General features: G+C 62.2%; 47 protein-coding genes and 1 pseudogene (2 of these 48 only partly in view). 15 read left to right on the plus strand and 33 right to left on the minus strand.

Annotation, left to right across the window (positions count from 1 at the left end):
* Window positions 1–3,738 carry the 5' portion of an alpha-2-macroglobulin family protein gene (locus HJC04_RS03555; protein WP_221144807.1) on the minus strand. The gene continues 1,731 nt to the left of window position 1, outside the view, so the window shows 3,738 of its 5,469 coding nt (coding positions 1–3,738); the start codon lies at window positions 3,736–3,738; its stop codon lies beyond the left edge, outside the window.
* A gap of 199 nt (window positions 3,739–3,937) precedes the next feature.
* On the opposite strand from HJC04_RS03555, the gene msrA reads away from it, so the two are divergent.
* Window positions 3,938–4,642: a peptide-methionine (S)-S-oxide reductase MsrA gene (gene msrA, locus HJC04_RS03560; RefSeq protein WP_221144809.1), complete on the plus strand. Its 705-nt coding sequence runs from the start codon at window positions 3,938–3,940 to the stop codon at window positions 4,640–4,642.
* 50 nt (window positions 4,643–4,692) lie between these two features.
* Here the strand turns inward: msrA and HJC04_RS03565 are convergent, their stop codons facing one another.
* On the minus strand, window positions 4,693–5,232 hold the full coding sequence (locus HJC04_RS03565; RefSeq protein ID WP_221145203.1) for a murein L,D-transpeptidase family protein: 540 nt from the start codon (window positions 5,230–5,232) through the stop codon (window positions 4,693–4,695).
* 281 nt (window positions 5,233–5,513) lie between these two features.
* Here HJC04_RS03565 and HJC04_RS03570 point away from each other — a divergent pair, with 281 nt between their 5' ends.
* The gene (locus tag HJC04_RS03570) at window positions 5,514–5,954 is read left to right on the plus strand and encodes a response regulator (protein WP_210632477.1); all 441 of its coding nucleotides are present in this window, start codon (window positions 5,514–5,516) and stop codon (window positions 5,952–5,954) included.
* Here the strand turns inward: HJC04_RS03570 and HJC04_RS03575 are convergent.
* On the minus strand, window positions 5,947–6,669 hold the full coding sequence (locus HJC04_RS03575; RefSeq protein WP_221144810.1) for a TetR/AcrR family transcriptional regulator: 723 nt from the start codon (window positions 6,667–6,669) through the stop codon (window positions 5,947–5,949). The two genes, HJC04_RS03570 and HJC04_RS03575, sit on opposite strands and share 8 nt — an antisense overlap.
* A 256-nt stretch (window positions 6,670–6,925) precedes the next feature.
* Between HJC04_RS03575 and HJC04_RS03580 the strand changes: the two genes are divergently transcribed.
* On the plus strand, window positions 6,926–8,128 hold the full coding sequence (locus tag HJC04_RS03580; RefSeq protein ID WP_210632479.1) for a multidrug effflux MFS transporter: 1,203 nt from the start codon (window positions 6,926–6,928) through the stop codon (window positions 8,126–8,128).
* Window positions 8,129–8,259: 131 nt separating this feature from the next.
* Here HJC04_RS03580 and HJC04_RS03585 read toward each other — a convergent pair whose 3' ends face one another.
* The 5 genes from HJC04_RS03585 to HJC04_RS03605 all read right to left on the minus strand — a co-directional run bounded on the left by HJC04_RS03585 (window position 8,260) and on the right by HJC04_RS03605 (window position 15,117).
* On the minus strand, window positions 8,260–9,297 hold the full coding sequence (locus HJC04_RS03585; protein WP_210632480.1) for a LacI family DNA-binding transcriptional regulator: 1,038 nt from the start codon (window positions 9,295–9,297) through the stop codon (window positions 8,260–8,262).
* A 119-nt stretch (window positions 9,298–9,416) separates the two neighbouring features.
* On the minus strand, window positions 9,417–10,457 hold the full coding sequence (locus tag HJC04_RS03590) for a LacI family DNA-binding transcriptional regulator (protein ID WP_221144812.1): 1,041 nt from the start codon (window positions 10,455–10,457) through the stop codon (window positions 9,417–9,419).
* 319 nt (window positions 10,458–10,776) lie between these two features.
* Window positions 10,777–11,076, minus strand: a complete 300-nt coding sequence (locus tag HJC04_RS03595) for a hypothetical protein (protein ID WP_210632482.1) — start codon at window positions 11,074–11,076, stop codon at window positions 10,777–10,779.
* Window positions 11,077–11,179: 103 nt separating this feature from the next.
* A complete protein-coding gene (locus HJC04_RS03600; RefSeq protein ID WP_221144814.1) occupies window positions 11,180–13,078 on the minus strand; it encodes an ABC transporter ATP-binding protein in 1,899 nt (632 codons plus the stop codon).
* Between the two features lie 230 nt (window positions 13,079–13,308).
* Window positions 13,309–15,117, minus strand: a complete 1,809-nt coding sequence (locus HJC04_RS03605) for an ABC transporter ATP-binding protein (protein WP_210632644.1) — start codon at window positions 15,115–15,117, stop codon at window positions 13,309–13,311.
* Window positions 15,118–15,391: 274 nt separating this feature from the next.
* Here HJC04_RS03605 and HJC04_RS03610 point away from each other — a divergent pair, with 274 nt between their 5' ends.
* A complete protein-coding gene (locus tag HJC04_RS03610) occupies window positions 15,392–16,009 on the plus strand; it encodes a flavodoxin family protein (protein ID WP_210632484.1) in 618 nt (205 codons plus the stop codon).
* Between the two features lie 356 nt (window positions 16,010–16,365).
* Here HJC04_RS03610 and HJC04_RS03615 read toward each other — a convergent pair whose 3' ends face one another.
* The 4 genes and pseudogenes from HJC04_RS03615 to HJC04_RS03630 form a co-directional block, all read right to left on the minus strand.
* Window positions 16,366–17,139, minus strand: coding sequence for an ABC transporter permease (locus tag HJC04_RS03615; protein ID WP_210632645.1), 774 nt, complete (start codon window positions 17,137–17,139; stop codon window positions 16,366–16,368).
* Entirely contained in the window at window positions 17,123–17,953 is an 831-nt protein-coding gene (locus HJC04_RS03620; protein WP_210632485.1) for an ABC transporter ATP-binding protein, read from the minus strand. Before HJC04_RS03620 ends, HJC04_RS03615 begins: the two co-directional genes overlap by 17 nt.
* A gap of 12 nt (window positions 17,954–17,965) precedes the next feature.
* Window positions 17,966–18,319, minus strand: a pseudogene (locus HJC04_RS03625) (hypothetical protein); the annotation flags it as partial.
* Window positions 18,320–18,404: 85 nt separating this feature from the next.
* Window positions 18,405–19,487, minus strand: a complete 1,083-nt coding sequence (locus HJC04_RS03630; RefSeq protein WP_210632487.1) for a 4-oxalomesaconate tautomerase — start codon at window positions 19,485–19,487, stop codon at window positions 18,405–18,407.
* 114 nt (window positions 19,488–19,601) lie between these two features.
* Here HJC04_RS03630 and HJC04_RS03635 point away from each other — a divergent pair, with 114 nt between their 5' ends.
* The 3 genes from HJC04_RS03635 to HJC04_RS03645 all read left to right on the plus strand — a co-directional run bounded on the left by HJC04_RS03635 (window position 19,602) and on the right by HJC04_RS03645 (window position 24,253).
* Window positions 19,602–20,498, plus strand: a complete 897-nt coding sequence (locus HJC04_RS03635) for a LysR family transcriptional regulator (RefSeq protein ID WP_221144816.1) — start codon at window positions 19,602–19,604, stop codon at window positions 20,496–20,498.
* Between the two features lie 351 nt (window positions 20,499–20,849).
* Window positions 20,850–22,256: an FAD/NAD(P)-binding protein gene (locus HJC04_RS03640; RefSeq protein WP_221144818.1), complete on the plus strand. Its 1,407-nt coding sequence runs from the start codon at window positions 20,850–20,852 to the stop codon at window positions 22,254–22,256.
* Between the two features lie 68 nt (window positions 22,257–22,324).
* Entirely contained in the window at window positions 22,325–24,253 is a 1,929-nt protein-coding gene (locus tag HJC04_RS03645) for a PAS domain-containing sensor histidine kinase (protein ID WP_221144827.1), read from the plus strand.
* A gap of 5 nt (window positions 24,254–24,258) precedes the next feature.
* Here the strand turns inward: HJC04_RS03645 and HJC04_RS03650 are convergent, their stop codons facing one another.
* The 6 genes from HJC04_RS03650 to cyoA form a co-directional block, all read right to left on the minus strand.
* Window positions 24,259–25,452, minus strand: a complete 1,194-nt coding sequence (locus tag HJC04_RS03650; RefSeq protein ID WP_221144836.1) for an acyltransferase — start codon at window positions 25,450–25,452, stop codon at window positions 24,259–24,261.
* A gap of 142 nt (window positions 25,453–25,594) precedes the next feature.
* Window positions 25,595–26,350 (minus strand): SURF1 family protein, encoded by a 756-nt coding sequence (locus tag HJC04_RS03655; RefSeq protein ID WP_221144839.1) that lies wholly within the window; start codon window positions 26,348–26,350, stop codon window positions 25,595–25,597.
* 37 nt (window positions 26,351–26,387) lie between these two features.
* Window positions 26,388–26,789 carry a cytochrome o ubiquinol oxidase subunit IV gene (cyoD, locus tag HJC04_RS03660; protein ID WP_210632492.1) on the minus strand — a complete coding sequence of 134 codons (402 nt, stop codon included), beginning with the start codon at window positions 26,787–26,789 and terminating at the stop codon, window positions 26,388–26,390.
* Entirely contained in the window at window positions 26,786–27,406 is a 621-nt protein-coding gene (cyoC, locus tag HJC04_RS03665) for a cytochrome o ubiquinol oxidase subunit III (RefSeq protein ID WP_064812310.1), read from the minus strand. The genes cyoD and cyoC overlap by 4 nt, the downstream gene beginning before the upstream one ends.
* A gap of 5 nt (window positions 27,407–27,411) precedes the next feature.
* Window positions 27,412–29,415: a cytochrome o ubiquinol oxidase subunit I gene (gene cyoB, locus HJC04_RS03670; protein WP_221144841.1), complete on the minus strand. Its 2,004-nt coding sequence runs from the start codon at window positions 29,413–29,415 to the stop codon at window positions 27,412–27,414.
* A 42-nt stretch (window positions 29,416–29,457) separates the two neighbouring features.
* Window positions 29,458–30,642, minus strand: a complete 1,185-nt coding sequence (cyoA, locus tag HJC04_RS03675; RefSeq protein ID WP_221123086.1) for a ubiquinol oxidase subunit II — start codon at window positions 30,640–30,642, stop codon at window positions 29,458–29,460.
* A 376-nt stretch (window positions 30,643–31,018) separates the two neighbouring features.
* On the opposite strand from cyoA, the gene HJC04_RS03680 reads away from it, so the two are divergent.
* The 4 genes from HJC04_RS03680 to HJC04_RS03695 all read left to right on the plus strand — a co-directional run bounded on the left by HJC04_RS03680 (window position 31,019) and on the right by HJC04_RS03695 (window position 34,063).
* Window positions 31,019–32,350, plus strand: coding sequence for an MFS transporter (locus HJC04_RS03680; protein WP_210632495.1), 1,332 nt, complete (start codon window positions 31,019–31,021; stop codon window positions 32,348–32,350).
* Between the two features lie 72 nt (window positions 32,351–32,422).
* Entirely contained in the window at window positions 32,423–32,953 is a 531-nt protein-coding gene (locus HJC04_RS03685) for an alpha/beta hydrolase (protein ID WP_221144844.1), read from the plus strand.
* A 364-nt stretch (window positions 32,954–33,317) separates the two neighbouring features.
* A complete protein-coding gene (locus tag HJC04_RS03690; RefSeq protein WP_221144846.1) occupies window positions 33,318–33,776 on the plus strand; it encodes a hypothetical protein in 459 nt (152 codons plus the stop codon).
* Window positions 33,773–34,063, plus strand: coding sequence for a type II toxin-antitoxin system RelE/ParE family toxin (locus HJC04_RS03695; protein ID WP_221144848.1), 291 nt, complete (start codon window positions 33,773–33,775; stop codon window positions 34,061–34,063). Before HJC04_RS03690 ends, HJC04_RS03695 begins: the two co-directional genes overlap by 4 nt.
* 6 nt (window positions 34,064–34,069) lie before the next feature.
* Here HJC04_RS03695 and HJC04_RS03700 read toward each other — a convergent pair whose 3' ends face one another.
* The 10 genes from HJC04_RS03700 to HJC04_RS03745 all read right to left on the minus strand — a co-directional run bounded on the left by HJC04_RS03700 (window position 34,070) and on the right by HJC04_RS03745 (window position 48,698).
* Window positions 34,070–34,537: a cyclic nucleotide-binding domain-containing protein gene (locus tag HJC04_RS03700; protein WP_004679746.1), complete on the minus strand. Its 468-nt coding sequence runs from the start codon at window positions 34,535–34,537 to the stop codon at window positions 34,070–34,072.
* Between the two features lie 97 nt (window positions 34,538–34,634).
* Window positions 34,635–37,349, minus strand: coding sequence for an ABC transporter ATP-binding protein (locus tag HJC04_RS03705; protein WP_221123089.1), 2,715 nt, complete (start codon window positions 37,347–37,349; stop codon window positions 34,635–34,637).
* 182 nt (window positions 37,350–37,531) lie between these two features.
* A complete protein-coding gene (locus HJC04_RS03710; protein WP_210632500.1) occupies window positions 37,532–38,677 on the minus strand; it encodes a glycosyltransferase family protein in 1,146 nt (381 codons plus the stop codon).
* Entirely contained in the window at window positions 38,674–39,921 is a 1,248-nt protein-coding gene (locus HJC04_RS03715) for a glycosyltransferase (RefSeq protein ID WP_210632501.1), read from the minus strand. Before HJC04_RS03715 ends, HJC04_RS03710 begins: the two co-directional genes overlap by 4 nt.
* Before the next feature lie 9 nt (window positions 39,922–39,930).
* Window positions 39,931–41,139 (minus strand): glycosyltransferase family protein, encoded by a 1,209-nt coding sequence (locus HJC04_RS03720; protein ID WP_221144851.1) that lies wholly within the window; start codon window positions 41,137–41,139, stop codon window positions 39,931–39,933.
* Between the two features lie 96 nt (window positions 41,140–41,235).
* The gene (locus tag HJC04_RS03725) at window positions 41,236–42,408 is read right to left on the minus strand and encodes an ABC transporter permease (RefSeq protein ID WP_221144861.1); all 1,173 of its coding nucleotides are present in this window, start codon (window positions 42,406–42,408) and stop codon (window positions 41,236–41,238) included.
* Window positions 42,408–43,406, minus strand: coding sequence for an ABC transporter permease (locus HJC04_RS03730; protein WP_210632504.1), 999 nt, complete (start codon window positions 43,404–43,406; stop codon window positions 42,408–42,410). Before HJC04_RS03730 ends, HJC04_RS03725 begins: the two co-directional genes overlap by 1 nt.
* 3 nt (window positions 43,407–43,409) lie before the next feature.
* Window positions 43,410–45,317 (minus strand): ABC transporter substrate-binding protein, encoded by a 1,908-nt coding sequence (locus HJC04_RS03735; RefSeq protein WP_210632505.1) that lies wholly within the window; start codon window positions 45,315–45,317, stop codon window positions 43,410–43,412.
* Window positions 45,317–47,206, minus strand: a complete 1,890-nt coding sequence (locus HJC04_RS03740) for an ABC transporter ATP-binding protein (protein WP_221123094.1) — start codon at window positions 47,204–47,206, stop codon at window positions 45,317–45,319. Before HJC04_RS03740 ends, HJC04_RS03735 begins: the two co-directional genes overlap by 1 nt.
* Before the next feature lie 148 nt (window positions 47,207–47,354).
* The gene (locus HJC04_RS03745) at window positions 47,355–48,698 is read right to left on the minus strand and encodes an adenylate/guanylate cyclase domain-containing protein (protein ID WP_210632507.1); all 1,344 of its coding nucleotides are present in this window, start codon (window positions 48,696–48,698) and stop codon (window positions 47,355–47,357) included.
* Between the two features lie 467 nt (window positions 48,699–49,165).
* Between HJC04_RS03745 and HJC04_RS03750 the strand changes: the two genes are divergently transcribed.
* Entirely contained in the window at window positions 49,166–50,503 is a 1,338-nt protein-coding gene (locus tag HJC04_RS03750; RefSeq protein ID WP_221123097.1) for a nucleotide sugar dehydrogenase, read from the plus strand.
* Here the strand turns inward: HJC04_RS03750 and HJC04_RS03755 are convergent.
* Window positions 50,493–51,668, minus strand: a complete 1,176-nt coding sequence (locus tag HJC04_RS03755) for a DUF3095 domain-containing protein (protein ID WP_247241785.1) — start codon at window positions 51,666–51,668, stop codon at window positions 50,493–50,495. The genes HJC04_RS03750 and HJC04_RS03755 overlap by 11 nt on opposite strands.
* A gap of 124 nt (window positions 51,669–51,792) precedes the next feature.
* On the opposite strand from HJC04_RS03755, the gene HJC04_RS03760 reads away from it, so the two are divergent.
* Together HJC04_RS03760 and HJC04_RS03765 are read left to right on the plus strand one after the other, a co-directional pair.
* The gene (locus HJC04_RS03760; RefSeq protein ID WP_210632510.1) at window positions 51,793–52,272 is read left to right on the plus strand and encodes a class I SAM-dependent methyltransferase; all 480 of its coding nucleotides are present in this window, start codon (window positions 51,793–51,795) and stop codon (window positions 52,270–52,272) included.
* A 47-nt stretch (window positions 52,273–52,319) separates the two neighbouring features.
* Entirely contained in the window at window positions 52,320–52,814 is a 495-nt protein-coding gene (locus tag HJC04_RS03765; RefSeq protein ID WP_221144864.1) for a GFA family protein, read from the plus strand.
* A gap of 24 nt (window positions 52,815–52,838) precedes the next feature.
* Here HJC04_RS03765 and HJC04_RS03770 read toward each other — a convergent pair whose 3' ends face one another.
* Entirely contained in the window at window positions 52,839–53,294 is a 456-nt protein-coding gene (locus HJC04_RS03770) for an Rrf2 family transcriptional regulator (protein WP_210632512.1), read from the minus strand.
* A 130-nt stretch (window positions 53,295–53,424) separates the two neighbouring features.
* On the opposite strand from HJC04_RS03770, the gene HJC04_RS03775 reads away from it, so the two are divergent.
* Complete coding sequence (locus tag HJC04_RS03775) at window positions 53,425–54,330, plus strand: NAD(P)/FAD-dependent oxidoreductase (protein WP_221123099.1); 906 nt, start codon at window positions 53,425–53,427, stop codon at window positions 54,328–54,330.
* Window positions 54,331–54,460: 130 nt separating this feature from the next.
* Here the strand turns inward: HJC04_RS03775 and HJC04_RS03780 are convergent, their stop codons facing one another.
* From HJC04_RS03780 to HJC04_RS03790, 3 genes are all read right to left on the minus strand, one after another.
* A complete protein-coding gene (locus HJC04_RS03780; RefSeq protein WP_221144866.1) occupies window positions 54,461–56,371 on the minus strand; it encodes an adenylate/guanylate cyclase domain-containing protein in 1,911 nt (636 codons plus the stop codon).
* Window positions 56,372–56,540: 169 nt separating this feature from the next.
* Window positions 56,541–57,419, minus strand: a complete 879-nt coding sequence (locus tag HJC04_RS03785; protein WP_210632515.1) for an FkbM family methyltransferase — start codon at window positions 57,417–57,419, stop codon at window positions 56,541–56,543.
* Window positions 57,419–57,671, minus strand: partial view of an adenylate/guanylate cyclase domain-containing protein gene (locus HJC04_RS03790; protein ID WP_221144868.1) — the 3' end only. The gene runs 1,463 nt beyond the window's last position; only the last 253 of its 1,716 coding nucleotides appear in the window; its start codon lies beyond the right edge, outside the window; the stop codon is at window positions 57,419–57,421. Before HJC04_RS03790 ends, HJC04_RS03785 begins: the two co-directional genes overlap by 1 nt.

Consider the following 57,671-nt stretch of genomic DNA (forward strand, 5'->3'; position numbering starts at 1 on the left):
CTGCAGCTTGTAGTCACCGGCCGGCGCATCGGTATTGGCGATGTCGAGGCGCAGATTGGCCTTGTCGCCGGGTGCGAGGAATTTCGGCAGGCTCGCCGTCACGACGACGGGATCGCGGATGATGACGTCCTTGACGCCGTGGCCGACACCCGTCTTCGACCAGGCGACCGCCATGACGCGCGCCGTGCCGTTGAACTGCGGAATGTCGAAGGAGACCTTCGCCTTGCCCTCGGCATCGAGCTTGACCGGACCGGAGAAGAAAGCGACGAGCTTCTGCGTCGGCGGGCTTGCCTGCAGCGCAATGGCGCCGCCGTCGCCGCCGGTCCTGAGCTTACCGGTCGCGCCCAGGGAGCCGTCGATCAGCCGGCCGTAGAGGTCGCGGATCTCGAGACCGAGCTGACGCTGGCCGAAATACCAGTCTTCCGGATTCGGCGGTTCATAGCGCGTCAGGTTGAGAATACCGACATCGACGGCGGCAACCGTCACGTAGGCATCCTCGTTGGCGCCGGCGCCGGTCACCTGCAGGCCGATCTCAAGCGGTCCGCGCGGCAGCATCTTTTCTGGTGTGTCGAGCTTGACCTGCAGCGCGCGCTGCTCGGGATCGACCTTCAGCCACTTGATGCCGATCGATCGCATCGGCATGTGGCTGTCCTGCGCGGCGCCGGGGCGGAAGAGCGTTGCCGTGACATAGGCGCCGGCGCCCAGGTCCGCGGTGACCGGGATGTCGATCTCGCCGCCGGTCTCGCCGATCGTGGCGTTCTCCACGCCGACGAGCTTTTCGGTTCCGGCCGTCACCATCAGTTCGCCGCCGTAGCGCGACGTGATTTTCAGCTTGGCGGTTTCGCCGATCTTGTAGCTGTCCTTGTCGAGGGCGATTTCCAGGCCGTCCGGCGTTTCGGTCGACGTCGAGGCGACGAACCAGCCGGCGTCGAATTCGACGCTGGAGGTCGGGCCGTCGGCATCAGGGCTTTCCACTTCGAGGCGGTAGCGGCCCCAGGTCACCGGCACGGAAATCTTGCCGCCATCCATCGTCGCGTCGACGCTGCCGTTGGAAATCTGCTCGGCGGTATAGACCGGCTCGTATTTCCAGGCGGTCCCCTCGCGATACCATTGGTACTCGCGGTTGAGGCTGTAGAATTTCCAGCGCAGGCTCTTCGCCTCCTGCTTCTGCCCCTCGGCATTGACGCCGATCACCGTGAAGTTGGCGATGGAATTCTCGGGCAGCTCGTCGGAAAATTCCGGCTTGATGCCGATCGAAGCGCGATCGTTCTTCACGGGAAGGACAAGCGAGCGCTCGATGGCGCGACCGCCCGCTTCCTGCATGCGCATATAAATGGTGGCGTTGAGCAGCTGCGTCGTTGCCGGCAGGTCGCCGACGGTGAGGTCCGTCGAAGCTTCGCCGTTTTCGTCGAGTTCGGGCAGCCCCTCGATCGGCAGACGCGAATCCTCGTTCGCCTCCTCGTCGGCAAGCCCGAAGAGGAAGCCCTTATAGGCGGCGCTCTCACGCGTCGGCTTGACGACAACATCGCCCTCGAGCGTCAGGCCGACGGCCGGGGCGCCATAGAGATATTTGCCTGAGATGGTGATGTTCGCCGGCGTATCCGGGCCGATCTCCGTGGCCTCGGTCTTGATCTCCATGTCGGTGCGATCGGGCACGAAATCGTCGACGAGGAAACTCTTGCTGGCGATCGCGCTGCCCTTCGGGTCGGTGAAGATGTTCATCGTCCAGGTGCCACGCATGGCGTTTGCCTGGGTGGCGAAATCGACGGAATAACCGCCGAGATTGCTGGTCTGGCTGACGATCCGGCGGTCTTCGACGCCATCCGGCCGGCTGAAGATGAAAGTCAGCGGCAGATTCTCGATGGCATTGCCGTCGGTGTCGCGGGCAAGCGCCTGAGCATGGACGGTTTCGCCGGCGCGGTAGATGCCGCGTTCGGTAAAGGTCAGCACGTCGATCGCGCCGGGTGAGGCGCGGCCGGTAACACCGCGGTCGGAGAGATCGAAGCCGGCCCGCGTCATGTCGAGGAACACATAGTCCGCCGTGCCGTTCCTTGCGGCGATGACGGCGGGCGTCAGCGCCGCCGTTCCGCGGATCAGGCCGGCGGTGAAGGTGGCGCGGCCGTTTTCGTCGGTCGTCGCCGTGCCGAGCACCTCGTTGTTCTTGGCAAGCAGCTGCAATTCGACGCCTGATATCGGCTTTGCCGAGGCAAGCGAACGGGTGAAGACGTTGAGCCCGTCGGTGCCGGCATAGGTGCTGACGCCGATGTCGGAGACGAGGAACCATTGCGTCGCCTGCGAATCCCACTCCTGCGCCGGCGCATTCGGCGCCGTCGCCGTCATCACGTAGATGCCGGGCTTGCGTTCGGGCAGCGCCTCGTCGACGGGGAAGCTGGTGATGATGTCCTTGTTGAGCTCGTTGGCGATGTCGATCGACCCCTGCCAGACCAGCTCGCCGCTCTGTTCCTCGATGTTCTGGGCGCTGTAGCCGTCGAGCTGGGTCAGGAACTGCGAGTTGGTCAAGAGCGGCGCGATGGCGCGGTCGCCGATGCGGTAGAGTTTGAGGTTGGCCGAGGTCAGGTTGACCGAAACGATCGGGATGCCGCGGCGCGCTGTCGAGGGCAACACGAAGCTGTCGCCGGTGAAGCGCACCATCTGGCTGCGGTCCTTGATATAGACGTCGATGGAAACAGGCGCGTCGAGCGTCTCGTCGACCGATGACGGCAGGCCGGTGCGGAAGGCGATCTTGTAGGTCTGGCCGTGCGTCAGGCCCTCGACGCAGATCTGTTTATCCTTGGTCTCGACCGCCTTTGGCGCCTCGCCGTTCAGCGTCACGAAGGGCGTATAGTCGGTGGTCTTGATCAGCGCCTCCGAGAAGGTGGCACAGGCCCGCGGCGTGGCGCTGTCGGCGTCGACCGTGTGTTCGGTGATGCGGAAGCCCTGCGTCGATTTGAGCTGCAGGTAGGCGGTCTGCACCTCGTCGGAGGCAACCAGCGCCAAGCTCGCCTTGTAGGCGTCGAGCGCCGGGCGGTAATTGGCGTTTCGTTCGAGAGCGGTGGCCAGCACGGCGAGCGCCTCGGCGCGCTTGGCCTTGGTGCGGGTCAGCTCGTAGCCGTTCAGCGCGTCGACCACGGCCTGACCGGTGACGCTGCTTTCCGTGCTGCCGAAGGAAATTGCGGCGCGGGCAGTTTCGAGCCAGAGATCGGCATCATCGGGCGTGAGCGACAGCGCGCCGTGGAACGCGATCAGCGCGTCCGTCAGGTTGTTGGCCGTCATGTCGAGACGGGCATTGGCCGTCAGGCTGTCGGCGCCCTGGCCCTGCTGGCCGTCTGTCAGGGCAAGATTGTCCTTGAAGTCGTGGGCCTGCTGAATGAGGTCGTTGGTTAGGAAGGTCGGGCGCGGCGCGGCGCCGATATCCGGTTCCTTCTGGGCTGCCGTCTCGACGATCTTGCCGGCGATGGCGCCGGGGAAGGCGTTCATCGTCTTGAAATCGGATTTCAGGAAGCACCATTTCACCTTGGGATTGTAGGTGAAGGCCTTGCAGCTCTTATCGCCGATGCAGGAGGTCTTGCACTGGTCGAGCGAGACGTTCTGCTCGGTGCGAAGATCGAAGCCGAAGAAATCGGCATCCTTGATCGTCTGGATGTCACGCTTGGTCTCCGCAGCGGCGGCTGGAAGGCCGATGGCGATCGCGGAAAAAAATGCGATGGTGGCGAAAGCAAAGAACGAGCGCACGGACATAGGTTCCCCCCGGAATGCTGGCTCAGACCGGCGGCACTCTCCTCACTCCTCATGAGATTGTCAACTCAACTTGGGCGCTGTTTCGCCTTCAAACACACGCTTTCATTTAGTTGTCACATCGGCGTGAGTGAACGGCTTGTGATTTGCCGCTTTGGCAAGGATGAGCAAGGATTTGAGCGACCGCCAGGAGGTAGCGCACATGTCCATGTCTTCCAACCGCTGGAGCCTTGCCGTGCTCCTTGCCGCCACTGCTGTCTTGCTCGACACGGGCATAGCAGGCGCCGCCGAGAAAGCGGTCGTCATTCCGCCGCCGGCCATGGACGAAGCCGTCAGGTCGAGCACCGAGACCGCCATTTTTGCCGGCGGCTGTTTCTGGGGCGTTCAGGGTGTCTTCCAGCATGTGAATGGGATCGAGAGCGCCGTCTCCGGTTATGCCGGCGGCGAGGCTGAAACGGCGCAATACGAAACGGTCAGCACCGGCTCGACCGGCCACGCCGAAGCCGTCGAGGTCAGGTTCGACCCGAAAAAGGTGACCTACGGCAGGTTGCTGCAGATCTTCTTCTCCGTGGCGCACAACCCGACGCAGCTGAATTTTCAGGGACCGGACCGCGGCACCCAGTACCGCTCGGTGCTGTTCGTCACCGCCACCGGGCAGCGAGAGGTGGCCGAGCGCTACATCGATCAGCTCGACAAGGCCCATGTCTTCCCGAAGCCGATCGTCACCAAGGTGTCCGATGCCGCCGGCTTCTATCCCGCCGAGGCCTATCACCAGGATTTCCTGACGCGCAATCCGACCTACCCCTATATCGTCTACAACGACCTGCCGAAGATCGAGAATTTGAAGGCGCTGTTTCCCGCCGACTACCGCAGCCAGCCGGTGCTCGTCGGGAAGACCAAGGGCTGAATTGAGCCTGCTCAGTTTCGGCGGTTGATCCCGGTACGGATCGCAGTCGCTCAAGGCATGATGTCGATGGGCGTATGATCGGGAACGCGGGCCCAAATTTCCCGCATCTCCCTATCGGTGACCGCTATACAGCCATCCGTCCAATCCCACAGGCGATGCATCCCTCCGAGCAGGCCCCAGCCATTCGGCAGCCCGTGGATCATGATGCTGCCGCCGGGCCGATAGCCGTTCACTTCAGCCTCATGTTGCTCTTTCGGATTCGGATAGGAAATGTGCAGGCTGAGATGGGCCACGGATTTTGGATTGCGCCAGTCTATTTCATAACGCCCTTCCGGTGTTTTCTCGTCGCCTTCGCGCTGCTTGGGGCCTGCATCGGCAGCACTTCCAAGTGAAATCTGATAGGTCGAGATCGCAGCGTCGCCTCTGAAAAGGACCATGCGGCGTTCGGACTTGTAAACGCGAATGAGGTCGGCGCGTTGCTCCGGCGGTGCATCCGCGGGCGGCAGGCCCGAGCCGATCCTGGCCATCACTTTGGTATAGGCAAACAGGCTGACGGCCACGATGACCAGGACAACAAATTTAGTTCGCAACGTGATCCTCAATCGCCGAGCCCGATGGAATAATCCGATCGTATCATTGCCCGCTCTCATCCAGAAGTAGGCGGTTGATTCAAGGTGATTGAGCGGCAGGTTTTTGCCTTGCCGGCGTCGTGTTAAGGATTTGTCAACGTTAACAATGCGTTAAGCGGCAAAAATCGCGTTTCACCCCGGAACATATCGTCAGGTTTCCCGTTACGACAATGAGTTTCGGGCAGGGAAGACTGCCGAGCGGCTCCTTCTTTCGAAGTATGTGCGTAACAAGAGGACGAATCATGGCCACCAACGTCGTGCGGCGCTGCCAACGAGATGATCTCATGAAGCAGAGAGTATTGATCGTCGAAGATGAATTCCTCATCGCGCTTGATCTCGGCGCGACCGTGGAAGGCATTGGCATGCAGGTCGCGGGCCTTGCGAATGACCGCGAACAGGCGCTGCGGCTGGCGCCGTCCGCCGATATCGCCTTCGTCGACGTCAATCTCGCCGATGGCCCGACCGGGCCTGAGCTCGGCAGGCGGCTGGCGGAAGAGCATGGGATCGCCGTCGTCTTCATGACCGGCAATCCCGAGATCGTCGCCGGCGGCGTCAAGGGAGCGGTCGGCGTCGTCCAGAAGCCGGTCGTGCCTTCGCTTGTCGAACAGCTGGTGACATATCTTGCCGCGCGCCGCGTGGGCATGTTTGCGGTCGTGCCGGCGCAGATGACTGTTTTTACATGATCGCAAGGGGTGATCCGGACATGGCCGCAAGCTGCGGCTCTCCGCCGGCCTTTTCGGCCTTCGGGCAGCCATAGGCCTTCAGAAAGGTGCGCACGGCATTGCGCGCCGCCTTTTCCAGGTCTTCATTGGTGGGTGTGCCGCCGAACAGCGTCATCATCTGCAGGTCGGCATTGGCGAGCGCCACGAACTGCCGGGCGGCGACGTCGTAATCATCGATAGCAAGCGCTTGACTGTGGGCAAGGCGGGCGAGAAGCGCGGAAAGCGCGGTGGTCAGTTTGCCCGGCCCCTGCTGGCGCCAGCTTTCGAAGAGGTGCGGATATCGCTCGCCCTCCGTCTGCACCAGTTTGCGCAGGAATTTTCCATCATGATTGCAGATGCAGTTTTTATTGAGGCGCACGGCAAATGCCGTCAGACCGTCCTCCAGATTGTCGGCGCTGTCAGGAAAGGTCGACAGCACGGAGAAGAGCATGGCATTGGCGCGGTTCATGACGTCCTCGACGACGGCGACGAACAGTGTCTCCTTTTCACGATAATGATTGTAGATCGTCTGGCGGGAGACACAGGCGACGGCGGCGATCTCGTCGATGCTGGCGGCTGAAAAACCCTGGCGGCAGAAGACATCGGCGGCGGCGTCGAGGATCGACATACGCTTGGCGCATTGTCCACGCTGCGTGTGCCCCGCCATCCGGTCTGCCGGTGTCATGCTGTCTTTCATGGAGCGAAGATAAGATGTCTTGACGGTTTAGACAATGGCGTCTAATTTTACAGGCGTGTCCAAATTTATTGACACTCTTGGTTCCGCCGCTGGAGATATGAGCTCCCAACTTCGTCTTCGCGCGAACGATCATCATTGAACCCAGCGCATCGGCGCGAAAATCGGACTGATTTTCGGAGAGCACGATGCGTCGATTCCAAAGAGTGCGGAGCGACGATCCGGCGCATCCGCTGCGCTTTTACGAAAGATCACCATTATGACGGCTTCCTTCTTTCGCATTGCCCTCATTCTCGGCCTGTTGTCGGCCATCGGTCCCTTTGCCATCGACATGTATCTGCCTGCGCTGCCCTCCATCGGCCAGGACCTGCATGCCGACAACAGCGTCACGCAACTGACCCTGCTCGCTTTCTTTATCTCCTTTGCGCTTGCGCAGCTCGTCTACGGGCCGCTGTCGGACATGTGGGGCCGCAAGCTGCCGCTCTATCTCGGTATCGGCCTCTTCGCCGTCGCGTCGATCGGTTGCGCATTTGCGACCGATATCGAAACGCTGATCGCCTTCCGTTTCGTCCAGGGCATCGGCGGTGCCGCCGGCATGGTCATTCCCCGGGCCATCGTCCGCGACATGCATACCGGCGTCCAGGCCGCGCGGCTGATGTCGCTGCTGATGCTGGTCTTCTCGATCTCGCCGATCCTGGCGCCGCTGACGGGCAGCGCCGTCATCGAGCTCTCCGGCTGGCGCGGCGTATTCTGGGCCGTGACCGGCGCCGCGGTGATCGGCCTTGTCCTGCTTTCCACCCAGCTCGAGGAAACCCGCCCGGCCGAGGAGCGCAACGGCAGCGGCCTCGGCAGCGCCATGAAGGCCTATCGTCTGCTGCTCGCCGACCGCAATTTCCTGACGCTGACTTTCATCGGCGGCCTCGGCATTTCGAGCTTCCTCGTCTATCTCGCCAACTCTCCTTTCGTGCTGATCCAGCATTACGGGCTCACGCCGACCGAATACAGCTTCGCCTTCTCGATCAATGCCGTATCCTTCTTCGCGGTATCGCAGGCGACGGGCTGGCTCGGGGAGCGGTTCGGTCTGGTGCGCGTCATGCGGATTGCCGTCAGCGCCTTTGCGCTGGCCATGATCGTCATGGCGGTGGTGATGGCTTCAGGCTTCAACCAGCTGCCTGTTATGGCGACCTTCCTGTTCATCGGCTACGGCTTCCTCGGCCTCGTCATTCCAACGAGCGCGGTGCTTGCCCTTGAAGATCACGGCGCGATCGCCGGCACCGCCTCGTCGCTGATGGGCACGCTGCATTTCGTGATTGCCGCCGTCGCCATGGTTGTATCGAGCCTGTTCTTCGATGGCACCGCCGTTCCAATGGCCGCGGGCATCGCGCTTTGTGCCTTCTCGGCCTTCGTGCTGACCCAGGCGACGATCGGTCGCCGCGTCGCCGCCGCCGCCGCCGCCGAATAGCCGGAAACAGGCCGCACCCGGCAACGAGTGCGGCCATGCCATCTTTCTACAATGCCCATTGTCGGCGAGCCGATCGAGAGCATCAGGCAGCCTCAAGCCGGCCCTGCTGAATCTTTGCCTATAGACGGGGTTCAGCCCGCCAGTGTGAAGGCGTCGCTTTCGCCTGGAACGAGTTCCATCGGCCAGATCCTGTTGCGCGCGCCCTGCGGATAATGGTCGGCATAGGCCGGCATGGTGGCGAGCAGGGTTTCGCCGAGTTGGGCGCCGAGATCGCGCAGCGACATGCGGAAGGAGGTCAGCGTCGGCTGCAGGAAATGTGTGCGCGATTCTTCGCGGAAACCGACGACGGCAAGGTCGCGCCCGGGCACGATGCCGGCTTCCGCAAGCCGCCGGTACAGTCCGATCGCCATCAGTTCGTGGATCAGGATGATTGCGGTCGGCCTCTCTTCGATCATCAGCAATTCGTGGCCGGCCTGATAGCCGCCCTGTTCACTCGACTTCACACGGATGACGAGGGCGGGGTCGAAGGGAATGCCGTGCCGTTTCAGCGCCTGACGGTAACTGTCGAGGAAGATGTAGCCGAGATTGATGTCGGAGGAGGGGGCCGCCACCGCAATCCGCCGGTGGCCTTTGGCGACGAGTCGGTCGACGCCGCGCGCCGCCACGCCCTCGAAATCGAGATCCATCCAGGTATAGCTGCCGCCGGACGCACTGCGGCCGAGCGCCACGAATGGGATGCGGGCCTTTTCCAGAAACTCGATGCGCCGGTCGGTGCGCCGCGTCGCCGAGATGATCAGCGCATCGACGAGCCGGCGCGCCACCATGCGCTTCAGATATTCATGCGGGTCCTCGTCATCGGGGCAGGGCAGCATGACCAGATCGAGCTTGTGGCGGGAAAAGACGCTCTGCAGCCCGTCGGTGACGCCGAGGAAGAAGTCGTCGCTGTTCTCGACCGTCTCGCGGCTGACCTCGAGCATCAGCCCGATGACGTTGGTCATGCCCTGGCGCAGGCTGCGGCCCGACTGGTTGGCGACATAACCGAGTTCTTCGGCGGCGGCCAGCACGCGCCGGCGCGTGTCTTCATTGACATCCGGCTTGCCGTTCAACGCCCGGGACACCGTCCCGATCGAAATGTCGAGGTGCTCGGCGAGCTGGCGAATTCCTTTCATCTGCAGCGATCTTCCTCCCTGACGACGCCGCCCAAATGCGCAAAGAACGTAACGCCTCGATCCCAGTGTCCGGTCCTTCTTGCCACAGGATTGCGCCCGCGAAAAGCCAGGGAGAGACGTCAGGGCTTGAAGCTCTGGCGGATGATGAGTTCCGGAATGACGCGTTCGTAAGCCGGGGGCGAGTCCGGGTTTTCGAGCCGCCGCTCCATCAGATCGACGGCGCGCTGCGCCATGACCACCGGGTCCTGGCGGAAGGTGGTCAGCTGATAGCTCAGCCAGGAGGATTCCGGCACGTCGTCGAAACCGATGACGGCGATATCCTCCGGAATGCGCAGCCGCGCTTCCAGGCGCGCGACATCCATCAATCCGAAGGCGATCAGGTCGTTGGCGCAGAAGATGGCGTCCGGCTTCATTCTTTTGGATAAGAGGGCGCGGCCGGCGGTGACGCCGCCCTGATAATCCGAATCGTCGCCGCGTGCGACGACGACCGATGCACCGAGCGACTTGGCTGCCGAAACGAAGGCGCTTTCGCGCTCCATGATAGCAGGCGTTCCCGAGTTGGAGCCGATCACTGCCAGCTGACGCCTGCCGCTTTCATAAAAGGCCGTCGCCGCCTTGCGCGAGGCTTCGGAATTGCCGGCGCGCACATGGTCGGCGTCGGGCTCCGAGCGGCCGATGACGACGAGCGGCTGGCCGTTGCGCTGGGCGAGTTCGAGGAAACTCGCCGGCGGCGAGCCGGACAGGATGATGATCGCCTCGGCGCGGTGGCCGATCAGCATCTTCTGGGCGGCGAGCAGTTCGTCTTCCGTCTGGCCGGTGTTGATCAGAATCGGAATGCTGCCGCGCCGGATCAGGGCTTTGGCAAGGGCGGCGGCCAGATGCGCGCGAAAACCCACCTCCGGCCGTGTGGCGACCATGCCGACGAGGCGGCTTTGATTGGCAAGCACGCCGCGCGCCAGATCATTGACGTGATAGCCGAGCTCTTCGGCGGCCCGCAGCACTTTCTCGCGCGTTGCAGGCGCAACGCTCGCGCCTGGCGTAAAGGTGCGCGAGACAGCCGAGCGCGAAACGCCCGCCATTTGCGCCACCTGTTCGGCGCTGACGAAACGCATGCGCTCTTTTCTCAGCACCTTGCCGCCGTTCACGGGACCATCATCCATCGGCTCTCAACTATTGCGCGTCTCTGACAGCCGGATGACAGGCGGCGGGATGGGCGGGATCTTTTGCGTGCTGTTCGTTGGCGTGCCGGCTCACGCTAAGACCGCTCCCCACAAGGGGGAGGGGCTAAGCCACGGTCTCGGCGGCGATCAAAGAAGAGATCTTGTTGGACTTTTACGTGAAACGGTGCGGCATGGAGGGGGTCTTCGGCCCGGACGAGCGGCCGGGATGTCGCACAAAAAACCGAGGCTGCGGGACGCAGCCTCGGCTGGAGGCAAACCGGCGGCGATTAAAACCAATGCCGCTGCAAGAATTCAGGGGCTATTCGCAGACCCGCACGGTTTCGGTATGGTAATAGCCGTCATAGCGGTTGCGGACGTCGCGGTCCTCATACCAGCACCTCGGCGCCGGCTCGACATAACGAGGGCCTTCATCGACGTAGCGAGGGCCGCCATTGGCGAGTGCGCCGCCGATCAGGCCGCCGACGACACCTGCCGCGACGCCGCCGGCGATGATCCGGCCGGTATTGTCGTGATGATGGTGGTCACGCGCCGCAGCAGGCTGAATAGCCGATCCAACAAGGGCCGTCGCGATCAACAGGCTGCTAATAATTCTCTTCATGACATTCTCCTCAGTGGCACTTGCCCCGGATAAGAGGGAAATGCGGCAGGAACGCGTTTGTTCGTTCAATCTTTACGACACGCGTTAACGCAAGTCATCCCCATCAAGTTGCCGGCCCCGCCGCCGTCGTCTCTTCCAGCACGTCCTCGGGAATATCGTCGAACGAGGCGTAGTTGAGATTGTAGAGTCTGGAATAGAGCTTGCCGTTCTTCATCAGCTGGCGGTGGTCGCCGCTTTCGATGATTTCGCCGTTCTGCAGCACGATGATGCGGTCGGCTTCGCGGATCGTCGCCAGGCGATGGGCGATGACGAGGCCGGTGCGGTTTTCGAGCAGCTTCACCAGCGCCTTCTGGATCAGCATCTCGGTATAGCTGTCGATATTGGCGGTTGCCTCGTCGAGCACGAGGATCTTCGCATCCGCCACAAGGGCGCGGGCAAAGCTCAAAAGCTGGCGCTGGCCGAGCGAGAGATTGCCGCCGCGCTCGCCGAGAATGCTGTCATAGCCATCGGGCAGGCGCATGACGAAATCATGCGCGCCGACGGCCCTGGCCGCCTCGATCACCTGTTCGCGCGTCGCTTCCAGCTTATGGTAGCGGATGTTTTCGAAGACGGTGCCGGTGAAGAGGAAGGGTTCCTGCAGCACCATGGCGATCTGCGCTCCGAGCGAATCCTGGGTCAGGTCACGCACGTCGTGGCCGCCGACCAGCACCTGGCCTTGCTGCACGTCGTAGAAGCGATGGATTAGCGACATGCAGCTCGATTTGCCGGAGCCCGTCGGCCCGACCAGCGCCACCGTCTCACCGGGATTGACCTTGAAGCTCACATGTTTCAGCACCGGATGCTTCGGATTGTAGCCGAAGACGACATCCTTGAATTCCACCGAGCCGTCCATGTCGCGCGACAGGGTCTTGGCGTCAGGCGCGTCCTTGATGTCGACGGGGACGTCGAGCACTTCGGTCAGCCGCTGGCCCGAAGCCATGGCGCGCTGCATCACCGAATATTGCAGGGTCAGCGAGCGGATCGGGTCGAAGAAGCGCTGGATATAGAAGAGGAAGGCGACGAGCACGCCGACATCGAGCGCCTGGTTGAGAACGCGGGCGCCGCCGACGACGATGACGAGCGCCATCGCCACGCCGGTCAGGCTGTCGACGATCGGCACCATCACCTGGGCATAACGCGCGGCCGTCAGATGCGTTTTGAGATTGGCATGCGCCTTGTCGTCGTAGAGCGTGAAGTTGACGCCCTGCCGGTCCATGCTCTGGACGGCGCGCACGCCGTGGATCGCTTCGGCAAGCGCGCCGTTGGCGACCGAATTGGTCTCGTGCGCGGCCATGAAGGACTTGCGGGCGAGCGGCAGCCAGAACAGCCGGACGACGAACAGCACCGGCAGCACCGAAAGCGTCAGCAGCCCCAGCTTGAAATCGAGATAGAGCATCACGAAGACGATGCCGAAGAGCAGCACGATGTCGCCGACGGACAGCACCGAGGTTTCGAGGAATTCCTGCATCGAGTTGACGTCGCCCTGCAGGCGCGACATCAGCCGCCCCACTTCGGTCTTGTCCATGAAGGAGAGCGAGACGCGCTGGAGATGCGAAAACATCGCCTTGCGGATGTCGAAGAGCACCTCTTCCGCGACATTGCCGACCAGCGTCTCCTGCGCGTAGCTTGCCGCATAATTGATAAGGATGGCGATGGTGAAGGCGGCAACAGCCCAGATCAGCGCCGCATGATTGCCGCCCGGCGACATGCCGTGATCGATGGCGTAACGGATGATCAGCGGGATCAGCAATTGCATCGTCGTGAAGGTCAGCACGGCGACAACAGCCCAGAGGACCTGGGTGCGGTAGGGGTGAACGAAAGCCCAGATGCGCTTGATGATGTTGCCGTCGAAGGCCTTGCCGAACATTTCCTCCTCGACGCGATGCGAACCGACCACCGCCCGCGGCGGACGGCGCCCATCCTCGCGAACGTCGGGACGCTCTGTTTCCAGTTCCTCGGCCATGTCTTTCCTCCTGCGGCCATCATGTCAGGTGGCCAGCACGTTCATTGCGTGTCCCCTTCTCCCCAGCGGGGGGTCCGAAGGACGGTGCCCGAAGGGCGGATGGGGGGGCCGCACGGCACGCCCTCTTTGCCCTTCGCTTCCGCTCAGGGCACTCGTCGCTGTCGCTCCTCGCCCTCTTCGCCTCGCTTTGCTCGGCACTTCTCCCCAGTGGGGAGAAGAGAGGCATCTCATCACGCGCTCAACACCTCGTCGCCCGGCCGCACCTGCAGATCGTAGAGCGCCTTGTAGCGCCCGCCGAGCGAAAGCAGCGCCTGATGCGTGCCGCGCTCGACGATCCGTCCGTCTTCGACGAACAGGATCAGGTCGGCATGCATAAGCGAGCTCAGGCGATGGGCAACGATGATGGTCACCCGGTCGGCGGCGTAGCGGCGCATGGCGCTGCGGATGCGCTGCTCGGTGGCCGCGTCGATTGCCGCCGTCGAATCGTCGAACACCATCACCGCCGGCTTCAGCATCAGGGCGCGGGCGATCGAAAGACGTTGGCGCTGTCCGCCGGAGAGCGACACGCCGCGCTCGCCGACGACGGTGCCGTAACCGGTGGGAAGGCCGAGCACGTAATTGTGCAGTTGAGCGCTTTCGCTGGCGCGTTCGATGCGGCTTTCCTTGGCCCAGGGGTCGCCATAGGCGATGTTGTTCTCGATCGTCGTCGTGAACAGGAAGGAATCCTGCTGCACGACGGCGACAGCCCGGCGCAGCGACTGCAGTGTCGCCTTGCGGATGTCCTGGCCGTCGATGGTAATCCTGCCGCCGCTGACATCGTAGAAGCGCGGGATCAGATGGGCGATGGTCGACTTGCCGCTGCCGGGAGGGCCGACGATGCCGATCGTCTGGCCGCGCCTGGCTTCAAGGGAGACATCATGGAGCACGGTGCGCTTTTCCGAGCCGGGATAGGCGAAGCTGACATTCTCGAAGCGCAGCACGCCCTCCGTCACCGCCAAATCCGTCGCGTCCGGCGCATCCTTGATCGCGATGTCGAGGTCGAGCAGAGCAAAGAGCCGCGAGCCGCAGGTGGAGGCGCGGGCAAAGGCATTGACCATCAGGCCGAGCTGGCGCACCGGCATCTGCAGGATGGTCATGAAGGTCAGGAACGAGGCGAGCGTGCCGACGGTGATCTCGCCCGACATGACCTTGCCGCCGCCGACCCAGAGCACGAGGCCCATGGCGGCGAAGAAGGAGAAGGTCATGGCGCTGGTGTTGACGACGCGGATGCCGACCCGCTGATGCGCAAGCGCCAGCGCGTTCTTCGAGGCGGCCTCGAACTTCGACAGTTCGTGTTCCTGGGCGGCAAAGGCCCGCACGACGCGAATGCCGCCGAGATTCTCCTCCATGATCCGGGTCAGCACCGACAGCCGCTCCTGGAGGTCGAGCCAGGTGGCCCGCAGCCTGAGCTGCGTCACCGAGGAGCGCCAACCGACGAAGGGCACGAAGGAGAGCGCCAGCAGCCCGAGCACGACATCTGTCGACAGCAGCATATAGGCGCCGATGCCGATCAGGATCGACAGCAGGACCATGCGGACCAGCGCGGTGGAAAAATACATGCGCACGCCCTCGAGATCGAGCAGGCCGACGGTGATCAGGTCGCCGGAATGGACCGTATCGTGAAAGCTGAAGGAGAGGCGCTGGATTTTCTCGTAGCAGGCCAGGCGCAGCTCGTAGCCCATGTGGTGACCGACGGATTCGCTGAAATAGTTCTGCACCATGGTGAAGAGACCGCGCAGCACGCTGGCGCCGAGCAATAGCAACGCCGTGGTCAGAAGCGCGTCTTGCGCCGCCTGGCCGGCCGCACCGCCGCCCATCGCCATCTGCGTGTGGTCGACCGCCCGGCCAAGAAGGCGGGGGATCATCAGCTGGAAGGTGGAGGCGATGAGGGTGGCGCCAATCGCCAAGCCGGCCTGCCAGGGATGGCGGAAGGCCATCACGGTGATGCGCACCAGTGTATAGAGGCCTCGGCCCCAGCCTGCCGCAGTTGCAAGCGCCATCGAAGCCGAAGGCTTCGTCGCGCGTGTTGACGCATCGCTGCTCACGGTATTTTTCCAATAGATGTGGTGCTCGGACGCTGGCCCGAAAAGACGGCAAATCCATGAAGGGATTGATAGCACCGTCATTTTTGCCGATTCCAACTGGGCGTTCAAGTAAAGAATTCACCAACTGGTTATTTTTGCGTGAGGCCCTCACGCATCCCTCTCGGGAACTATCGGCGCGCGGGTGGGTTGCAGCAGCAAGGCCCGAGAGGCGCCCGTTACGGAGAGACCCATGCCGCTGAAAGCCCTTGCTCTCAACGCGACGCTGAAGACCAGCGACGCCAAGGATCCGTCATCGACCGACCGGATGATCGCTCTCATCGACAAGGCGATGTCCGAATACGGCGTCGTGACCGAAGTGCTCCGCCTTGCCGATTTCAACGTCAAGCCGGGCGTGAGCTCGGACGAGGGCGCCGGCGACGACTGGCCGGATATTCGCGCAAAGCTGCTCGACGCCGATATCCTGCTGATGGCGACGCCGATCTGGCTCGGCCAGCCGTCCAGCGTCTGCAAGCGGGCGCTCGAGCGCATGGACGCCTTCCTCGACGAGACAGACGATCAGGGCCGTATGGTGTCTTACGGCAGGGTGGCAGCCGTTGCCGTCGTCGGCAACGAGGACGGCGCCCATCATATCTCGGCCGAACTCTACCAGGCGCTCAATGATGTCGGTTTCACCATTCCGGCCAATGCCGTCGCCTACTGGGTCGGAGTAGCGATGGGTTCAACCAATTTCGTCGATCTCGACAAGGTGCCGAAGGTCGTGACCAAGGCCGTCAACATGTTGGCCCGCAACACGGCGCATTTGGCAGGTCTGTTGAAGGCGAAGCCATATCCGGGCGAGGGCGGCTGAGGCCAATCGCGGGCAGCGCTTCAAATATGCATTCAGTTTAACGCGTTAGATCGATTCGGCAATAAAGCTCTTGCCAGGGAGAATTGCCGCATGACCTACCTTCATCGACGCGTGACCGGCCGTTTATGCGTTGAAACTTCGATCAACCCCAGGTGCGGATGAAGCCGCAAAGGAGTTGCGATGACGGTTCAGGGACTTTTTGTGTGTCCGACCGATCGGATGATCTATCTCGTCGACAAGGCAACGGCGAATATTACGTTTCGTTCGAAGTCCTCTCGCTCAGAACGCTTGCGTTCTCCCTTTCTTGTGTAAGGGAGAACGCGTGCCGGTAGTTCTTTCGGTTGCCGCGACGATCGTCACGCCGGCCGTTCAGAAGCACTTGTTCGCCACTTGATGAGATGCTTCTCGGCGATGTCCAGAATGCTGTCGATGATCAAGACAAAGATCGCGAGGATCAGGATGCCCGCGAAGACGCCGACCGCATCAAAATTGCCTTCGGCCTGAGCGATCAGATAACCGAGCCCGGCGGAAGAGCCGAGATACTCGCCGATGATGGCCCCCACAACGGCGAAGCCCACCGAAGTACGCAACGACGACAGAATCCAGCTCGCCGCTGCCGGGAAATAGACATGGCGAAGCAGGTCCCTCCGATTGCCGCCCAAAATGCGGGCGTTCGACAGCACCACCGGGTTGACTTCGCGCACGCCTTGCATCGCGTTGAAGAACGTCACGAAGAATACCAACGTCACGGCGAGCGCCACCTTGGACCACAGCCCAAGGCCGAGCCAGAGCACGAAGATCGGCGCGAGCACGACGCGCGGTATTGCGTTCAGCCCCTTGATGAAGGGGTCGAGAATGCGCGCAGCCGAACGGCTGAGACCAAGCCACACGCCTGCGGCGACGCCGAGTGCCGTTCCGACGAGGTAGCCGAGCACGGTTTCTGTCAGCGTGATGGCGACGTGGCTGTAGAAGTCGACGTCGGCCACCCAGGATAAGACCTGGTCGAAGATGTCGAGAGGAGCCGGGAAAAAGAAGACGTCTATGACGCCTGCCGCGACACCGAGCTGCCAGCCGCCGACAATTGCCACGAGCAGCACGATTTGAATGAGGCGTTCAGTCATGACGTTCATAGCTTTTCTCCACTTCACCGCGCAGCGATGACCAGATGTTGCGATAGAGATCCAGGAAGCGCGGATCGAGCTTGATTTCGGCGACATCACGCGGGCGTTCGAGGTTGACGGGGAAGCTGTCGATGACGCGCGAGCGCGGTCCGGCGGCAAGCACGACGACCCGATCGCCAAGGGCGATCGCCTCCTCGAGGTCGTGCGTTATCATCACCACTGCGCGCCGTTCCTCCTGCCAAAGCCGCAGCAGCTCGTTCTGCATCAGGTGGCGGGTATGGATATCGAGCGCGGAGAAAGGCTCGTCCATCAGGATCACCTTGGGGCCGGTGATCAATGCCTGTGCCATCTGCACACGCTTGCGCTGGCCGCCGGAAAGTTGATGCGGATATCGATGCTCGAACCCCTTCAATCCGACCTTCGCCAGCCATCTCATCGAGTGCTCCCGACGTTCGGCAGCTCCGACACCCTTGAACATGGGACCGAGTTCCACGTTCTCGATTGCGGTCTTCCACGGAAGCAGTGCGTCCTGTTGGAACAGGTAACCTATATCGGTCTGGACCCCGCGGACCGGCTGACCGTCGATGGAAACAGTGCCGCTGGCAGGCTTCAGAAGACCGGCAATTGCGTTAAGTATGGTGCTTTTGCCGCATCCAGTCGGTCCGACGATGGCCAGGAATTCGCCATCGGAGACGCTTAGATTAACCTCCTGCACCGCCACATAAGCACCGAAGGACATGGTGATTGCGTCGATGGAAACCATCGGCTTCGAATGATCCGGACGGTTGGTCGGGGGTGCAGTTTTCACGACGGCCAATTCCATGACCTCCTCCTATCAGTTGGCAGCGGCGTTCGGGACCTTGCCGACGAACTCGTTCGTGTAGGTTTTCGCTAGGTCGATTTCACCCGCGGCGACTTTGTCGTTAAAGCTCTTCAGGACGGCGAGCGGGATCTTGATGTCCTCCTCGTTAATGCGCCCGTCCTTCGAGAAGATCGCCTTGGCGTTCTCGACCGCCTTGACGTAGGTGTCACGATCGCCGGAAATGAACTCCTTCGGGAGCTTCTCCACGATTTCTTCCGCGGAGTGGCTGTTCATCCATTCGAGCGCTTTGACCGTCGCATTGGTGACCTTCTGGATCGTCTCGGGATTTTCCTCGATATAACTTTGCGTGGCATAGAGGACGGAGGTCGACGGTTGCCGCGAGGGCGAGCATAAGCTTGCGCATGATGATATTCTCCTCCTGTTGTTGGCGCCCTCCTGGCGGCCAGAGCTATTATGCCGCGCAACCCAGTTGCGTGACAGGTTTTGCTAGCACATGTCCCTCGAACAGCCGGCGGGCGGTGCGAAGGATTCCGGCGACGGTCTTGCCGTCCCGTTCATACAGCTTGACGTCCAGGTGGCCGCTGGGGTGCTCGATGGAAAGAACAAGCGGAGGGGCCCTCCGGCCGATCAGAAGCGAAGCGACCGTATCCTTGGTGATGCAGGCTGTGGCAATTCCGACGGCGCCCGTGGTTGCCAGCGACGGATGACATTGATGCGGCATGAAATAACGTACGCTGAGGTCGCCTCCGGCCTTTGGCCGCGATATGAGCACCGGCTTTGGCGTTACCTGGTTGCGCACGTTTCCAAGGCCCATTCGTTCGCCAGCCGCAATCCGCAGCTCTTCCAGCCGTTCCAGCAATTCCCTGTCAGCATTGAGTTCGGCTGCCGATTCCAGGCCGGTTGCGCCGATCGAAACTGCCTCGATCAGGATCATCGGCATGGCGCAGTCGATGCAGGTGACAGCCACGCCGCCGATCAGGTCGATGGCTTTGCCGGTGGGAAAGAGCCGTCCGGTACGAGCTCCGGCTGCGTCCATGAAAGTAAGCGCAATTGGCGCGGCGCGCCCGGGCACTCCGTCGATTGCAGCTTCACCGAGATAGGAGACGCTGCCATTCGGAGTGGGAACTTCGGCCTCGATCAGCTTGCTGGTGTTGACGTTATGGATCCGAACGAGCGTCGTCTCTCCACGCACCGGAACCAGTCCAGCCTCGATGGCAAACGGGCCAACTGCGGCGAGCATGTTGCCGCAGTTCGGCGAGGTATCGACGATCTGTTGGTCGACTCGCACCTGGGCAAAGAGATAATCCACGTCTGCGCTGGGAACGCTGGCAGGTCCGATGATGGCGACCTTGCTGGTAACCGGGTTGCCGCCGCCAATTCCGTCGATTTGCAACGGATGACCCGAGCCCATGATCGACAGCAGAATCTTGTCACGCTGGTCGGTGTCCGCGGGAAGATCCCTGGCGAGGAAGAAAGGGCCTTTCGAGGTGCCTCCTCTCATCAGAACGCAGGGAATAGCCATCAGATCGTTCATCGGTTGTGCTTTCGCCGGAATTATGCCATCACCGTATCAATCGGCGTTGTTTGATCCGATTATTGGAAGAATTTTTTATTTGTAAAATGCTAAGATTTGAAGGATTGATGCGAAATGAGCATTAATTGTGAGATCCTCGACCTAAGAGCCTTCCTGAGCGTCGTAGAACTGGAGAGCTTCAATCGCGCGGCCGATGCCCTGCATATGTCGCAGCCTGCGTTGAGCCGCCGCATTCAAAAACTGGAGCAGGCCATCGGGGCACCGCTTCTGGAACGCACAACCAGGCATGTGTCAGCGACGGCCCTCGGGACGGAACTGGTGCCCCTCGTCCGACGCATGCTGGAGGAGTTCGATGGCTCCCTCTTTGCTGTGCGTGACGTTGGAGCCAATCGAGGGGGGTTGGTGACTATCGCATGTCTTCCAACCGCGGCATTCTACTTCCTGCCTACGGTCATTCGCCAGTTCAATGAAGAATATCCGAACATCCGCTTTCGTATCCTCGATCTGCCTGCCACCGACGGGCTTCAAGCCGTGGCAAGCGGGGAAGTGGAATTCGGAATCAATATCATGGGCACCTCCGACCCGGACCTTACCTTCGAGCGGCTTGCGGAAGACCCATTCGTACTTGCAGCGCGCAAGGATCATCCTCTTGCAGCAAAACAATGGGTCGAGTGGGCGGAGTTAGAGCCTTATCACGTGATCACCGTTCATCGGTCGAGCGGCAACAGAACGCTGCTCGACGCGGCACTGGCAAAATCGAACATTAAGCTGCGCTGGTTCTATGAGGTAACTCATCTGTCTACCTCCCTTGGGCTGGTGGAGGCGGGCCTTGGGATTTCGGTGCTGCCTCGAATGGCAACCCCGCGAGAAGATCATCCGTTCCTGATCACCCGCCCTATTCGCAACCCCGAGATATCTCGAACGATCGGTGTGGTTCGCCGCCGCGGCGGCACGTTGTCGCCTGCGGCGGAGCGGTTTCTCAAGATGTTGATAGGCGTATGGGGAGCCTGATTGAACGGTGCCTTCAGGACCGTCCGAGCAGGCCGATCAGACTTGGCAAGCACGACCGCGGCGAAGGCAGCGGCATGGCCACTTCGGGAGAAGTCAAAAATCTTCTGCGGTATCAATGACTTAATCGCGTGTCTAACAAACCTCTTGCCACTTCCGGTTTTTGGCGCTTTCATACACGACTAGTTTAATAGACTATGGCGAGGGATCATGCCCTCGTTTTCTTGGGGGGCCCCGGTGAGGCCCGAGCTGCGGCGCGAATGGCCGCGTAACCCTCATCAACGCGTAAGCCGCTGTTTATGCGTTGAAACCTCGATCGAGCCCAGGCTGCGAATGAAGCGCAAAGGAGTTGCGATGACGGTTCAGGGACTTTTTTCCGGAAGGGCCAAGGCGGCGGCGCAGATCTCAGCCGTGCCGCGCATTGCGATCGTCGGGCGCGGCTTCTCCGGAATGATGACGGCCATTGCGCTGATGAAGACGCTGCGCGCACCTTTCCATCTGCAGTTGTTCGATCCGAATTCGTCGGTCAGTGGCGGCCAGGCGCTGGCCGCCGCCCGCGCCTCGACGATCCTCAACACCCGCGTGCGTGATCTCTCGGTTTCGGTCGGCGACAGCGACGATTTCAACGACTGGCTCTGTAGCAACGCCGCTTTCCGCGCTGCCGTACCGGCCGCCATTCCCGGTTTCCGGCAGATCTTCGTGCCGAAGGAGATCTTCAGCGATTACGTCTATCAGCGCTTTTCGGAAGCGCTCGCCGCACGCCGGGACATCACCGTCCAGGTCTGCAACGATCCTGTGGTGGCGATCCGCCGGAGCCATGGCAACCGCTTCCTGCTCGAAAGCGCCAATCCGGCCAATCCGCTGTTCGATACCGTGATTCTCGCCACCGGCTACGGCCTGGGTGAACCGGACGCCGGCGAGCCGGATCCTTCGCCGGTCAGGGCTCAGCGCCTTGTCGCGCGGCCGCATGCCGTGTTGCTCGGCAGCGGCATTCGCGTCGTCGATCAGTTGCTGCAGCTGCGCGATTCCGGTTTTGCCGGCCAGGTGACGATCATTTCGCGGCGCGGCTTCCTGCCCCAGAGCCATACGCCGAATTCCGCCGATCCGGTGCTTCCGGCCGAAGCGCTGCCGGAGAGCCTGCCCGACATCGTGCGCTTCATCCGCCAGGCCTGTCGCGAGGCGGAAGAGGAGGGGCGAAGCTGGCAATCGGTGATGAACGGGCTGAGGAAACATGCCCGCTCCCTGTGGAGATCGCTGCCGGCCCGCGACAAACATCAGTTCAACCGCCATTTGCGGGCAATCTACGACAGTCACCGCAATCGCCTGCCGGAGGCCATGCACCTGCGCCTGAAACGCGAGCTTGCCGAAGGCCGCACGGTGCTGCGCCGCGGCCGGGCCGGCCGCCGGGGCCTGAGCGGTCTGTTCTTCACGCCGGCCGGCTCCTCTGTCGAGGAGGTCATCCATGCCGAGCGCATCATCGACTGCCGCTGCCGGGCGCCGGATCTTTCCGCGCCGCTGATGCAGAGCCTGTTTTCCGCCGGCCTCGCCATGCCGGACGAACTTTCGCTCGGACTGGCAGTCAATGCGCGCGGCGAGCCTTTCCTGGAGGACGGCTCGACGGTCGCCGGACTTTTTGCCGTCGGCCCGCTCGGCCTCGGCAGCCTGCCCGATATCGATCTCGTGCCGGAGATCGTCTCGCAGGCTTATGCAGCCGCCGAGCGTATCGGTGAGCGGTTCCATCCGCAGGTCAGGGCGGTGTGAAAAAGTGTGATATTTTGGAACCTTCTGCCTGATGCCGCGTTATGAGCGCTGGTAACCGAGAGGGGCAGATGGAAGTGCTGGATCGACATGATACGTCTCTTGACGAAGAGGGGCGCTTTCGTCTTCTGGTCGATGCCATCACCGACTACGCCATCTACATGCTGAGCCCGGAAGGCATCGTCACCAGCTGGAATACCGGCGCTCAACGTTTCAAAGGCTACAAACCTTCGGAGATTCTCGGCGAGCATTTTTCCCGTTTCTATGTGGATGAGGATCGCGCCGCGGGTATCCCCGAGCGCGCGCTCGCCACGGCGATGGAAGAGGGCCGGTATGAGGGGGAGGGCTGGCGCCGGCGCAAGGACGGCAGCCGCTTCTGGGCGCATGTGGTCATCGATCCGATCCGCCACCCCTCCGGCGAACTGGTCGGCTTTGCCAAGATCACCCGCGATCTGACCGAACGCAGGGCCGCCGAACACGCGATCCGCCAGAGCGAGGAGCAGTTTCGCCGTCTGGTTCAGGGCGTTTCGGACTATGCGATCTACATGCTCGATCCCGACGGCAATGTCAGCAGCTGGAATTTCGGCGCCGAGCGCATCAAGGGTTATCGGCCTGATGAAATCATCGGCCGGCATTTCTCGACCTTCTATACGCCCGAGGATCGCGCGGCCGGCCTGCCGGAGAAGGCGCTCCGCGTCGCGCGCGCCGAAGGCCGGTTCGAAAGGGAAGGCTGGCGTGTCCGCAAGGATGGCAGCCGTTTCTGGGGCAGCGTCGTCGTCGACGCTATCCGCGACGAAGATGGCGAAGTGCTCGGTTTCGCCAAGATCACCCGCGACATCACCGAAAAGATGGAAACGCAGCGGGCGTTGGAGCAGGCGCGCGAAGAGCTTTTCCAATCGCAGAAGATGGAGGCGATCGGCCAATTGACCGGCGGCATCGCCCATGATTTCAACAATCTGCTGATGGCCGTGCTCGGCAGTCTCGAACTCCTGAAGAAGCGCATGCCACAGGACCGCTCGCTGACTTCGCTGGTCGACAATGCCATGCAGGGCGCCCAGCGGGGTGCTGCCTTGACGCAGCGCATGCTTGCCTTTTCCCGCCGGCAGGAGCTGCACATAGAGCCGATCGACGTCTCGGGCCTGGTGCGCGGCATGATGGACATTCTGAGCCGGTCGCTCGGCCCCCTCACCACGATCGAGACTTCCTTCCCGATCAGGCTGCCGACAATCCTCACCGACCCCAACCAGCTGGAGATGGCGATCCTCAATCTCGTTGTCAACGCGCGCGACGCCATGCCTTCCGGCGGCCGCATCATGCTTCGCGCGTCCGAGGAAACGATAACCGCAGGCAAGGGGCCACTGTCGGCCGGCCACTATATAAGAATAGCAGTGATCGATGAAGGCGAGGGCATGGATGCGAAGACGCTGGAGCAGGCGGTCACACCGTTCTTCACCACCAAGGGTGTCGGTAAGGGCACCGGCCTCGGCCTTTCCATGGTGCAGGGTCTCGCAAGCCAGTCCGGCGGCCGGCTCCTCCTCAAGAGCACGCTGGGCGAAGGCACGACGGCCGAGCTATGGTTTCCTGTCGTCATTGCCGAGCAGACTGCCGAAGCACCGGCCGACACGCCGCAAAAACCGGATAACCCGCCGCAGGGGCTGCGCATCGTCGCCGTCGATGATGACGGGCTGGTCCTGATGAATACGACGCTGATGCTGGAGGATCTCGGCCACACCGTTTTCGAGGCCATGGCCGGTCCAGAGGCGCTCGACATTCTGCGCAAAGAGCAGGTCGATCTGGTCATCTGCGATCATGCCATGCCGCGGATGACGGGAGCGCAACTCGCCGAGGCGATCCGCAGCGAGTGGCCTGAGATGCCGATCATTCTCGCCACCGGTTACGCCGATCTGCCCGACGGCGACGGCGCCGCCAATCTGCCCCGCCTGGGCAAGCCCTTCTCGCAGGCGCAGCTTGCCGAAGCGATCAGCCGGATCGCTTGTTGACCGCTCTAGGCGCGAAGCTTCTCGTCACCATTATCCTGAAGGGCAGTGCGGCCGGCTCCGAGTTCAGAGGTCGTCGGAACTTGCTGTTTACCCGTCGCGCCCGGAGTTGCGCCGTCCAGCAGGCGCTTTTCGGTCTCTTGCAGGTCGACGATCGCCTGTTCGATCGTCTCAGCCGGAGTTTCCCGCGCGGCTGCGCGCCACCGATGATGCTGCCACAAGCCGACGAGCAGGCGTCGGCTCGGAACTTCTATCGTCTCATGAATGAACCATGCTCCTGCCGCCACAACAAAAAGCGCCACCAGGATGAGCGCCGGTTCCGGCATCAGAGCCTCGAAAGCCCGGCCTACAAGGAACATGATGGGGACGTGGAAAAGATAGAGCGAAAAGCTGATCGCGCCGAAGAACCGCACGGGTGGCGCTGCCAGGACATGGGCTGCGATGGGAGGCTGTCGAGCGACCAGCGCCACGATTATGGCTGCGGCGGCCGCGCTTTGCAGGCTCCAGAATTCAGGGGAGAAATCAGGCAAGACATGCCTGTAGGTGAAGAACACCGCCAGAAGGAACAGGGTGAAAGCGCCCGTGAGGGGGGATGGCGTCCACCTATCCCAGTGGGGATGCATCGCCCCGGCAAGGGCGCCGAACAGAAAATAGGGGAGCTTGGAAAGAAGCAGTATGCCTGGTCCCGGCAGCTCAAGCATACCATCCACCACGACCAGCACCGCCAAACCTGCGATCCCACCGCTATAGCGCTGCGGGCAGGTCAAGCAGAGCCAAAGGATCGGGAAGAACAGATAGAATTGAATTTCGGGTGGAATTGACCAGAAAACGCCGCTTGAGCCTAGAAGAAAGACGTGGCGGAGAAATTCCGTGCCGCCGGTGATCGGCTGAACGAAATTGAGATCTTGCGTGCTCGACAGCATTGCCACGAGCAGGACGGCAACCAGATAGACCGGATAGATACGGGCAAAGCGGCTCACCAGAAAATCCAGGACATTTTCTCTGGTCACCGGCCGCGCGCCATAGAGATGGGCCATCAGAAAGCCGCTGAGGGCGAAGAACAGGCCAACGGCTTCGCTGCCCATCGTCATGTTACGCAAGGCTGTATTCGGAAAGATGAGCCCGATATGCGCCTGCACGACCAGAAGCGCGGCGACACCGCGCAGACCATCGAGACTGGGGATGTAATCCGGCCGGCTCATGTGCAACTTTGAAATGTTCTGTTGAGGCAAGCAGTATCGCACACCGCTTTACAAGAGATTAAGCCGGCGCGCGCAAACTGCCGGCGTGCAACTGTTGCTTGCCGGAGCGCTCGCGCCCTTGAAAAGCGACAGCGAGGCCGGCCTACGCTCGGCCTCTTCCGATCTCGCCGCGAACAACAAACACCAGCAATGCCAGCACCATCACCGCCAGTCCGTACCAGGTGATCGCATAGACGAGATGGTTGTTGGGAAAACGGATGACGGTGAGGCCGCCGACGGGCAGGCCCCCGGGATTTGCAGCGGCGTCGGCATCGATGAAATAGGGCGCGACCGCGCCGAGGCCGCGTTTTTGGGCGATCGCTGCGACATCGCGTGAATACCAACGGTCGGCGGCGACGTCGTTGGATTGGAGCAGCGATCCCTTCGGCTCGGTCATCCGCATCAGTCCGGTGATCTCGATCAGGCCCGATATCTGACCGTCGCGGCGCGACGCGGGGTCGCGCCTGTCCGTCGGCACGAAGCCGCGATTGACGAGGATGGCGGTGCCGTCGGCGAGCATCAGCGGCGTCATCACCCAATAACCCGGGCCGAGCACGGTCGAGGCGTAGACCAGCGTCTCCTTGCCGTTTGCCAGCATTCCCTCGACGGTCACCCGGCGATATTCGTCGCTGCCGGCATTGACCTTCCCCCAGTCGGCGCGCGCCGGGGCCGGCACGGCGGCGTCGTGCACGCGCTGGTCCACGCGGGCGATGAGGTCGCGCTTCCAGCCCAGGCGTTGAACCTGCCAGGTGCCGAGGCCAAAGAGGATGGCGGCAAGCAGCGTCAGGCAGACGGCGAAAAGCGCACGTTTTGCCCGGAAACGCTGTCTTTCCGATTTTTGCGTGGGGGCTTCGCTCATCGACTTAGGGCGGCGCTGCCGCCGCCCCTCATTGCTGTCACGGCATGTTCTTCATCATCTCGGGGCTCATCGGCATCATATTGGAATTGAGATGATGCATGACCCAGAGCGAACCGGAAAGCGCGATGGCGACGATGATGAGGGTGAAGATCAGCGCCATCATCGTCCAGCCGCCTTCGCTCCTGGGGTTCATGTGCAGGAAGAAGACCATATGGACGACGATCTGGATGGCGCCGAGGCCCATCACCAGCACCGCTGTCAGTGCCGGGCTGGCGACGACGCCGGACATGACCGCCCAGAAGGGAATGGCGGTCAGGATGACGGAAAGTGCGAAGCCCGTCATGTAGCTTTTGAACGTACCGTGGCCGGCCTGGTGACCATGGCTGTGGCCGTGATGCGCCTCGTGGGCATCCTCATGGGTGGGTGCTTGCGAACTCATCCGAGAACTCCGAGCAGATAGACGAAGGAAAAGACGCCGATCCAGACGACGTCGAGGAAGTGCCAGAACATCGAAAGGCACATCAGGCGGCGGCGGTTGGCCTCGACCAGCCCGTGCATCGACACCTGCACCATCAGCGTGATCAGCCAGATGATGCCGAAGGTGACGTGCAGCCCGTGTGTGCCGACGAGCGTGAAGAAGGAGGAAAGGAAGGCGCTGCGGGTCGGTCCGGCGCCCTCGTGGATCAGGTGGATGAACTCGTAGAGTTCGAGCCCGATGAAGGCTGCGCCGAACAGGCCGGTGACGGCAAGCCAGAACAGTGTTTCCGCCTTGGCGTTCCGCTCCATCTGCAGCATGGCGAAGCCGTAGGTAATCGAGGAGAAGAGCAGCATCGAGGTGTTGAGAGCGACGATCGGCAGATCGAAGAGATCGGCTGGCGACGGCCCGGCGGCATAGTTGCGGCCGAGCACGCCGTGCGTGGCAAACAGCACCGCGAAGATCAGGCAGTCGCTCATCAGGTAGAGCCAGAAGCCGAGATTGGTGCTCCCTTCCGGATGATGGTCTTCGGTCAGATAGAATTCAGGCTTTTCGGCCGTGTCGATGGTTTGATCGCTCATGGTCATTACACCTGCTCGGCAAGCAGCGCCGTGCGCTTGCCTTCCGTTTCGGTCACCTTGCCGGCGGGAATGTAGAAGTCGCGCTTGTAGTTGAAGGTATGGCCGATCGCCACCACCAGCAGCGCGACGGCTGAAAGGATCACCAGCCACCACATGTACCAGATCAGGCCGAAGGCAAGCGCGACGCTGATGGCCGACAGGATGGCGCCGGTGCCGGTATTCTTCGGCATGTGGATCGGCTTGAAGCCGCCGAGCGGGCGCTCGTAGCCGCGCCTTTTCATGTCGTACCAGCTGTCATAGTCGTGGACCACGGGCGTGAAGGCGAAGTTGTAGTCCGGCGGCGGCGAGGAGGTCGACCATTCCAGCGTCCGGGCATCCCAGGGATCGCCGCTGTCGTCGCGCAATTCCTCGCGTTTCATGAAGCTGACGACGATCTGGATCAGGAAGGCGGCGATGCCGAGCGCGATCAGGCCGACGCCGAAGGCAGCGATGATGAACCAGATCCGCAGCGACGGGTCCTCGAACTGGCTCATGCGCCGGGTGACGCCCATCAGGCCGAGCACGTAGAGCGGCATGAAGGCGAACCAGAAGCCGATCTGCCAGAACCAGAAGCTCATCTTGCCCCAGAAGGGATCCAGCTTGAAGCCGAAGGCCTTCGGGAACCAGTAGTTCACGCCGGCGAACATGCCGAAGAGAACGCCGCCGATGATGACGTTGTGGAAATGGGCGATGAGGAACAGCGAATTGTGCAGCACGAAGTCGGCCGGCGGCACCGCCAGCATGACGCCGGTCATGCCGCCGATGACGAAGGTCACCATGAAGCCGACCGTCCACAGCATCGGCACCTCGTAGCGGATGCGGCCGCGATACATGGTGAAGAGCCAGTTGAAGATCTTCGCTCCCGTCGGGATCGAGATGATCATCGTGGTGATGCCGAAGAAGGAATTGACGGAAGCGCCCGAACCCATCGTGAAGAAGTGGTGCAGCCAGACGATGTAGGACAGGATCATGATCACGCAGGTGGCGTAGACCATCGAGGCGTAGCCGAACAGGCGTTTTCCCGAGAACGTGGCGACGACTTCCGAGAAGATGCCGAAGGCCGGCAGCACCAGGATGTAGACCTCCGGATGGCCCCAGATCCAGATGAGGTTGATATACATCATCGGATTGCCGCCGAGGTCGTTGGTGAAGAAATTCGTGCCGGCATAGCGGTCGAGCGATAGCAGCGCGAGCGTTGCCGTCAGGATCGGAAAGGAGGCGACGATCAGCACGTTGGTGCAGAGCGCCGTCCAGGTGAAGACCGGCATCTTCATGAAGGTCATGCCGGGCGCGCGCATCTTGACGATGGTGGCGATCAGGTTGATGCCGGACAGCGTCGTTCCCACACCGGCCACCTGCAGGCCCCAGATATAATAGTCGACGCCGACGCCCGGACTGTAGGCGGCGCCCGACAGCGGCGGATAAGCGAGCCAGCCGGTCTGGGCGAATTCACCGATGAACAGCGACAGCATGATGATGATCGCGCCGGCTGTGGTCATCCAGAAGGAAAAGTTGTTGAGGAAGGGGAAGGACACGTCGCGCGCCCCGATCTGCAGCGGCACCACGAAGTTCATCAGACCGGTGACGAAGGGCATCGCCACGAAGAAGATCATGATGACACCGTGGGCGGTGAAGATCTGGTCGTAATGGTGCGGCGGCAGGTAGCCCTCCGAGCCGTTGAAGGCGATCGCCTGCTGGACGCGCATCAGGATCGCGTCGGAAAAGCCGCGCAGCAGCATGATGACGGCCAGGATCACATACATGATGCCGATCTTCTTGTGATCGACGCTGCAGATCCAGTCGTGCCAGAGCGGACCCCAGAACTTGAAATAGGTGATGGCGCCAAACACGGCGAGACCGCCGATGACGACGCCGATGAAGGTCACGACCAGAATTGGCTCGTGGTAGGGAATGGCGTCGAGGGTCAACCGGCCGAAGATCAACTTCAGGAGGTCAGGATTGGAAAACATGGAACAACCCGTTCATTATGTCTTGCGACGCAAAGCGCCAGGTTAATTGTTGTTGTTGAGCTGCGCCGGCGCCGGATCGGCGCCGTTGCCCGTGTCGGGCATGGAATGGCCGTCATGCTGCATGTCCATTCCGGGCGTGCTGTGCATGCCGGGCATGTCGTGCTGCATGCCGTTGCCATCGCTGCTCTTGGGCGGCTCGACCTGTGCCGGAACGCCCGTTGCCGGCACAGTAGCTCCAGGCTCGACGACGTCTTCGGCGGCATGGCGGTTGTCGTATTGCAGCTTCTCGCGGTTTTCGGCGCTTTCCTTGCCGCCGCCGCCCGTCATGTCGATATGCATCATTTCGTTCATGCACATCTTGCCCGGGGTGGCGCACATGTTGAGGATGGCGTCGTAGAGATCGGCGTCGGCGCCGGCATAATAGCGCACCGGCTCCTTCTCGCTCGGCTTCTCGAGCTTGAGATAGGCGTCGCGATTGAGCATCGTGCCCTGCTGCTTGACCTTGGCCACCCAGGCGTCGAAGCCTTCGCGGGTGAGGCCATGGAACTTGAAGCGCATGTGCGAGAAACCGGCGCCGCTGTAATTGGCGGAGAAGCCTTCATATTCGCCCTCCCGGTTGATGACGGCGTGCAGCTTCGTCTCCATGCCGGGCATGGCGTAGATCTGGCCGGCAAGGGCGGGGATGTAGAAGGAGTTCATCACTGAAGATGCGGTGATCTTGAAATTGACCGGCATGTCGACGGGGGCGGCGAGCTCGTTGACGGTGGCAATGCCGAGTTCGGGATAGAAGAACAGCCATTTCCAGTCGAGCGCCACGACCTCGACGGTCAGCGGCTTTGTATCGGCCGGGATGGCGCGCTCGGCATCGAGCCGGTCGAGCGGGCGGTAGGGATCGAGCTTGTGCGTGGAAATCCAGGTGACGGCGCCGAGCGCAATGATGATCGCCAGGGGTGCCGCCCAGATGACGATTTCGAGGCGGGTCGAATGATGCCATTCCGGCGCGTAAGCGGCGGCCGTGTTGGAGCGGCGGTAGCGCCAGGCGAAGAGCAGCGTCAGGAAGATCACCGGGACGATGATCAAAAGCATCAGCACCGTCGAGATGACGATCAGATCGCGCTGTTGCACGGCGATGTCGCCCGAGGGCGCCATGACCACCATGTTGCATCCTGCCAGGAAAAGCAGCGGCAAGACGGATAGAAGGCGGGAAAACTTCATGAGTTTTTGCACGTCTCTAAGCTCTTGTTGTTTCGTTTTGACCGCGACTAAAGCACTGAACCCGATAGCGACATGAGGCGGAAAGTCGCAGTGCAGCAAAGATGCCGCAGTGCGGCAGAATCGTGTTGCGCTACCGCCTTGAAATCCTGATGAAATTAAGAAGGATTTTTTGCGCGCGCATGTCCACTCAATATATCCGCAAGAGCCGGGCCGGCCAGCTTTAGCAGGGGAAAAATCACCGCCGGGATCACGCAATTTTTCCCGGCCCGGCTCAATTTAAGCCGCGATGATGAACTATTTGCATCTTACGGACTTGATAAGCCTGCGGGTTTGATCAAGATCAGGTTGAGGCGCCGTGCCGAAAGCGCCTCAATGAGGGAGGCATTTCATGGCCACAGCATCGCATTACGGACCGTCATCGTCGTCGCTGGAACGCGACGCGCGGCGCATTCACGACGACAAGCCGGTTTCGCCGGGCAGCATCGCCATCGGCGTGGTGATCGGCCGCATGTCGGAATTCTTCGATTTCTTCGTCTATGGCCTCGCCTCGGTCCTGGTCTTTCCGCAGCTCGTCTTTCCCTTCGCACCGGACCGGCTGACAGCGACGCTCTATTCCTTCGCCATCTTCTCGCTCGCTTTCCTCGCCCGTCCGGTCGGCTCCGTCGTCTTCATGACGATCGACCGGATGTACGGGCGCGGCACAAAGCTCACCATCGCGCTCTTCCTGCTCGGCGGCTCCACGGCCTCGATCGCCTTCCTGCCGGGTTACGCGGAGATCGGCGTCTGGTCGATCGCCCTGCTGGCGCTTTTCCGTCTCGGCCAGGGTTTTGCGCTCGGCGGCGCCTGGGACGGTCTTGCCTCGCTGCTCGCGCTCAACGCGCCGCCCAATCACCGCGGCTGGTACGCGATGATCCCGCAGCTCGGCGCGCCGATCGGCTTTGCGCTGGCAAGCACGCTCTTCGGTTATTTCGTCGCCAACCTGTCCAGCGAGGATTTCCTCTCCTGGGGCTGGCGCTATCCCTTCTTCGTCGCCTTCGCGATCAACGTCGTGGCGCTGTTTGCGCGTCTGCGGCTGGTCATGACCAAGGAATTCGGTACGCTCCTGGAGCAGCATGAGCTGGAGGCCGCACCGATCCTCCAGGTGCTGCGCGTTCACGGCCGCGACATCCTGATCGGCGCCTTCGTGCCGCTCGCCAGTTTCGCCATGTTCCACCTGGTCACCATCTTCCCGCTCGGCTGGATGAGCCTTTACGGCAATCAGCCGATCGGCGCCTTCATGGTGGTGCAGGTGATCGGCGCCCTGGTCGGCGTCGTCGCCATCGTCGCCTCGGGGCTGATCGCCGATCGCATCGGCCGGCGTGCCCAGCTCGCCATCTGCGCCGTCATCATCGCCATCTTCAGCTTTATCGGACCGATCCTGATCGCCTCGGGCAATAACGGCCACGACGCCTTCGTCATCATCGGCTTCGGCGTGCTCGGGCTGTCCTTCGGCCAGGCGACCGGTTCGATCTCGTCGCGCTTCGGTCGCGGCTATCGTTATACCGGCGCCGCCTTCACCTCCGACCTTGCCTGGCTGATCGGCGCCGGCTTTGCGCCGCTGGTGGCCCTCAGCCTCTCCAGCCGCTTCGGCCTGACCTTCGTCGGTTACTACCTGCTCTCCGGCGCCATCTGCACGCTCGCAGCACTCGCCTTCAGCAAGGCGCTGGAGCAGCGGGAATAAGATCGAGACAGTCCGCCGGGAAACCGGCGGCCGTCTTATTCATCTATCGAAGCGAAGAGCGGCATCGTCGAAATGCAACATCTGGTCGTTGGCGATATCCACGGCTTTCCCGAAACCTTTGTCGAGTTGCTGGATGCTGGCAGCTTTCAGCGACATGATTTGCAACTGGCCGACCTGAGCGGGCGTCCCGATCTGCGTGGAGACGCGCTTCACGACCATCTTTTCAACCGTGACGGCATGCGGCATGCGGTCCGGGCACTTCGTGAGATCGACGGACGCGGGTGCTTGGGGATCGGTTTTAGCGCCGGTGGAACGGTCCTGTGGAATGCGGTCAAAGAGGGTCTGGAACTCCAGGCGCTGATCTGCGTGTCATCAACCAGATTGCGCTTCGAAACGTCTCCCCTCGCTATACCCACCATGGTCTTCTGGGGAGAACTCGATCCATACCGGCCAACTGAAAGCTGGAACAACGCTGTTCCCCAGTGCTGGAAAATCTACGCCGGCAAGCAGCATGATTTTTATCGGCTCGATGCGCATACCGCTCAATCTCCGTTGAGGTCGGATATTGCCGCCTTTGTCGAAGGCAGAGTCCCGTTTGAATAGGATGTATTCTGTGTCGCTTGGCCGCTTCGGCCTGACTTTCCCTTGCCGGCGTTGCACCCTGTAACGACGATCGTGGAAGATATCATGGCAGACACCGCATCCAGGGTGGTCGCGAACGCCCGCGAAAGAGTCTGTTCATGTGCATATTCCCTCCGTTCCCCGCCAGCCTCTCGCAGGTCACGTCCCCTCGCCCCGTTTACCGGGAGAGGGTTAGGGTGAGGGGCAGCCACGCGGCACAAAGGCTGCAGCAGCCGTGGCCTTGCGCCTGACATCTGCTGGACCATTGCAAATACAATGTCAATTATTGAATGCATTGCAATCTATAATTAAATGCGCCAGTCTTCGGGATCAGCGAGGATTTGCCATGACCGCAGAAACCATCGATCATTTGACGCTTTCCCGTCTTGTCGAGGCAGGGGCGGTCGATGCTGCTCACGTCGTCGGCAAAACCGGCGGCTGGTCCGTCGTCATCCGCTACGGCAAGGCCGAACGCCCGCTTGCCGCCCAGCGCAGCCGCAAGGTGCGCCTGTTCAAGCGCATGGATACCCTGGTTTCCTATCTCAAGGATGTCGGCATCTCCCAGTTCGATGTCGATGCGGCCGAGTACGCTCCCGAGACTGTCTCTCGGCCGGATCGTGCGGCAGCCCTGCGCCGCACCCATGAGGCAGCAGAATACGACAAGTGGTTTCGCGAACAGGTCGAGGAGGCGATCCGGGAGGCCGATGATCCTGACACGGTCGGGATTCCGCACGAGACGGTCAAGAAAGAGATGGCGCGCGAACGAGCAGAGTTGGTGGCGCGCCTTGAGGGTAAAGCCAAGTGAAGCTCATCTGGCGTGCGAAAGCTGCGTCAGATCGCAAGCGAGCAATACAGTTTATCGCCGATCAGAATCTCAGCGCCGCGATAAGCCACCTTGACGAGATCGAGCGCCAAACGGATTTGCTCATCGATCAGCCCGAGATCGGCCGGCCCGGACGAATTGACGGAACGCGCGAACTCGTCATTTCGCGCACGTCCTTTATTGTGATCTATCGTGTTCGTCAGAAAATCAGACGGGTGGAGATTTTGCGCCTTCTGCACGGCGCTCAACAATGGCCACCGAAACGCTGAATATTCTTACTGCGCCATCTGCGGCTGCTTGGCAGCCCGCGCTGCCGTCAGTTCGGCGGTCGTGTGGTTCAGGCGGTCGGCGAGCACGCGCATGATTTCCACGGCCATCTCCGGGAAGTCGCTGAGCAGCTTTAAAAAGTGCTCCTTGCTGATGCGCAATACTTCGAGCGGCGAGGTGGCGCGCACCGTTGCCGTGCGCGAGACATCGCAGAGAATGGCGATTTCGCCGACGATGGAATTGAGCTCGACGTCGGCGACCTTGATCTCGCCGGCCGGCGAGGAGACGATGATATCGGCGCTGCCGGAGAGGATGACATAGGCGGCGTCGCCGACATCGCCCTGATGGAAGAGATCCTGACCGGCCTTGTAGGTCATGCGGTCGGAGGTGAAGGCCAAAAGCTTGAGTTTCGCTGGCGCAATCCTCGAAAAGATCGGCACCCGGCGCAGCATTTCGACTTCGTCTCTCAATAACATGAGCGTTTCAATCCCCTGACGCAGGGTTCTTGGAACCAGGCGCCTCAATTCGGGGCGTTCCCCCGGGAACGCCTACCATCGCCGCCCCAATAGAATATTACGATAACAGTTCCTTGAACATACCGTTTTTCTCGGAAAGTTCCGGATAGTTTCCGGCCTCCGCCAGCCCGCCGCGGTCGAAGAGCAGGATTCGGTCGAACATTTCGGCCATCCGCGCATTCGAAAGCACCCAGATGATCGCCGGGCGCTCACCTTCCTTATGCAGGTCTTCGATGATGTTGCGGGTGATCTGATCCTGAACGCGTTGATCGAGTGCCGACAACGGCCGATTGAAGACGAAATAATCCGAGCGCTTCAGAAGCGCGCGGGCCAGGTTCAGCTTCTGGCGCTGCACCATGGTCAACCGCTTGCCGCCGGAGCCGACGTCGAATTCGAGGCCGATCGACAGGACATCGTCATAAAGGTCGAGTGCGTCGAAGAGCTCGCCCATGATGGCGCGGATGCGGTCGGAGGCGTCGGCCTGCTGATAGGCGATGCGGCCGAAGAGCACATTGTCCATCAGGCTGGCCGACGGCGTGAAACGCTCGGCGTCGTAGCGCTCGATCAGCTCGGCGAGATCGGCCGGAATATGCGCGTGGAACTGCTTGCGGGCGCTGACGATCTTGTCCATCAGCTCGTTGGTCAAAAGGCCGAAGCGGTGGCGCGGCTCGATATAGGCGAAGCTCAGCCGGATGATGGCGGAGCGCTCCTCAGGCGTGGCGTCCTCGAAGCGGCGGCTTTGCAGCTTCTGCAGGAGCGCCTGATAGGTCGGAATGTCGTCCGCCGTCATGAAGGTCAGCTGCTGGAAGAAAGGATGATCCGGCGGCAGGTCGTGGAAGAGTTCGACGGCGTTTTCGGCAATCTCGAGGCCCATGGCGTAGAGATCGGTGCTGAGGCCCGTCTCGCGGAAGAGCTGCTGGAAATAGGGATGGGCGGCGAGCCGGCGGTTGGTCATCAGCGGCCGCTTCATGGTGCCGAAGAGCAGGTTCTCACCGACCGTCGCCTGGGCGTTGTAGGCGTCGAAATCGAAAGGCACGACGATGCCGTCGAGACCTTCGTCGCGCAGCCGGTCGCGCAGCGACGCGCGCAGCGCCACGACATGGTCGCTGACCGCCACATGCACGTTGGTATTGACGTTCGAGCGCAGCGCCAGGTCGAGGATGTCCTGCGAGATCAGCACGGCGTCGAGCACCGGCCGGATCGCTTTGAGGAGATCATCCGGTCCATTGGCGCCGGCCGCCTGATAATCCACCCAATCGCTGTTGAGGTCGAGCGTCGGGTTGCCGGCCTTCACCGCCTCGATGGAATGCCATTTATACTCCTGCGCTTCTTTCTCGTCGTAGACGGCGTCGATCATCGGCGCGTGCTTGAGGCCGTAGAGCAGATTGCTGGCGAGCGTGCCATGGAAGAAGAAGGTGTCGGCCGAGGCATAGGAGATGCGGCGACCGGTGATCGATTCCGGCAGCTCGAGCAGGTCGCGTCCGTCGATGGTGATGCGGCCGGAGTCGGGCCAGACCATCCGGCCGAGCGCTTCGGCGAAGGCTTCGGCGCCACTGCCGTTCGGACCGACGATCGCAACCGTCTCGTTCGGCTTGATTTCGACCGAGACGTGGTCGACGAGGCGGGCGCCGCTGTCATCGGAGAGCGTGAGGTTGGTGACGACCAGCGCGCTGGTCAGTGCGCCCACGGGTGCGGTCGCCAATTCCTGGATGTGGCTCTCGATCAAGGGCTCGACGTTGAACTGCTCGTAGACCTGCTGGTATTTCACCTGCACGTCCTGACGCATCTGGTCCCAGTCGATCAGTTCCTTCAGCGGCCCGGGCAGGTCCTTGTAGGCCGAGATGACTGCGACGAGCTGGCCGATGTCGAGCCGGCCCTGCAGCGCCAGATAACCGCCGATCGCGTAGAACAGGAAGGGCGTGACCTGGGCGAGGAAGTTGTTGATGAACTTCACCAGGAATTTCCACTGGTAAAGGTCGTAGCGGATCGAGAAGATGCGGCCAAGCCGCCAGGCGATGTCGGCGCGTTCGAGGTTGGACGTGTCGTTGCCGTGGATCGTGCCGATGCCGTCGACGATTTCGCCGACGCGGCCGGAAAGTTCGCGCGCCGTCAGCTGCCGCTGGCGGCCGAGATCCAGCAGGCGCTTGCGCATGCGGGGAATGACGACGGCCTGGACGCCGACGATGGCGGCGGCGATCATGCCGAGCCAGAAATTCTGCACGATGATGAAGGCGAGCGCGGTGATCGCCTGGCCGCCGAGCAGGGCGGGCGAGACGAAGGCGTCGCCGGTGAAACCGCCCATCGGCTCCACTTCGTCCTTGATCATGGTGGCGATCTCGGCCGATTTCACCCGCTTGAAATGAGCCGGCGGAAACCGCAGCACCCGGTCGATCAGTTCGAAGCGGATGCGGCGCAGCATGCGTTCGCCGAGCCGGCCCTTATAGGTGTTGATGTAGAACTTGAAGAGCCCGTTTAGCACCACCAGCGCCAGGAACACGAGGCTCAGGGCCATCAGCATCTGGAAGCGGTCGAGCTGCACGCCCTTGAAGAATTCGACATGGCCGATCAGCGGAATGTCATAGGCGATGTGCATGAAGGTCTGGGTTGCGCCGGGGCCTTCAAAGCCGTCGCCCTGGATCGGTCCGTTGACGATCTGCTTCGGCAGGTCGAAGGACAGGAAATAAGGGATCATCGAGGCCGCGACGACAGCCAGGATCCACAGCTGCTGCAGCCGCGTGTTCTTCCAGATATAGCGGGCGAGGCTCTTTTCCATTGGCTAACCGTCAGCGTGCTGGGAAATTTCGAAGGCGCGATCCTGGCGCGGGACGGGAGGAATTGTCGAGAACAGGACCATGCAGCCGGACCGCCGATATCGCAATGAAAACAAGGCGAAGGGACCGGCTGCAGAAAGGCCGATTCTCGCCGGAACTCTGCTTATATCACAGGATTTTTAAATTAGGCGAGCGATTCGGCAATCATCGAGCGAATGATGGCGGCCGTCTTCTCCGCCCCGTCGAGATCGAGCGAAACCGGCTCCTGCCGGGGCGCTGTCAGCGCCTTTTCGACAGCCTCTTTCACATGTGTGGAGGTCAGCCCCCGTTCCGGCAGGATGTCGGCAAGACCCAGCGCCTGCAGCCGTTCGGCGCGCACTGTCTGTTCGGTCTCGCCGCCGGCGACGAAGGGGATGAGGATCGGCCGGCACTCGGTGCGCAAGAGGTCGCCGACCGTGTTGTAGCCGGCCTGCGAGATCGATACCCTGGCGCCGCGCAAGAGCGAGGGAAAATCCTTGCGAAAGCGAACCAGAGTCACATTCGGGGCTGCGTCCCGCGACAGTCTGGCGAAATCGGCCTCCGGCAGGTTGGGACCTGAGATCAGCAGCCAGCGAAGATCGCCCGGCAGCAGCGCCGCCGCCTCCTTCGCCGCGCCGATCAGCTCGGCGCCGACCGCGCCGCCGCCGGCCGATGCGATAATGTCGAAGGTTTCCGTCGGTTCGGGCGCCGGCGGCGGCGTAACGAGGCCGGTATAACGCAGCCTGTCGGCGATTTCTGGCGTCAGCGGGAAAGTATCTTCGAGCCTGACGAAGCCGGGATCGCCATGGACGAGCACAGCGTCGAAGTGATGGTTGACCAGGGCGGCGGTCTCCGCGTCGCGGCCGGCCTTGCGGTTTTCCTGCAGGATGTCGCGAACCGAGCTTAGGAGTTTCGGCCGCGGTTCGGTCTTCTCGATCGCAGCGAGCAAGGGCAGGAGTTCGAAGCGCATCTGCCGCCGGCCGAAGGGGAAGGCCTCGATGATGACGACATCGGGCCTTGTGGCATGGAAGGCATCGAGCAGCAATTGCCGGCGGGCGGCCAGGAATTCTTCGCCGGCCGGCTGGCCATCGGCATCGGCGAGGCCGGAGAAACCGGCATTGCTGGCGACGACCGACGGCAGGGCAACGGTCTTCACACCCTCGCCGGGAAAGCCCGGTACCGGCAGGCCGCCGGTGACGACGGTGACGTCGAAACCGTCCCTGACCAGCGCATTGGCGATGCGGCTGGCGCGGGCGATGTGGCCGATGCCGAGCAGATGCTGGACATAGAAGAAGATACGCGGTGCCGTCATGACGCCTTCTGCCATTCGGCCTCGAACAGGCCGGCGAGCTGTCTGATGCTGGAGTGATAGTCGAAGTCCTCGCGCACCCGCCTTTCGGCGGCGTCGCCGAGGCGCTGGCGCAGCGCCGGATCGCGGATCGCCACCTCCAGCGCCCGGGCAAGCAGCGCCGGATCCTCCGGCGGCACGACGAGGCCGTTCTCGCCATCCGTCAGCAGTTCCGGCACGCCGGATACTGTCGTGGAGACGCAGACGAGACGCTGGCTCGCGGCCTCGACCAACACGTTCGGCAGGCCGTCGCGGTCGCCGTTGGCGGCGATGCGGCAGGCGAGCGCAAAGACGTCGGCGCGGCGGTAGTGGTCGAGCACGTCTTCCTGCGCCATGGCGCCCTTCCAGATGATGCGGCCGGAGAGGCCGAGCTCGGCGGCGAGCGCCTTCAGCCTGGCAAGCTCGTCACCGCCGCCGATATGCTCCATGCGCCAATGGAGGTCCGCCGGCAGCAGCGCCAGCGCCCGAAGCAAGACGTCGTAGCCCTTCTTCTCGACGGCGCGGCCGACGCTGAGGATGAAGGCCGGATCAGCCGGGTTGTTGCCGGTCCTCTGCGAATGCGCGCCGGAAAAATGGCCGAAGCGGGCGAGATCGAGGCCGTGATAGCTCAAATGTACCGCCTCCTTGCGCGATGTCAGCACGCGCATGTGTTCGTAGCCAGACCGAGTGCAGGTGACGGTCCAGCGGGCGCGCTTCAGCTTCTCCTTCAGTTCCCAGTCGGGCGAGGTCCATATGTCCTTGGCATGGGCCGAACAGGTCCAGGGCGTGCCCGTCAGGATGCTGGTATATTCCGTCACCGAGGCCGGCGTATGGATGAAATGAGCATGCAGCCACTCGCCTCCATCAGGCCATTCGCGCGCCAGCACCAGCGCCTGGCCGAGACGGCGGAAGCGGTTGCGGGAGAGGTCGCGCTTGAGGTCGGCGAAGAAGCGTTTGATCAGCGCCTTGAAGCCGGTTTTACCGAAGCCGGCGACGAGGCCTTTCAGCACGCGAATCGGTTCCTCATGCAGATATTCCGGCAGATAGACGACACTCGCCTTGATCTCGTCATGCACCGGATGGCGCTTCTTGTCGGTCGGCCGGCGCATGGAAATCAGCGTCAGGTCGAAGCCGGCCCTTTCGAGGCCGAGCAATTCCTGGGCGATGAAGGTTTCCGAAAGGCGGGGATAGCCTTTCAGCACGACGAGTATCTTGCGGCGTGGCGGCAAGGCTGTGCCCTATTCTGCGCCGACAACGGCTAGGTGGGTGGCCCGGCCGTCGAGCCATCGGCCGACGGTCTGCGAGATATGGTCCAGCCCTTCGAGATGCATATTGCTGCCGCTTTTCGACGGCGGCAGGCGAGAGGGCAAGCGCTTCAGCGCCGCGGCCATGATGGCGGGATTAACCGATTGCTCCGGCAGCAGCATCTCGACGAGGCCGAGTTCGCTGGCCCGCTTCGCGCGCAGCAGCTGCTCCTCGCGCGGCTTGACGCGGGGCACGATGAGGGCCGGCTTATCGAAGGAGAGGATCTCGCAATAGGTGTTATATCCGCCCATGGCGACGACGCCGGTGGCGCCGGCGATCAGCTCTTCCATGTGATTGTCGAATTCGATCACCTCGATATAGGGAATGGCTTCGCCCTTCTGCACCAGCTTGGCGCGCTCGGCGGCCGGCATATAGGGCCCGAGCACGACCAGCGCCTTCTGCGTCAGCGTCGGATCGGCCTCATAGGCGTTCATGACGTCATGGACGAGATCGGAGCCGTCGCCGCCGCCGCCTGTGGTGACGAGCAGATAATTGTCCTTGCGGGCGTTGATCGAGCTCTTGCCTTTGGAGACGCTGCGCTGCAGGAAGCCGACAAAATCCATCTTCCGGCGCAGGCTGGCCGGCACGTCGAGACCAACAAGCGGATCGTAGAAATCCGGGGGGCCGTAGACCCAGACGCTGTCGTAATATTGGTCGATCTTCTGCATGACGCTGTTCTTCTTCCACTCGGCCTCGAGCAGATGCGGCGCGTCCATGATCTCCCGCAGCCCTAGCACCAGCACGGTGCCACGGGCCTTGAGATAAGCGAGCGTATCCTCGACCTCGCCCTTCAATCCCATCGGCTCCTTGTCGACGATGAAAATGTCGGGCTGGAAGGTCTCGGCCGTGTGGCGGATGCTCGATTCGCGCATCTTCAGCGTTTCGTGCAGATCGATGTGGCTGGCAAGCGACGTATATTCGCCGTTGCGCAGCTTGATCACGCTCGGGATCTTCACGAAGTCGACGCGGGCGCGGTAATCGAAGGCGCCGGCGATCGTCGCCCCTGAAATGATCAGGATGTTGAGGCCGCGATAGTCTTCGACCAGCGCATGGGCGATGGCGCGACAGCGCCTGAGATGGCCGAGGCCGAACGTGTCGTGGCTGTACATGAGGATGCGAGCATCTTCGAGACGTCTGGCCATGGGTGTTCCCTCCGGGGTGAACATCATAGTTAGCACCCCCACCATCCGGAGGCCAAGAGGCGGGCGCGATGCCGGACGGCGCCGCCGAGCTTGCCGCTATTTGTAGGGATCTGCCGCATCGCGCAAGCCGTCTCCCAGAAAGTTGAACGCCAAAATGACAAGAACAACAGGAATGATCGGAAAGAGCAGCCAAGGATAGAAGGCGATGACGCTGACGCTTTTTGCCTCGGTCAGCAGAATGCCCCAGCTGGTGATCGGCGGTCGAAGGCCGAGGCCGAGGAAGGAGAGCGCGGTCTCGCCGAGGATCATGCCGGGGATCGAAATCGTCGCCGAAGCGATGAGATGCGACATGAAGCCCGGCACCAGATGGCGGCCAATGATGCGCGGCGTGCTGGCCCCCATCAGCTGCGCGGCCTGGACGTAATCCTCCTCGCGCAATGCCAGGAGCTTGGAGCGCACGGCCCGCGCCAGCCCGGTCCAGTCGATGATTCCGAGGATGACGGTGATGCCGAAATATATGACGATCGGGCTCCAGGTCACCGGCATGATGGCGGCGAGCGCCATCCACAGCGGCAGGCTTGGCAGCGATTGCAGCACCTCGATCAGGCGCTGGACGATGAGGTCGAAGACGCCGCCCCAGTATCCGGCAAGGCCGCCGATGACGATGCCGAGCACGAAGCTGATCGAAATGCCGATCAGGCCGATCGTCAGCGATATACGCGCGCCGTAGAGGATGCGCGACAGCACGTCGCGGCCGAGCCGGTCGGTGCCGAGCAGGAACATCTGGCCACCGATCGCCGGGCAGATGAGATGGTAGTTCGAGGCGACGAGACCCCAGAATCTATAGGAATCGCCGGGGCAGAAGAAGCGGATCGGCTGCACGTCGTTCGGCCTGTCGGTATAGACGCGGTGCAGCGTGTCGAGATCGAGCGTCATGCTGCGGCCGTAGACGAAGGGACCGACGAACTCGCCCTTGTCGAAGAAATGGACGCGCTGAGGTGGTGCATGGATGAAGTCGACGTTGCGCGTGTGCAGGCCGTAAGGCGCCAGGAACTCGACGATAAGGATCATCAGGTAGACGGCGGCGAGAAAGATGCCGGAGATCAAAGCGAGCCTGTGCTGCTTGAACTTCCACCACATCAGTTGCTTCTGCGAGGCGAGATGGATGCGCGATTGCGCCGCCGTCATGCTCTCGGTCGCATGCGGATCGAAGGGAGCGGTGGAGACGTAGTGCGGCAGCGGCGCGCCGGGTGCGGGGAGGGGCGACATTATTTGGTGCTCCTGCCTTGCAGACGGATGCGGGGATCGAGGAAACCGAGGGCGATATCGGAGATCAGCACGCCGATGACGTTGAGGAAGGCGAGGAACATCAGGAAGGAGCCGGCGAGATACATGTCCTGGCTCTGCAGCGCCTTGATCAGCATCGGCCCGGTCGTCTCCAGCGACAGCACGATGGCGACGATCTCGGCGCCCGAGATGATCGACGGCAGGATCGAGCCGATATCGGCGATGAAGAAATTGAGCGCCATGCGCAGCGGATATTTGACCAGCGCCCGCATCGGATGCAGGCCCTTGGCGCGGGCCGTCGTCACATATTGCTTCTGCATCTCGTCGAGAAGATTGGCGCGCAGCCGCCGGATCATGCCGGCCGTGCCGGCCGTGCCAACGATGATGACGGGGATCCAGAGATGGGCGAGGATCGACTTCGCCTTTTCCCAGCTCATCGGTGCGTTGAGATATTGCTGGTCCATCAGATGGCCGATCGACAGCCCGAACCAGACATTGGCGAAATACATCAGGATCAGCGCCAGCATGAAGTTCGGAATGGCGATGCCGAGCAGGCCGAGAAAGGTCAGCCCGTAATCGCCCCAGCTATACTGATGCGTCGCCGAATAGATGCCGATCGGAAAGGCGATCAGCCAGGTGAGCAGGATCGTCGTGAAGGAGACGAGGATCGTCAGCCACAACCGTTCGCCGACCACGTCCGAGACCGGCAGCTGGTATTCGAAGGAATAGCCGAAATCGCCGTGCAGCATGCCGCCGACCCAGTAGAAATAGCGCACGATCTCCGGCTTGTCGAAGCCGTATTGCTGGCGCATCTCCTCGATTTCCTGGAGGTTGGCGGCCTCACCGGAGGCGCGCAGCTCGGCGATCTGGCTCTCGAAGAAGTCGCCGGGCGGCAGCTCGATGATGGTGAAAACAAGCGCCGAAATGACGAAGAGCGTCGGCACCATGGCGGCGATGCGCCAGAGAATGTATCTGAGCACGCCTCAGGCCTCCTTGTACCAGAAAACATCCGGCATGTAGACGCCGAGATAGGAGGTGGGATCGAAGCCGTAGAGCGCTTTCTCCGGCAGGTTCTGCAGCTTGGCGGCGCGCAGGATCGGCTGCAGCGTGCTGTTGATGAGGCCGATTGAGAAGACCTGCTGCGTATAGAGCGACAGCATTCTGTGCCAGATCGCCTGGCGCTCCTCGAATTTTGCCGTCGAGCCCCATTGGCCGAGCAGGTCCACCAGCTCTGCCGCCTCCGGCAGGTCGGGAGCGACACCTTCCTGGCCGGCGGAGAGATAATGCATGCCCCAGAGCGGCCATTGCAGCTGATCATCGAGCGTCGGCGCAAGACCGGACGGCGACATGTCGGCCGTCGGCACGCCATTGTCGAGGCCGTACCAGATCGACATCATGATCGTGCCGCTCATGGCGCGGTTGCGGAAGACGTCCCGCTGCGAGGTGCGGGTATAAAGCGCAAGGCCGATATCGGCCCAGTGATCGTGCACCAGTTCCAGCACGTCGGTGTCGAGATTGCTTTCGCCGGCGGTCTCGACGGTGATCTCGGCGCGTCGCCCGTCCGGCAGCAGCCGGATGCCGTCGTCGCCGCGGCGGGTCAGGCCGAGCTCGTCGAGCAGGCGGTTGGCCTCGTCGGGATCGAACTTGACGAAGGCGTCGGCATATTCCTGCTTGAAGAGCGGACTGTCGGGCAGCACGGTATCGGCGCTCGGCGTGCCCAATCCATAGAAGGCGACCATATTGATCTCGTGCCGGTTGATCGCCAGCGACAGCGCCCGGCGCAGGCGCACGTCGCGGAAAAGGCCGCGCCACACCTCGTCGGCGCAGTTGAGATTCGGCAAGAGCGTGATGCGCGAGCCGCGCGCGACCTTCCAGAGATTGACCTTCACCGGAAAGCGCTTCTCCGCCTCCTTCAGGAAGGTGTAGTCGTTGAAGTCGATGCCGGTTGCCTGCAGGTCGGCCTCGCCCGCGCCGGCCTTGGCGGCGATGATCGACGAGGAAGAGACGTTGAGGATAAAACGATCGAGATAGGGAAGCTGCCTGCCGTTTTCGTCGACGCGATGGAAGAACGGGTTGCGCTCGAAGACGAACTGCTCGGCCGGCAGCGCCGTCGTGTTGCGCCAGGGATCGAGCGTCGGCAGGTTGGGATTTTCCGGACGATAGGAGCGCGCCATCTTGATGTGCAGGTCCTGCCATTTCTTGACGCGGAAGGTCTGCATCATCTGTTCCATCTTCGCCTGGTCCGGCTGGAACTTCTTGTGGAACTGCTTCAGGTAATGCGCCGGCCCGAAGATGACGAGCGGCTGCGGGCCGGCCAAGCTCGGCAGGAACATCGGGTTGGGTTTATCCCAAGTATAGCGAACGGTCAGCGGATCGAGCATCTCGAAGCGCGGCAGGCTGCCGTGTGGGCGAAGCTCGAGTGCGCCGCCGCCCGGCGTCAGCTTGTCATTGAGGATGACGTCTTCCCACCAGTAGCGGAAATCATCGGCGGTGAACGGCGCCCCGTCCGACCATTTATGGCCCTCGCGCAGCGTGAAGGTGAAGACCGTGTCTTCCTCGGAACGGAAATCGGCCAGAATGTCGGGCCGGAACTGCAGGTGCTTGTCGTAGCCGATCAGGCGGGCATAGCCGTAGATCGTCATGAAGCGGATATCGCGCTGGCTGCCGATGATGGTGCGCACCGTGCCGCCATAGGCGCCGGGTTCGAGCCCCATCTCCTTCAAGTTGACGATGCGCGGGCGGGCGGGAATGCGTTCGGCCATACCAGGCAGGCTGCCTGATGCCAGCCGCTCCTTCAGGAATTCCGGCTCGCCGACCTGTTCGGCCCGCAGCACCGCCGGCGCGATCGCAGCACCGACGAGGCCGCCGAGAAAGGTGCGACGCGTCACCATCAGCGCAACTCCCGGATATCAGCGCCCTTGCGGGCGCGCACCAGATGGCCGTCGCCGAGATCGGCATAGGCAAGCTCGGAGGCGTCGTCATGCTCGGCGGTGAAGGTCTTGCCCCAGTTCTGCTTGTCGGCGGCGCCGTTTTCCCGAAGCGCCTTGAAATCGAGCGGCCGGTCGAGATCGGGGAAGGGGACGGCGGCGAGCAGTGATTTCGTATAGGGGTGCACCGGATCGCGCAGAATGATCTCGCGCGGAGCGATCTCGACGATGCGGCCCTTGCACATGACAGCGATACGGTCGGCCATGTAATCGACGACGGCGAGATTGTGCGAGATGAAGAGATAGGTCAGGCCCAGCTCCTTCTGCAGATCCTTCAAGAGGTTGAGGATCTGCGCCTGCACCGAGACGTCGAGGGCCGACACCGGCTCGTCGAGGATGACGAGCTTCGGCCCGAGCGCCAGGGCGCGGGCAATGCCGATGCGCTGGCGCTGGCCGCCGGAGAAGCTGTGCGGGTAACGGCTGAGGTAACGCTTGTCGAGGCCGATCGCGCCCATCAGTCCCTCGACCTTGCGCTTGCGCTCGGCGCTGTCGCCGCGGTCGTGGATCTCGAGCGGCTCGCTCAGGATGTTGCGCACCGTCATGCGCGGCGAGAGCGAGGAGACCGGGTCCTGGAACACCATTTGGATCTTGGTGCGCAGCTCCTGCAGCTCGGCGCCCTTGACGGCCAGCACGTCGATGACCTCTTTGCCGTCGTTGAACACCACCGAGCCGCCATCAGGGGTGACGGCGCGCATGAGGATCTTGCTGAGTGTCGTCTTGCCGCAGCCGGATTCGCCCACCAGGCCGAGACATTCGCCGCGGCGGATGTCGAAGCTGACGTCGTCGACCGCATGCACGACGGCGGCTTCGTGCTTGCCGAACAGGCTGCGCCTGCGCGTCCTGTAGGTCTTCGACAGATTGGCGACGGAAAGCAGCGTGCCCGGCGTTTCAGCCTGCAGCGGCTTCTTCTTGCCGACCAGCGTCTCGAGATTGACCGGCACGTCGCGCAGCGCCTTCAGCCGTTCGCCGGGTTTCATGTCGAAATGCGGAACGGCCGCCATCAGCGCCTTGAGATAGGGATGCTGCGGATTGCGGAAGATCGCCTCGACCGGTCCCGCTTCCATGATCTCGCCGTGATAGATGACGACCACCTCGTCGGCCATGTTGGCGACGATGCCGAGATCGTGGGTGATCAGCAGCATCGCCATGCCGAGCTTGGCCTGCAGGTCGCGCAGCAGTTCGAGGATCTGCGCCTGGATCGTCACGTCGAGCGCCGTCGTCGGCTCGTCGGCGATCAGGAGAGCCGGCTTGCAGATCAGCGCCATGGCGATCATCGCGCGCTGGCGCATGCCGCCCGACAGTTCGAATGGATACATGTCGTAGGTGCGGTGCGGATTGGAGAAGCCGACGAGGCCGAGCATTTCCTCGGTCCTTTGGCGTGCTTCCTGCTTGTCGACGTCGGTATGGATCAACAGCACTTCGCTGATCTGGTTGCCGACGGTATGCAGCGGCGACAGCGAGGTCATCGGCTCCTGGAAAATCGTCGCCATGCGCTTGCCGCGCAGATCACGCATCTCTTCACTGTCGCGCGGCAGCGACAGGATATCGGTCGTGCTGCCGTCGAGCGGATCGGTGAAGAGGATACTGCCTGACGCCCTGGCCGGATTGGGCAGGATGCCCATCACCGACTGGCTGATCACCGATTTACCGGAACCGGACTCACCGACGAGGGCGGTAACCTTACCCGGAAGAATGCGGAGATTGGCTTCCTTTACGACACGCAGGCGGTCGCCGAAAACGGAGAAGGAGACGTCGAGATTCTCGATACGCAACAGATCGGCAGCGGACGCCATACCAATGAAATTCCCCAGTCTTCTATGTTCCCGTTAAGGCAACACTATCGTACCGCAAACGGGGTGTCTAGCTGATGACAAGCAAGGGGAAATTGCCGCGGTTCACCATCTCTGTAACGCGCAGTTCTGGCGGCCGCAACCTGGCGTTTTACTGAATGAACTTCTCCATGCTTGTGCGCTTGACCTGTTTCTTGGCGTCGCGGTGCAGGAGAATGACCTGTTCGGCTTCGGAAAGTCCGTTCTGCACGGCCTCGCGGAAATGTTCGTCGACATGGATATCCGGGGCCGGGGCGCGTGGCTGCAGTACCGTCACCTTCTGGCGGATGCCGCGCAGCTTCTCCTCGCCGAGGGTTGTCCATTCGCCGCCGCAATAACCGGCGAAGGCCTGGCTGGCGACGACCTCCCGGCCGTATTTTTTGGTCAGGATCTGCAAACGCTGCACCTCGTTGACCGCCGATCCGAAGGCGGAGAAGGTCAGCCGGTCCTTGAGGCCGACATTGCCGAACATGACGTTGCCGACATGCATGCCGATGCCGTAGCCGATCCTGGATAGACCCTTCTCCTCGCGCTCCCGATTGAGCTCGGCCACCCGCGCCTGCGCCTGGTGGACGGCCGAAAGTGCTGCCTCGCAGGCGATTTTCGATGGGTCCTTGTGACGCCCGCAGGGATAGACGGCGAGAAAGCCGTCGCCGAGGAAGCTCAGAATCTCGCCGCCATTGCGGTTGAAGGGAGCGGCGATCGCGTCGAAGAACTGGTTCAGCGTATCGATATAGGCCTGGCGGCCTTCCTTTTCGGCATACATGGTGGATTCGCGCATGTCGCCCATGACCAGCGCCGCCCGGATCGTTTCGCCGTCGCCGCGGCGAATCTGGCCATTCAGCACCCGTTTGCCGGCGTCGCCGCCGAGATAGGTGGTCAGCATGTTGTTGGCGAGCTTGCCGAGCACCGCCATCTTGGCGGCCACCGCCAGATGGTTCTGCATCCGGAGCAGCGCGTCGATCATGTCGTCGGTAAAACCGTTATGATGGTCAGTCGACCAGGAGCCCATCATGCCCTGCACCGAATCGTCGCCGAAGGGCTGCACGAAGGCGAGGTAATCGGTCATCCTGTCCTTGCGCAGATCCTCGAAGATCGGGAATTCGGCCGGGCCTTCCTGCATCAACCGCCGCCGAATATGCTGCAGGTTGTTGTCGAGCAGGTAATAATAGGGGCTCTGCAGGAAGCGGTCCGGCTTCTGCCCGGCCGGCATGCGGAGGCCCTCGATAGTGACGCCGCTGGCCCGCCGCCAGGTGAAGCTCAAGGCATCGTAGAGCGGATGCAGCATCGAAAAGGTCAGGTGCACGCGGGCGATCGGAAGGCCGGCGGAAGCAAGTCTTTCGCAGAAGCCGCGCACGATGTTTTCGAGGTCGTCACCTGCCAGCGAGGAATGTGTCAGCCATTCGGCGACCCGGTCCAACAGGATGGAGGACACGCTGGATTCGATCGTGCTCATTCTCGGTATGATCCTCATAAGGCACGCCATCCCCAAGAGCCAAAAGTCCCCCGGCCGACGCATTTTCATGCGCAGGTCACAAGGAAATCAGGATGTACGAGCGGTAATATTTGTCAACGATCTGCCGAAAGCCCGGCAGCAGCGCCCTCAGTTCCCCGGAACGCGGATCGGAGGGGAAGTCCTTTCTCGATGGTTCAATATCAAACTCACATAGGGGTGCTGCAGATGCGAAACAATGGGACCCGGATTCTTTTGTGCGCTCAGGTTGCGGCAAAGGCCGCCGCCGGGGCATTTCGGCCACACCCCGGAGAGGTGGTGCTCTGGGATATCGGCGAGACCAGCCCTCCTGCGCTCTGAGGGCACGGCGTAAACAGGGGTGGCACCGTGGCGAGAAGAAGCTCCGGGTTTAATTCCCCGCCATGATGCATTAGATCAGCTTTCTAAATTCCCATTCGAAAGATCCCGCCTTGGCCACCTCCACCTTCGACACGCTCCTGCAGAAGATCGAAAGCCGCGCGGCGCGTGCCGGCATTATCGGGCTCGGTTATGTCGGCCTGCCGCTGGCGATCGCCGTCGCGCGCAGCGGTTTTGCGGTCACCGGCTTCGACATCGATCCCTCAAAGATGGTGGCGCTCGATGCCCGCCGCTCCTATATCGACGCCGTCAGCAACGAGGCGCTTGCCGCCGAGATCGATGCGAACCGATTCCAGGCGACGACGGATTTCGCCGGCCTTGGTGAATGTGATGTCATCATCATCTGCGTGCCGACGCCGCTCACCAAGCATCGCGACCCCGATCTTTCCTTCGTCGAGGCGACCTCGCGCTCGATCGCTGAGCATTTGCGCCCCGGCCAGCTCGTCGCGCTGGAATCCACCACCTATCCCGGCACGACCGACGATATCGTCAAGGTCATCCTCGAAGGCACCGGCTTGAAGTCCGGCGCGGATTTCTTCGTCGGCTTCTCGCCGGAGCGCGAGGACCCCGGCAACCAGCATTACCACACCGCGACTATCCCGAAGGTTGTCGCCGGCGACGGGCCGGAGGCGCTGGCTCTGATGAAGGCCTTCTATGGCGCGGCGGTGTCGACCGTCGTTCCGGTTTCCTCGAATGCGACGGCCGAGGCCGTCAAGCTCACCGAAAACATCTTCCGTTCGGTCAACATCGCCCTAGTCAACGAGCTGAAGACGGTCTATGCGGCGATGGGCATCGACGTCTGGGAAGTGATCGACGCGGCCAAGACCAAGCCGTTCGGCTACATGCCCTTCTATCCTGGCCCCGGCCTCGGCGGCCATTGCATCCCGATCGATCCCTTCTACCTCACCTGGAAATCGCGTGAATATGAGCTTCCGACCCGATTCATCGAGCTTGCCGGCGAGATCAATTCGGCGATGCCGCGCTATGTCGTCGGCAAACTGGCCGAAGCGCTCGACATCCGCGCCGGCAAGGCGCTGAGCCGCAGCCGCGTGCTGGTGCTGGGGCTCGCCTACAAGAAGAACGTCGCCGATATAAGAGAGAGCCCGTCGCTGCGGCTGATCGAGATCATCGAGGAGCGCGGCGGCAGCGCCGATTACCACGATCCCTTCGTCGCCGAGATCCCGCCGACGCGCGAACATCAAGCGCTGAAGGGGCGCCAATCGGTGGCACTGACGGCGCAGGCCGTTGCCGGCTATGATGTCGTGCTGGTCGCGACCGATCATGACGGGGTGGATTATGCGGCGCTCGCCGAAAGTGCGGCGTTGATCATCGACACGCGCAACGTCTTCGACCGGCTCGGCCTTTCCGCCGATCACGTCGTCAAGGCGTAACGGAAACGGCCGAAAGCGACTTGCCGGTCATCCGGCTGGCGGCCACCGCATAACCGCCGGCGGCGCCATCGATGAAATGCATGTGGTCGCGCGAGATCGGCGTCGGCACAAAGCAGGTCATCAGCGCCGAGGACTGGCGATGCAGGCCGTAGCGGGCGATGCCTCTCGCCCGCGCGTCTTCCAGCAGCGTCTCGATCCGTTTCAAGCGCGCGGCGTCGACATCGACTGTCATCTTCAGCCCGTCGTCGAACTTGCGGAAATCGGAATTGCCGGCGACGTCGCCCTTGTAGCGGCGGGCATCGAAGCGGCCGAGCGGAATGCCGAGTTTGTAGCAGAGAACGGTGATCGCGAGCTGCAGGAAGATGATCAGCTTCTGCCGCAGACGTTTGCCGGCCGGCGCGGTGGCCTTGGCCTCGCGATTGATACCTTTCAGCGAGAAGGCGAATTTCGGGCCGTCGGCCGGCACCGGATGGCTGCCGCGGCTCTGCTCGGCGGTGATGGCGACGATGCCGTTGACGAGATCGCGGAACTCTTCGCCCGGCCGGCCTTCGCCGGGCACGGCGATGATCGAGACGATCTCGCCATTCTCGGCCTCGATCGGGCTCCATCGGCAGGAAAGGCCGGTGAGATCCGGCCGCGTTCCGGGGGCGGCGCGGCCGACGCCGTAGTGGCCAAGCTTCATCTGTCGTTCCGCCCAGCTCGTGCCGCCGCCCCAGAACATTGCGTAAGTGACATGCGGGCTTGCGGAATAGCGGGCGACACGGACGTCGAGGCCCTCTGCGCGGGTATCGGCGACCGGTACGATGGCGATGCGCAACATCAGGCCGAGATCCTCCTCGACCCAGACCTGCACGGCGGCCAGCGCATCCCGCGCCGCCTTCTCCAGCGAACCCGGAAGCGCAATCAGGGCGCCGTCACCACCGAAGACGAAGGGATAGTCGCCCTTGCCGACCGCATTCAGCACCGCCGAAATGACGCTGGCGCCGGCCATGTTGACGTCCTTGTAGCGGCCGCCGGCGATCGCCTGCGTCGAACCGACGATATCGGCAAGCGCCAGCACCCATCCCTCCGGCAGCGGCCGGTAATTGCCGGCATCGGTCACGCCCTCGAAGGCGCTGAAGCGCGGCACGTTCGCAAAGAATTCTTCGTCATTCACGATTGTCATGGCATCGACCTTAGCACAGACCCATATCGCTGCTGCAACGCCAATTCCCATTTACGGCAATCGACTTGGCAAGGTTTCATGTGTTAGCACGCGCTCACGATTTTCATCACGGATACGGATTTCGATGAGCCGCCTCGACAGCTTCATTCGCCGCTTGACGGCCCAGCGCGACATTCTGAACGCAATCACCGATCTGGTCGAGGACATCGAAGGCCCGGTGCTGGAGTTCGGCCTCGGCAACGGCCGCACCTATGACCACCTGCGCGAAAAATTCCCCGACCGCCGCATCATCGCCTTCGACTGGGAGGTCCGTTCCTATTCGGCCTCGACCCCGGAGCCGCAAGATATGGTGACCGGCAACATCCGCGATTCCGGTCAGGCCTTCCTCGGGATCGGCGCAGCCCTTGCCCACGCCGATATCGGCACCGGCCATGACGAGATCGACGCGGTGACGCTGACCTGGCTGCCGCAGCTGATGGCCGGCGTGCTCGCCCCGAACGGCATTGCGGTCAGCGGCTTGCCGCTGGAGCATTCGGAGCTTGCGGCGCTGCCGCTGCCGGAGGGAATCAAGGAAGGGCGTTACTTTCTGTATCGGCGGGTGTGAGGGGGAGAGTAGGCCCCGGCCCCACCCGCCTGTTGAAGGAGGAGAAAATGAAACGCATCGAGATGGAAGTGAGCGGCGGCTGCCAGTGCGGTGCCGTGCGCTACCACGCCACCGCCATGTTCGACAATTCGCATCTCTGTCATTGCCGCATGTGCCAGAAGGCCTCGGGCAACATCTTTGCCGCGCTGGTCGCCGCTCCCGATGATGCGCTCAGCTGGACACGCGGCAAGCCGAGCGTCTGGAAGAGTTCGGAGCTTGTCGAGCGCGGCTTCTGCGCCAATTGCGGCACCCCATTGTTCTTCCACCACCTGGAAAACGGTCGCACCAACCTGATGATCGGTTCGCTCGACAATCCGCACCCTTTCTCGCCGCATGCCAATACCTGCACCGAGAACATGGTGACATGGTTCGACACGATCACCGACATAGAAAATACCGGTGCAACCGAAAATAACGGCGCCGACTGGGCGGCGGCGATCAAGGAGAGCAGCAATCAGCACCCCGATCGCGATACAACCTCCTGGACGGTGAGGGGGGCGTGACGGCTGATTTCTAGGAGCTTCCGCTCACGAGGCACAGGAATAAGCCGCAGCCGAGCGCGCCGTCAGTTTTGCCTCGAATTCAGCCGCGATTTCCTCCAGCGTCACGCTGCCCAGCCGCCTCAAAAGCAGCGCCTCCGCCTCCTTCATCGCGTCGGCCAGCGCGTTATTCACCGCCTGCTCGACCAGACATTTGGGCTGATCGTCGGCGGGGCCGATGGCAAAGACGTGCGGTTCGCCAAGCGCGTTGTAGACGTCGAGCAGGGTGATCTCGGACAAGGGTCGCACCAGCGTCCAGCCGCCGCCATGGCCCTTTTCCGAACGCACATAGCCCTGCTGGCGAAGCCCGGCCATCGTGCGGCGAACGACGACGGGATTGGTGTTCAGCATCTTTGCAATCATTTCGGAGGTCGCCGCATGCTGATGCCGATCCATGTGGATCAGCACGTGCAGCATGCGGGAAAGGCGGCTGTCGTTGCGCATGGTTCTGTCCTGTCGAGCGAGCGCGCCATTATCGCAGCCAGTTTGTAACAAGACAAGTGACATGAGTCTTGACCGCCTGGTTTCATGTAACTTATGATGATTCATGAACCAATATCGAAGGAGTCAGCGCATGTCCTACGAAGTCATCGTCATCGGCGGCAATTTTGCCGGCCTGTCGGCAGCCATGCAGCTCACCCGGGCGCGGCGGCGGGTTCTGCTCGTCGATGCCGGCGCGCCGCGAAACCGGTTTTCGCAAGCTTCGCACGGTTTTCTCGGCCAGGACGGCCAGGCGCCGGCGGCGATCATGGGTGAGGGGAAGAGGCAGCTTTCGCTTTATCCGAACATAACATTTCGCGACGGCAAGGTTACCCGCGCCCGGAAGGAGGGTGAGGAATTCGTCATCACCATCGAAGGCGGCGGTGAAGAACGCGCTGCCCGCCTCATTCTCGCGACCGGCGTCAGCGATACGCTGCCCGACATCCCCGGCCTTGGGGAGCGCTGGGGCCGCTCCGTGCTGCACTGCCCCTATTGCCACGGCTACGAGGTGAGCGGCGGCGAACTCGGCGTCCTTGCAAACCACCCGCATTCGGCCCATTCCGCCATGATGATCCCGGACTGGGGCGCGACCACCTTCTTCACCCAGGCACTGTTCGAGCCCGATGAAGAGCAGCTGGCGCGGCTGACGAACCGCGGTGTACGCATCGAACGCAGCCCGATCGTGGAATTGCTCGGCGACAGTCCGAAACTCCAGGCGGTACGTCTCGCCGATGACCGCATCGTGCCGCTCGACGCCGTCTTCGTCGCGCCGAAGACCGCGATGGCGAGCCCGATCGCCGAACAGCTGGGCTGCGCCTTCGACGACGGCGCTTTCGGGCCGGTGATCCGCACCGGCGAAAACAAGGAGACCAGCGTCAAGGGCGTCTTCGCCGCCGGCGATGCGGCGAGCTCCATGCACAGCGGCACGCTCGCCTCCGCCTCGGGTGTTCTCGCCGGCGTGCATTGCCATCAGTCGCTGGTGATGCCGCCTGCCAGCTAGTGTTTGGCGGCGGTGCCCGCGGCAAGGGCGTTGAGGATCTGTCGTCGTTCCAACAAAGCGCGAGCGTGTCAGCAGAAAAATGGACCGCCCGCCTTGCGCCTCCGCGGGTAACGCCAGCCAAAGCTGCCCGTCAGCCACGCTCCCCAACCAGTTCCCATAGATCAACCTTCTCAGCCCGCCCCTTCACCTGCACCAGCCCCAACGGCCGAAACTGGAAGCGGTCGCCGACGGCATTGTGGACTGCGGCGCTCACCAGGATCGAGGTGCCGTAATCCTTGTTCAATCCTTCCAGCCGTGAGGCGACGTTGATCGTATCGCCCATGGCCGTGTATTGCTGGCGCGAGATTGCTCCGAAACTGCCGACGACGGCGGGACCTGTGTGGAGCCCGAACCGCGTGAAGAGTTCGGGGCGGTCATGAACTCTGTTTTCCCGATTGAGGTCGTCGATCGCGGCTTTCATCGAAAGCGCGCAGCGACAGCCGTGTTCGACATGCCCGCCATCTTGAACAGGGGCATTCCACATGACGAAAATGGAGTCGCCGAGATATTGCACGACCGTGCCCTCATGACGCTCGGCGATGGTGTTCAGCAGCTCGAAATAGGCCGACAGCGTATCGACCACGTCCTCGGGTGAATTCTGCTCCGATATGGTCGTGAAGTCCCTGATATCGGTGAAAAGCACGGTCACGTCCTGCCGCTTCGCCTTGACCACCGTTCGCCCGTCAGGGCTGACGATACGGCGAACCACTTCGCGCGGTACATAGAGGGCAAACTGGCCGATGGCGTGACGGCTTGCCGAGAGCGCGCTCGCCAATGTGTTGATTTCGGTTATCCAGGAGTGCGACGAGGCTTTCTCACCGACATCGAGATCACCGATCCTGCGCGCCTCGTCGGCGAGTCGGTAGAGAGAGCGGCTGACCATCCGCGAGAGAATGACCGATGCCGCGACACCCGCGAGCACTAAGGCGCCGGCAATCAGCAGATTGCGCACGAGCAGCCGGTGGGCATCGGCCACGAGGTCTTCCAACGGCACGACGATCGCAGCGCTGCTTCCCTGGAACAGACCGGATATGCTGACGGGAGCGATCTGCACGAGATAGCCTTCACCATCAAGATCGAACCGCGCCAATCCGCCGCCTGCGAAGGCGGGATCTCGCCGCAGCCTCGCAACCGTTTCCAGACTGGTATCGAAAGCGTTCGCCGTCATGGCGAAAGAGCCTGAGGTCCTCGACCAGATCGAGATGATCCTGCTCATGATGTCAGGGTCGGAGTGAGCAATGAGATTGTCGCTCCCGTCGATGACATAGGCTCGGGCATGCGGCGAAATTCCCTGCGCATCCAACAGGCGACCGATGGTCTGCAGGTGAACGTTGATGCCGACGACCACCCGCCCATCGTCCCTCGTCGGTGCCGCGATCGTCAGGGTCGGAACCTGGAGCGTTCCGGTCACATAGGGTCCGACCGAGACCGGAACTCCATCCTGGACCACCGCTTGATACCAGGGGCGTTGCCGCGGATCGAAAGATGCATTTTCGATCTTCCGCTCGCCGATGGGTCTCGCCTTGCTGTCGAGAAAGCGAAGCGTCGATATGACGCTCGCGCTTTGTCGCTCGGCGATCGTTCTGATCGCGAAAGCCGCATTGTCAGGCGCCGAGAGGGTCTGGCGGACATCCCTCCTTGCAGCGTTGATGACCTGCAGGTACGAGCCGTCGGGATAACCGGTATAGATGCTCGTTGCCTCGGGGACGTTTCGCAGAATTTCGAGAAAGAGTTCCTGTTTTGCCTCGATATCCTGAGGCGGCGGCGAAGCGAGCTGCGGCAGGGTCGCTGCCAGCGCGACCGCCTCGTAGCCTCCTTCCAGCGTGTTGCGGTATCCCTCGATCAGCCGCAGGCTCATCTCGCGCATCTGCTGCGCGCCGGCACTCACGGCAGCATTGCTTCCCTGCCTGAACGCCATCCAGATAATCGGCATCGACGTGCAAAGCAGCGATGCAACGATCAGGACCCCGAGATGTACTCTGAGCGGTTTGGACCAGCGCACGAGACTTCCCTCGAATGCGGAAACGTCTCAGCACACCTATCGCCCACGGGTCGTCTAACTGTGCATGAAGAGCGTCCCCAACGACGGTAGCTAACTGCTTTTTTCGGGCTTGCACAAGCCGGTCCCGCGCGCCCGGCTCCGGGCGTCAGTATGTTTTTGAGAAGTAAGCCTAAGGCAAAAACAGCACGTTGTACTGATCGAACTCTTCAGGCAGGTCCCGCACCTTCATCTCTTCCTCGCGGTCCTCGAAGAGCACGAGACAATCCTCGTAGAACCCTGACAGCATCGCTATGAAGGCCTTCGTTCCCTCGCGCCCGTAGAACAGCGGCGTGAATTCCATATGAAGCGGCACGCGGCGGGAAAGCAGCGGCTGCATCGAGCGGCAGGCGACCGGCTCGTAGCCTTCGATATCCATCCACACAAGGCCGATTGCGGCCGGATCGATCGAGAGGCCGGCGAGGATTTCGGAGACCGGCTTCACCGGCACGCTGATCTTCCGGTCGATCGGGCTCTGGCGGATGGCGCTGCTCTTGCCGTGATTGTTGAGGTTGAGAAAAAAGTCGATCTCGCCTGCGTGCTCGCCGGCGGCGCAGTTGACGAGCCGAACCTTCTCCTCCAGCCGGTTCTGGCGAATGTTGAGTTCAAGCAGCGGGAAATTGCGCGGATCGGGCTCGACACTGACGATGTTGGCGTAGGTGCCGCTCAAGGCGAAATAGACGGTCTGGGTGCCGATATTGCCGCCGATCTCGAGCAGCGTCGCATCCTTTCTGAGCAGGCCGCGCTCGCGCAGGATGACGATCAGCCGGTCGACGGCGTCGCGCTCGAAATGGCCCTTGCGGAAGACCTTGCGGCCGATATAGTCGGCGGGCGAGAAGGTCATCAGATGATCACCGGCATCGACCGTCATGGAGACGACGCGCGGGCCGATATTCTCGATCAGCAAGCGACGGCCGAGGCGAGTGTCGAAGAACCGCGAGGCGGTTCTATTGCGCGCCTTGCGCAGCCGGCGGCTCCAATATTTGGCGGTGAGCCAGGGCTTGCCGGGCATCAGACATTTCCTTCGAGCGGTTCTGCCGCTTTCTCTCTCGGAATGACATAAACTTTCAAGGGCAGGGCGCGGCCGCGCACGCTGATTTCACGGCTTTCGACGTCGGCAAGGTCGGCGCCGGCAAGCCGCGCCACCGGCTCGGAGAAGACGATCGCCGCGTCGAATTCCTTGGCCGCGCTTTCCAGCCGGCTCGCGACATTCACCGTATCGCCGATCGCCGTCATGCTGCGCACCCGGCCATAGCCCATCGTG

The organism is Rhizobium sp. NLR8a, assembly GCF_019685235.1.
In the GTDB taxonomy this organism is placed as follows: Bacteria; Pseudomonadota; Alphaproteobacteria; order Rhizobiales; family Rhizobiaceae; genus Rhizobium.

Excerpts from the sequence above, each read along its gene's own strand:
- HJC04_RS03725 (WP_221144861.1), bottom strand. The coding sequence starts at position 42,408 with ATGTCGCCCCTCCCCGCACCCGGCGCGCCGCTGCCGCACTACGTCTCC.
- HJC04_RS03620 (WP_210632485.1), bottom strand. The coding sequence starts at position 17,953 with ATGGAATTGGCCGTCGTGAAAACTGCACCCCCGACCAACCGTCCGGAT.
- HJC04_RS03770 (WP_210632512.1), bottom strand. The coding sequence starts at position 53,294 with ATGCGCAACGACAGCCGCCTTTCCCGCATGCTGCACGTGCTGATCCAC.
- HJC04_RS03765 (WP_221144864.1), top strand. The coding sequence starts at position 52,320 with ATGAAACGCATCGAGATGGAAGTGAGCGGCGGCTGCCAGTGCGGTGCC.
- HJC04_RS03615 (WP_210632645.1), bottom strand. The coding sequence starts at position 17,139 with ATGAACGTCATGACTGAACGCCTCATTCAAATCGTGCTGCTCGTGGCA.
- HJC04_RS03690 (WP_221144846.1), top strand. The coding sequence starts at position 33,318 with ATGACCGCAGAAACCATCGATCATTTGACGCTTTCCCGTCTTGTCGAG.
- msrA (WP_221144809.1), top strand. The coding sequence starts at position 3,938 with ATGTCCATGTCTTCCAACCGCTGGAGCCTTGCCGTGCTCCTTGCCGCC.
- cyoC (WP_064812310.1), bottom strand. The coding sequence starts at position 27,406 with ATGAGCGATCAAACCATCGACACGGCCGAAAAGCCTGAATTCTATCTG.
- HJC04_RS03585 (WP_210632480.1), bottom strand. The coding sequence starts at position 9,297 with ATGAAAGGAATTCGCCAGCTCGCCGAGCACCTCGACATTTCGATCGGG.
- HJC04_RS03605 (WP_210632644.1), bottom strand. The coding sequence starts at position 15,117 with ATGGCGCTTGCAACTGCGGCAGGCTGGGGCCGAGGCCTCTATACACTG.
- cyoB (WP_221144841.1), bottom strand. The coding sequence starts at position 29,415 with ATGTTTTCCAATCCTGACCTCCTGAAGTTGATCTTCGGCCGGTTGACC.
- HJC04_RS03595 (WP_210632482.1), bottom strand. The coding sequence starts at position 11,076 with ATGAAGAGAATTATTAGCAGCCTGTTGATCGCGACGGCCCTTGTTGGA.
- HJC04_RS03645 (WP_221144827.1), top strand. The coding sequence starts at position 22,325 with ATGGAAGTGCTGGATCGACATGATACGTCTCTTGACGAAGAGGGGCGC.
- HJC04_RS03700 (WP_004679746.1), bottom strand. The coding sequence starts at position 34,537 with ATGTTATTGAGAGACGAAGTCGAAATGCTGCGCCGGGTGCCGATCTTT.
- HJC04_RS03720 (WP_221144851.1), bottom strand. The coding sequence starts at position 41,139 with ATGGCCAGACGTCTCGAAGATGCTCGCATCCTCATGTACAGCCACGAC.
- HJC04_RS03775 (WP_221123099.1), top strand. The coding sequence starts at position 53,425 with ATGTCCTACGAAGTCATCGTCATCGGCGGCAATTTTGCCGGCCTGTCG.
- cyoD (WP_210632492.1), bottom strand. The coding sequence starts at position 26,789 with ATGAGTTCGCAAGCACCCACCCATGAGGATGCCCACGAGGCGCATCAC.
- HJC04_RS03590 (WP_221144812.1), bottom strand. The coding sequence starts at position 10,457 with ATGGATGATGGTCCCGTGAACGGCGGCAAGGTGCTGAGAAAAGAGCGC.
- HJC04_RS03600 (WP_221144814.1), bottom strand. The coding sequence starts at position 13,078 with ATGGCCGAGGAACTGGAAACAGAGCGTCCCGACGTTCGCGAGGATGGG.
- HJC04_RS03755 (WP_247241785.1), bottom strand. The coding sequence starts at position 51,668 with ATGACAATCGTGAATGACGAAGAATTCTTTGCGAACGTGCCGCGCTTC.
- HJC04_RS03785 (WP_210632515.1), bottom strand. The coding sequence starts at position 57,419 with ATGCCCGGCAAGCCCTGGCTCACCGCCAAATATTGGAGCCGCCGGCTG.
- HJC04_RS03650 (WP_221144836.1), bottom strand. The coding sequence starts at position 25,452 with ATGAGCCGGCCGGATTACATCCCCAGTCTCGATGGTCTGCGCGGTGTC.
- HJC04_RS03740 (WP_221123094.1), bottom strand. The coding sequence starts at position 47,206 with ATGGCGTCCGCTGCCGATCTGTTGCGTATCGAGAATCTCGACGTCTCC.
- HJC04_RS03745 (WP_210632507.1), bottom strand. The coding sequence starts at position 48,698 with ATGAGCACGATCGAATCCAGCGTGTCCTCCATCCTGTTGGACCGGGTC.
- HJC04_RS03710 (WP_210632500.1), bottom strand. The coding sequence starts at position 38,677 with ATGACGGCACCGCGTATCTTCTTCTATGTCCAGCATCTGCTCGGCATC.
- HJC04_RS03635 (WP_221144816.1), top strand. The coding sequence starts at position 19,602 with ATGAGCATTAATTGTGAGATCCTCGACCTAAGAGCCTTCCTGAGCGTC.
- HJC04_RS03580 (WP_210632479.1), top strand. The coding sequence starts at position 6,926 with ATGACGGCTTCCTTCTTTCGCATTGCCCTCATTCTCGGCCTGTTGTCG.
- HJC04_RS03760 (WP_210632510.1), top strand. The coding sequence starts at position 51,793 with ATGAGCCGCCTCGACAGCTTCATTCGCCGCTTGACGGCCCAGCGCGAC.
- HJC04_RS03685 (WP_221144844.1), top strand. The coding sequence starts at position 32,423 with ATGCAACATCTGGTCGTTGGCGATATCCACGGCTTTCCCGAAACCTTT.
- HJC04_RS03640 (WP_221144818.1), top strand. The coding sequence starts at position 20,850 with ATGACGGTTCAGGGACTTTTTTCCGGAAGGGCCAAGGCGGCGGCGCAG.
- HJC04_RS03630 (WP_210632487.1), bottom strand. The coding sequence starts at position 19,487 with ATGAACGATCTGATGGCTATTCCCTGCGTTCTGATGAGAGGAGGCACC.
- HJC04_RS03705 (WP_221123089.1), bottom strand. The coding sequence starts at position 37,349 with ATGGAAAAGAGCCTCGCCCGCTATATCTGGAAGAACACGCGGCTGCAG.
- HJC04_RS03575 (WP_221144810.1), bottom strand. The coding sequence starts at position 6,669 with ATGAAAGACAGCATGACACCGGCAGACCGGATGGCGGGGCACACGCAG.
- HJC04_RS03680 (WP_210632495.1), top strand. The coding sequence starts at position 31,019 with ATGGCCACAGCATCGCATTACGGACCGTCATCGTCGTCGCTGGAACGC.
- HJC04_RS03735 (WP_210632505.1), bottom strand. The coding sequence starts at position 45,317 with ATGGTGACGCGTCGCACCTTTCTCGGCGGCCTCGTCGGTGCTGCGATC.
- HJC04_RS03610 (WP_210632484.1), top strand. The coding sequence starts at position 15,392 with ATGCCGCTGAAAGCCCTTGCTCTCAACGCGACGCTGAAGACCAGCGAC.
- HJC04_RS03655 (WP_221144839.1), bottom strand. The coding sequence starts at position 26,350 with ATGAGCGAAGCCCCCACGCAAAAATCGGAAAGACAGCGTTTCCGGGCA.
- HJC04_RS03570 (WP_210632477.1), top strand. The coding sequence starts at position 5,514 with ATGGCCACCAACGTCGTGCGGCGCTGCCAACGAGATGATCTCATGAAG.